Origin of the sequence: Streptomyces sp. H51 (assembly GCF_035656535.1) — a bacterium.
Classification (GTDB): domain Bacteria; phylum Actinomycetota; class Actinomycetes; order Streptomycetales; family Streptomycetaceae; genus Streptomyces.
In genome coordinates, this window is record NZ_JAYMHD010000027.1 from 1 (window position 1) to 56,366 (window position 56,366).

The 56,366-nt window shown below is 72.5% G+C and carries 50 protein-coding genes and 2 pseudogenes (1 of these 52 running past the window's edge); 21 read left to right on the forward strand and 31 right to left on the reverse strand.

What is annotated here, in order from left to right; all coding sequences use genetic code 11:
* Positions 1–338: 338 nt before the first annotated feature.
* The 3 genes from VKA29_RS08055 to VKA29_RS08065 are packed head-to-tail and all read left to right on the forward strand — an operon-like array spanning position 339 to position 3,485.
* The gene (locus tag VKA29_RS08055) at positions 339–1,220 is read left to right on the forward strand and encodes an alkaline phosphatase family protein (RefSeq protein WP_324784536.1); all 882 of its coding nucleotides are present in this window, start codon (positions 339–341) and stop codon (positions 1,218–1,220) included.
* Position 1,221: 1 nt separating this feature from the next.
* Positions 1,222–2,472, forward strand: a complete 1,251-nt coding sequence (locus VKA29_RS08060) for an MFS transporter (RefSeq protein WP_324784537.1) — start codon at positions 1,222–1,224, stop codon at positions 2,470–2,472.
* Complete coding sequence (locus VKA29_RS08065) at positions 2,469–3,485, forward strand: TolB-like translocation protein (RefSeq protein WP_324784538.1); 1,017 nt, start codon at positions 2,469–2,471, stop codon at positions 3,483–3,485. Before VKA29_RS08060 ends, VKA29_RS08065 begins: the two co-directional genes overlap by 4 nt.
* Positions 3,486–3,498: 13 nt before the next feature.
* On the opposite strand, the gene VKA29_RS08070 is transcribed toward VKA29_RS08065, so the two are convergent.
* Both VKA29_RS08070 and glnA read right to left on the reverse strand, forming a co-directional pair.
* Positions 3,499–4,401: a hypothetical protein gene (locus VKA29_RS08070; RefSeq protein WP_324784539.1), complete on the reverse strand. Its 903-nt coding sequence runs from the start codon at positions 4,399–4,401 to the stop codon at positions 3,499–3,501.
* Between the two features lie 378 nt (positions 4,402–4,779).
* Positions 4,780–6,141, reverse strand: coding sequence for a type I glutamate--ammonia ligase (gene glnA / locus VKA29_RS08075; RefSeq protein WP_324784541.1), 1,362 nt, complete (start codon positions 6,139–6,141; stop codon positions 4,780–4,782).
* 312 nt (positions 6,142–6,453) lie between these two features.
* Here glnA and VKA29_RS08080 point away from each other — a divergent pair, with 312 nt between their 5' ends.
* Positions 6,454–7,650 carry a globin domain-containing protein gene (locus VKA29_RS08080; protein WP_324784542.1) on the forward strand — a complete coding sequence of 399 codons (1,197 nt, stop codon included), beginning with the start codon at positions 6,454–6,456 and terminating at the stop codon, positions 7,648–7,650.
* 17 nt (positions 7,651–7,667) lie between these two features.
* Here the strand turns inward: VKA29_RS08080 and VKA29_RS08085 are convergent, their stop codons facing one another.
* The gene (locus VKA29_RS08085) at positions 7,668–8,108 is read right to left on the reverse strand and encodes an Rrf2 family transcriptional regulator (RefSeq protein WP_324784543.1); all 441 of its coding nucleotides are present in this window, start codon (positions 8,106–8,108) and stop codon (positions 7,668–7,670) included.
* Between the two features lie 162 nt (positions 8,109–8,270).
* Between VKA29_RS08085 and VKA29_RS08090 the strand changes: the two genes are divergently transcribed.
* Both VKA29_RS08090 and VKA29_RS08095 read left to right on the forward strand, forming a co-directional pair.
* Entirely contained in the window at positions 8,271–8,945 is a 675-nt protein-coding gene (locus tag VKA29_RS08090; protein ID WP_324784545.1) for a DUF3105 domain-containing protein, read from the forward strand.
* On the forward strand, positions 8,942–9,622 hold the full coding sequence (locus tag VKA29_RS08095) for a DUF305 domain-containing protein (protein ID WP_324784547.1): 681 nt from the start codon (positions 8,942–8,944) through the stop codon (positions 9,620–9,622). The genes VKA29_RS08090 and VKA29_RS08095 overlap by 4 nt, the downstream gene beginning before the upstream one ends.
* Before the next feature lie 183 nt (positions 9,623–9,805).
* Here VKA29_RS08095 and VKA29_RS08100 read toward each other — a convergent pair whose 3' ends face one another.
* Together VKA29_RS08100 and VKA29_RS08105 are read right to left on the reverse strand one after the other, a co-directional pair.
* Positions 9,806–10,501 (reverse strand): CatB-related O-acetyltransferase, encoded by a 696-nt coding sequence (locus VKA29_RS08100; protein ID WP_324784548.1) that lies wholly within the window; start codon positions 10,499–10,501, stop codon positions 9,806–9,808.
* Between the two features lie 322 nt (positions 10,502–10,823).
* Positions 10,824–11,537, reverse strand: coding sequence for a TetR/AcrR family transcriptional regulator (locus VKA29_RS08105; RefSeq protein WP_324784549.1), 714 nt, complete (start codon positions 11,535–11,537; stop codon positions 10,824–10,826).
* 94 nt (positions 11,538–11,631) lie between these two features.
* On the opposite strand from VKA29_RS08105, the gene VKA29_RS08110 reads away from it, so the two are divergent.
* Both VKA29_RS08110 and VKA29_RS08115 read left to right on the forward strand, forming a co-directional pair.
* Positions 11,632–13,182: an MFS transporter gene (locus VKA29_RS08110; RefSeq protein ID WP_324784550.1), complete on the forward strand. Its 1,551-nt coding sequence runs from the start codon at positions 11,632–11,634 to the stop codon at positions 13,180–13,182.
* Positions 13,183–13,492: 310 nt separating this feature from the next.
* Positions 13,493–15,433, forward strand: a complete 1,941-nt coding sequence (locus tag VKA29_RS08115) for a S53 family peptidase (RefSeq protein WP_324784551.1) — start codon at positions 13,493–13,495, stop codon at positions 15,431–15,433.
* 281 nt (positions 15,434–15,714) lie between these two features.
* Here the strand turns inward: VKA29_RS08115 and VKA29_RS08120 are convergent, their stop codons facing one another.
* The 5 genes from VKA29_RS08120 to VKA29_RS08140 are packed head-to-tail and all read right to left on the reverse strand — an operon-like array spanning position 15,715 to position 20,874.
* On the reverse strand, positions 15,715–16,293 hold the full coding sequence (locus VKA29_RS08120) for a hypothetical protein (protein WP_324784552.1): 579 nt from the start codon (positions 16,291–16,293) through the stop codon (positions 15,715–15,717).
* Positions 16,294–16,325: 32 nt separating this feature from the next.
* Positions 16,326–16,826, reverse strand: a complete 501-nt coding sequence (locus VKA29_RS08125) for a YbaK/EbsC family protein (RefSeq protein WP_324784553.1) — start codon at positions 16,824–16,826, stop codon at positions 16,326–16,328.
* 14 nt (positions 16,827–16,840) lie between these two features.
* Entirely contained in the window at positions 16,841–18,541 is a 1,701-nt protein-coding gene (gene tsrT, locus VKA29_RS08130) for a tryptophan 2-C-methyltransferase (RefSeq protein WP_324784554.1), read from the reverse strand.
* Positions 18,450–19,526 carry a DMT family transporter gene (locus VKA29_RS08135; protein WP_324784556.1) on the reverse strand — a complete coding sequence of 359 codons (1,077 nt, stop codon included), beginning with the start codon at positions 19,524–19,526 and terminating at the stop codon, positions 18,450–18,452. Before VKA29_RS08135 ends, tsrT begins: the two co-directional genes overlap by 92 nt.
* Positions 19,501–20,874 carry an ATP-grasp domain-containing protein gene (locus VKA29_RS08140; RefSeq protein ID WP_324784557.1) on the reverse strand — a complete coding sequence of 458 codons (1,374 nt, stop codon included), beginning with the start codon at positions 20,872–20,874 and terminating at the stop codon, positions 19,501–19,503. The genes VKA29_RS08135 and VKA29_RS08140 overlap by 26 nt, the downstream gene beginning before the upstream one ends.
* 266 nt (positions 20,875–21,140) lie before the next feature.
* Between VKA29_RS08140 and VKA29_RS08145 the strand changes: the two genes are divergently transcribed.
* Positions 21,141–23,189: an NAD(+) synthase gene (locus VKA29_RS08145; protein WP_324784615.1), complete on the forward strand. Its 2,049-nt coding sequence runs from the start codon at positions 21,141–21,143 to the stop codon at positions 23,187–23,189.
* Positions 23,190–23,282: 93 nt separating this feature from the next.
* Here the strand turns inward: VKA29_RS08145 and VKA29_RS08150 are convergent, their stop codons facing one another.
* The 3 genes from VKA29_RS08150 to VKA29_RS08160 all read right to left on the reverse strand — a co-directional run bounded on the left by VKA29_RS08150 (position 23,283) and on the right by VKA29_RS08160 (position 28,433).
* Complete coding sequence (locus tag VKA29_RS08150; RefSeq protein ID WP_324784558.1) at positions 23,283–27,116, reverse strand: helix-turn-helix domain-containing protein; 3,834 nt, start codon at positions 27,114–27,116, stop codon at positions 23,283–23,285.
* A gap of 203 nt (positions 27,117–27,319) precedes the next feature.
* Complete coding sequence (locus VKA29_RS08155) at positions 27,320–27,598, reverse strand: DUF397 domain-containing protein (RefSeq protein ID WP_324784559.1); 279 nt, start codon at positions 27,596–27,598, stop codon at positions 27,320–27,322.
* Positions 27,570–28,433, reverse strand: coding sequence for a helix-turn-helix transcriptional regulator (locus tag VKA29_RS08160; protein WP_324784560.1), 864 nt, complete (start codon positions 28,431–28,433; stop codon positions 27,570–27,572). The genes VKA29_RS08155 and VKA29_RS08160 overlap by 29 nt, the downstream gene beginning before the upstream one ends.
* Positions 28,434–28,565: 132 nt before the next feature.
* On the opposite strand from VKA29_RS08160, the gene VKA29_RS08165 reads away from it, so the two are divergent.
* Together VKA29_RS08165 and VKA29_RS08170 are read left to right on the forward strand one after the other, a co-directional pair.
* On the forward strand, positions 28,566–28,790 hold the full coding sequence (locus VKA29_RS08165) for a hypothetical protein (RefSeq protein ID WP_324784561.1): 225 nt from the start codon (positions 28,566–28,568) through the stop codon (positions 28,788–28,790).
* Positions 28,787–29,140 carry an ATP-binding protein gene (locus VKA29_RS08170; RefSeq protein ID WP_324784562.1) on the forward strand — a complete coding sequence of 118 codons (354 nt, stop codon included), beginning with the start codon at positions 28,787–28,789 and terminating at the stop codon, positions 29,138–29,140. The genes VKA29_RS08165 and VKA29_RS08170 overlap by 4 nt, the downstream gene beginning before the upstream one ends.
* Before the next feature lie 236 nt (positions 29,141–29,376).
* Here the strand turns inward: VKA29_RS08170 and VKA29_RS08175 are convergent, their stop codons facing one another.
* Together VKA29_RS08175 and VKA29_RS08180 are read right to left on the reverse strand one after the other, a co-directional pair.
* Positions 29,377–29,814 carry a glutaredoxin domain-containing protein gene (locus VKA29_RS08175; RefSeq protein WP_324784563.1) on the reverse strand — a complete coding sequence of 146 codons (438 nt, stop codon included), beginning with the start codon at positions 29,812–29,814 and terminating at the stop codon, positions 29,377–29,379.
* A gap of 28 nt (positions 29,815–29,842) precedes the next feature.
* Positions 29,843–30,538, reverse strand: a complete 696-nt coding sequence (locus tag VKA29_RS08180; RefSeq protein ID WP_324784565.1) for a DUF4232 domain-containing protein — start codon at positions 30,536–30,538, stop codon at positions 29,843–29,845.
* 375 nt (positions 30,539–30,913) lie between these two features.
* Between VKA29_RS08180 and VKA29_RS08185 the strand changes: the two genes are divergently transcribed.
* Positions 30,914–31,636, forward strand: coding sequence for an alpha/beta hydrolase (locus tag VKA29_RS08185; protein WP_324784567.1), 723 nt, complete (start codon positions 30,914–30,916; stop codon positions 31,634–31,636).
* A 121-nt stretch (positions 31,637–31,757) separates the two neighbouring features.
* Here the strand turns inward: VKA29_RS08185 and VKA29_RS08190 are convergent.
* From VKA29_RS08190 to VKA29_RS08205, 4 genes and pseudogenes are all read right to left on the reverse strand, one after another.
* Positions 31,758–32,567, reverse strand: a pseudogene (locus VKA29_RS08190) (MFS transporter); the annotation flags it as partial.
* A 730-nt stretch (positions 32,568–33,297) separates the two neighbouring features.
* Complete coding sequence (locus VKA29_RS08195; protein ID WP_324784568.1) at positions 33,298–34,347, reverse strand: endonuclease/exonuclease/phosphatase family protein; 1,050 nt, start codon at positions 34,345–34,347, stop codon at positions 33,298–33,300.
* Positions 34,348–34,532: 185 nt separating this feature from the next.
* Positions 34,533–35,162 carry a TetR/AcrR family transcriptional regulator gene (locus VKA29_RS08200; RefSeq protein WP_324784570.1) on the reverse strand — a complete coding sequence of 210 codons (630 nt, stop codon included), beginning with the start codon at positions 35,160–35,162 and terminating at the stop codon, positions 34,533–34,535.
* A 214-nt stretch (positions 35,163–35,376) separates the two neighbouring features.
* Positions 35,377–36,966: an MFS transporter gene (locus VKA29_RS08205; protein ID WP_324784572.1), complete on the reverse strand. Its 1,590-nt coding sequence runs from the start codon at positions 36,964–36,966 to the stop codon at positions 35,377–35,379.
* Positions 36,967–37,136: 170 nt separating this feature from the next.
* Between VKA29_RS08205 and panB the strand changes: the two genes are divergently transcribed.
* Positions 37,137–38,012, forward strand: a complete 876-nt coding sequence (gene panB / locus VKA29_RS08210; RefSeq protein ID WP_324784573.1) for a 3-methyl-2-oxobutanoate hydroxymethyltransferase — start codon at positions 37,137–37,139, stop codon at positions 38,010–38,012.
* A 259-nt stretch (positions 38,013–38,271) separates the two neighbouring features.
* Here the strand turns inward: panB and VKA29_RS08215 are convergent.
* A pseudogene (locus VKA29_RS08215) lies at positions 38,272–38,959 on the reverse strand (AfsR/SARP family transcriptional regulator); the annotation flags it as partial.
* Positions 38,960–39,188: 229 nt separating this feature from the next.
* Here VKA29_RS08215 and VKA29_RS08220 point away from each other — a divergent pair.
* On the forward strand, positions 39,189–39,959 hold the full coding sequence (locus VKA29_RS08220; protein WP_324784574.1) for a site-2 protease family protein: 771 nt from the start codon (positions 39,189–39,191) through the stop codon (positions 39,957–39,959).
* A gap of 55 nt (positions 39,960–40,014) precedes the next feature.
* On the opposite strand, the gene VKA29_RS08225 is transcribed toward VKA29_RS08220, so the two are convergent.
* Positions 40,015–40,221, reverse strand: a complete 207-nt coding sequence (locus VKA29_RS08225; RefSeq protein WP_324784575.1) for a hypothetical protein — start codon at positions 40,219–40,221, stop codon at positions 40,015–40,017.
* A 62-nt stretch (positions 40,222–40,283) separates the two neighbouring features.
* Entirely contained in the window at positions 40,284–41,000 is a 717-nt protein-coding gene (gene npdG, locus VKA29_RS08230) for an NADPH-dependent F420 reductase (RefSeq protein ID WP_324784576.1), read from the reverse strand.
* Between the two features lie 321 nt (positions 41,001–41,321).
* Between npdG and VKA29_RS08235 the strand changes: the two genes are divergently transcribed.
* Entirely contained in the window at positions 41,322–41,924 is a 603-nt protein-coding gene (locus VKA29_RS08235) for a hypothetical protein (protein ID WP_324784577.1), read from the forward strand.
* Positions 41,925–42,436: 512 nt separating this feature from the next.
* Positions 42,437–43,765, forward strand: coding sequence for an MFS transporter (locus VKA29_RS08240; protein WP_324784578.1), 1,329 nt, complete (start codon positions 42,437–42,439; stop codon positions 43,763–43,765).
* Positions 43,766–43,837: 72 nt separating this feature from the next.
* Here VKA29_RS08240 and VKA29_RS08245 read toward each other — a convergent pair whose 3' ends face one another.
* On the reverse strand, positions 43,838–44,071 hold the full coding sequence (locus VKA29_RS08245; protein ID WP_324784579.1) for a hypothetical protein: 234 nt from the start codon (positions 44,069–44,071) through the stop codon (positions 43,838–43,840).
* A 58-nt stretch (positions 44,072–44,129) separates the two neighbouring features.
* On the opposite strand from VKA29_RS08245, the gene map reads away from it, so the two are divergent.
* Entirely contained in the window at positions 44,130–44,987 is an 858-nt protein-coding gene (map, locus tag VKA29_RS08250) for a type I methionyl aminopeptidase (protein WP_324784580.1), read from the forward strand.
* Between the two features lie 88 nt (positions 44,988–45,075).
* Here the strand turns inward: map and VKA29_RS08255 are convergent, their stop codons facing one another.
* Together VKA29_RS08255 and VKA29_RS08260 are read right to left on the reverse strand one after the other, a co-directional pair.
* Complete coding sequence (locus tag VKA29_RS08255; protein ID WP_324784581.1) at positions 45,076–45,321, reverse strand: hypothetical protein; 246 nt, start codon at positions 45,319–45,321, stop codon at positions 45,076–45,078.
* A gap of 89 nt (positions 45,322–45,410) precedes the next feature.
* Positions 45,411–46,055 carry a PhzF family phenazine biosynthesis protein gene (locus VKA29_RS08260; protein ID WP_324784582.1) on the reverse strand — a complete coding sequence of 215 codons (645 nt, stop codon included), beginning with the start codon at positions 46,053–46,055 and terminating at the stop codon, positions 45,411–45,413.
* Between the two features lie 331 nt (positions 46,056–46,386).
* Between VKA29_RS08260 and efeO the strand changes: the two genes are divergently transcribed.
* Genes efeO through VKA29_RS08280 form a run of 4 tightly spaced genes read left to right on the forward strand, consistent with a single transcriptional unit; the run spans position 46,387 to position 50,638 of the window.
* Positions 46,387–47,523, forward strand: coding sequence for an iron uptake system protein EfeO (gene efeO / locus VKA29_RS08265; protein WP_324784583.1), 1,137 nt, complete (start codon positions 46,387–46,389; stop codon positions 47,521–47,523).
* A gap of 9 nt (positions 47,524–47,532) precedes the next feature.
* The gene (gene efeB / locus VKA29_RS08270; RefSeq protein WP_324784584.1) at positions 47,533–48,801 is read left to right on the forward strand and encodes an iron uptake transporter deferrochelatase/peroxidase subunit; all 1,269 of its coding nucleotides are present in this window, start codon (positions 47,533–47,535) and stop codon (positions 48,799–48,801) included.
* A gap of 3 nt (positions 48,802–48,804) precedes the next feature.
* Complete coding sequence (gene efeU, locus VKA29_RS08275) at positions 48,805–49,677, forward strand: iron uptake transporter permease EfeU (RefSeq protein WP_324784585.1); 873 nt, start codon at positions 48,805–48,807, stop codon at positions 49,675–49,677.
* Positions 49,637–50,638, forward strand: a complete 1,002-nt coding sequence (locus VKA29_RS08280) for a hypothetical protein (protein ID WP_324784586.1) — start codon at positions 49,637–49,639, stop codon at positions 50,636–50,638. Before efeU ends, VKA29_RS08280 begins: the two co-directional genes overlap by 41 nt.
* 7 nt (positions 50,639–50,645) lie before the next feature.
* Here the strand turns inward: VKA29_RS08280 and VKA29_RS08285 are convergent, their stop codons facing one another.
* The 6 genes from VKA29_RS08285 to VKA29_RS08310 all read right to left on the reverse strand — a co-directional run.
* Positions 50,646–50,897 (reverse strand): hypothetical protein, encoded by a 252-nt coding sequence (locus VKA29_RS08285; protein ID WP_324784587.1) that lies wholly within the window; start codon positions 50,895–50,897, stop codon positions 50,646–50,648.
* A gap of 145 nt (positions 50,898–51,042) precedes the next feature.
* On the reverse strand, positions 51,043–51,780 hold the full coding sequence (locus tag VKA29_RS08290) for a bifunctional DNA primase/polymerase (protein ID WP_324784588.1): 738 nt from the start codon (positions 51,778–51,780) through the stop codon (positions 51,043–51,045).
* Positions 51,781–52,134: 354 nt separating this feature from the next.
* A complete protein-coding gene (locus VKA29_RS08295) occupies positions 52,135–53,121 on the reverse strand; it encodes a small ribosomal subunit Rsm22 family protein (RefSeq protein WP_324784589.1) in 987 nt (328 codons plus the stop codon).
* Between the two features lie 45 nt (positions 53,122–53,166).
* Positions 53,167–54,369, reverse strand: coding sequence for a serine hydrolase domain-containing protein (locus VKA29_RS08300; protein ID WP_420718458.1), 1,203 nt, complete (start codon positions 54,367–54,369; stop codon positions 53,167–53,169).
* Positions 54,294–55,787, reverse strand: a complete 1,494-nt coding sequence (locus VKA29_RS08305) for a multidrug effflux MFS transporter (RefSeq protein WP_324784591.1) — start codon at positions 55,785–55,787, stop codon at positions 54,294–54,296. The genes VKA29_RS08300 and VKA29_RS08305 overlap by 76 nt, the downstream gene beginning before the upstream one ends.
* A gap of 398 nt (positions 55,788–56,185) precedes the next feature.
* Positions 56,186–56,366: the 3' portion of a D-alanyl-D-alanine carboxypeptidase family protein gene (locus VKA29_RS08310; RefSeq protein WP_324784593.1), read on the reverse strand. Its footprint extends 959 nt past the window's final position; the window shows 181 of its 1,140 coding nt (coding positions 960–1,140); its start codon lies off the right edge, out of view; its stop codon occupies positions 56,186–56,188.

Sequence of the window (56,366 nt, forward strand, 5' to 3'; positions counted from 1 at the left end):
TCGGGGGTTCGGGAGGTGCCGGGGTTGACGCGCCAACCGCTGCGGGCGAACACCCCCGCCCCGTCCCCTTCCCGCCGTACGCGGGTGCGGGTCCCGCGACGGCCCGTGTGCGCTTCACCGCCGTGCGCGGCCTCGGGTTGCGCGAGATCCCGTACGCGCCTCCCGCCGACGGCGGGCGCTGGTGCTTCACCGGTGTGGGTGGCGGGGTGGTTCGGGGGGCGCTTCAGTAGTTCACGTGGACTTCATCCGGTGGGGTGGGTGAGCGTGGAGTGGGCAGCTTTTGACGTGTGCATGCTTTCTGGGCACCGCCAATTCCTGTCCCCCTCCGGGAGGTAGATGTGTCCGGCAGTTTCCTGTTCCGACGCAGCCGCGCCGCGCTCGCGTCGTTCGGCCTCACCGCGGCGGCCGCCGGTGTGTGGGCCGGTCTCGGCGGGTCGTCGTCCGCCGCGACCGGCGTGCCGGCCCCGGACCACGTCGTGGTCGTGGTCTTCGAGAACCACGCCTACAGCCAGGTGATCGGCTCCTCCAGCGCCCCGTACATCAACTCGCTGAAGTCCGGCGGCGCCAATCTCACCCAGGCGTACGCCGAGACGCACCCCAGCCAGCCCAACTACTACGCGATGTTCTCGGGCTCCACCCAGGGCGTGACGGACGACAGCTGCGTCACGCCGGGCTTCTCGTCGGCCGCCAACCTGGCCTCCGAGGTGATCGCCGCGGGCGGTACCTGGGCCAGTTACAACGAGTCGCTGCCGAGCCAGGGCTCGACCACGTGCAGCAGCGGGAAGTACGCCCAGAAGCACAACCCGTGGTTCGGCTTCAGCAACGTGCCGACGTCGAGTGCCAAGACGCTGGCGCAGTTCCCGACCGACTACTCGACGCTGCCCGACGTGTCGTACGTGATCCCGAACCTGTGCAGCGACATGCACGACTGCTCGGTGTCGACCGGTGACACCTGGCTGAAGAACAACCTGGGCGCCTATGCCACCTGGGCCAAGACGCACAACAGCCTCCTGGTCGTCACCTTCGACGAGGACAACCGGCTCAGCGGCAACCGCATCCCGACGGTGCTGTACGGGCAGCCGGTGGCCGCGGGATCGTCGACCTCCACGACGTACAACCACTACGACCTGCTGCGGACGCTGGAGGACTCGCAGGGGCTGAGCAGCCATGCGGGCAACGCGGCCTCCGCCCAGGACATCACGGGCATCTGGGCGCCCTGACATGTACGTAGCGGACAGCCGCGCGACGCCGGCGTCCGCGGACGGCGCCGTCCGGCCCCCGGCCGGGCGGCGCGTCGCGGTCGCCCCCACGGTCCTCGCGCTCGGCACGGTCAGCCTGATCACCGACGTGTCGTCGGAGATGGTGACGGCGGTGCTGCCGCTGTACCTGGTGGCCGGGCTGGGCCTGTCGCCGTTGGGCTTCGGGCTGCTGGACGGCGTCTACAACGGCTTCTCGGCGCTGGTCCGGCTGGCCGGGGGCCACCTGGCCGACCGGGGCGGGGGCCGGCACAAGTGGGTGGCCGGGGTCGGGTACGGGGTCTCGGCCGTGTGCAAGCCGCTGTTGCTGGTGGCGCATTCGCTGACGCCGATCGGGCTGGTGCTGGCCGCCGACCGCACCGGCAAGGGGCTGCGCACCGCCCCGCGCGACGCCCTGATCTCGTTGTCGTCCACGCCGCAGGCGCGGGGGCGGGCCTTCGGCGTGCACCGGGCCATGGACACGGCGGGCGCGCTGCTGGGGCCGCTGGCGGCGTTCTGGATCCTGCGGGCCACGGTGGACGGCTACGACGCCGTCTTCACGGTGAGCTTCTGCGTCGCCGCGGTGGGCGTGCTGGTGCTGGTGTTGTTCGTGCCGGGCGGGTCGCGGTCGGGGGCGGTGTCCGAGCGGCCCACGCTACGGGCGGCGGTGGCGCTGCTGCGGCGGCGCGAACTGCGGCGGCTCACGGTGTGCGCGGTGCTGCTGGGGCTGGCGACGGTCAGCGACTCGTTCGTCTATCTGCTGTTGCAGCGCCGTACGGGGGTCGCCGACCGGTGGTTCGCGCTGCTGCCGCTGGGGACGGCCGCCGCGTTCCTGCTGCTCGCGGTGGTGCTGGGCCGGCTGGCGGACCGGGTGGGGAGGTGGCGGGTGTTCCTGGGCGGCCACGGGGCGCTGCTGCTGGCGTACGGGCTGCTGCTCACGTCGTGGCACGGCGCCGCGATGCCGTACGCCGTCCTGGCACTGCTCGGCGGTTTCTACGCCGCGACCGACGGCGTGCTGATGGCGGCGGCGTCGGACGGGGTTCCGGAGGAGTTGCGCTCGTCGGGGCTGGCGGTGGTGCAGACCGGGCAGGCGCTCGCCCGGTTCGCGTGCTCGCTGGGCTTCGGCGCGGCCTGGACGCTGTGGGGCGACCGTACGGCGCTGCTGGCGTCGACGGCGGCGCTGGCGGGGTGCGCGGCGGTGTCCGCGCTCGTGCTGAGGAAGGGCTCTGCTTCATGACCGTTCGTCACCGAGTCGTCGTCCTGCTGTCGGCCGTGGTGGTGCTGGCGGCGGTCGCGGTGGCGTCCGTGCTGCACGCGTCGGCGCGGGCGGAGCGCCGGGACCAGGCACGGCCGGGCGGGCCACGGGTGGCCTCCGGGCGGGTCGTCCTGACCGCGCCGGGCCGGCTGGTGTTCCGCAACATGGCCTGGGGTCCGCACCGCGACGAGCTGACCACGGTGGCGGCCTCGGATCCGTCCGGGCCCCGGGTCGCCTCGGGCGTGAAGTGCCTGCGCCTGCACGCCGCCGCGGGCACGGGCGTGTGCCTGCAAGCGGTGCACGGCGCGGTCTCCGACACCTACCGGGCGCTCGTCCTGGACGCGCGCCTGCGGGTGAGGGCCCGTTACGACGTCCCCGGCATCCCCTCCCGCGCCCGGGTCTCCCCGACCGGCCACCTGGCCACGTGGACCGCGTTCGTCGGCGGCGACTCGTACGCGGGGACGGACTTCTCGACGCGGGCGGCGATCGTGGACGTGCGCACGGGGAAGCTGATCCCGTCGCTGGAGGCGTTCCGGATCGTGAAGGACGGGCACCGCTACCGCTCGTCCGACGTGAACTTCTGGGGCGTGACCTTCGCCGCGGACGACCGCACGTTCTACGCGACGCTGGCGACGAAGGGGCGCACCTACCTGGTCCGCGGCGACCTGCGCACCCGCACGGTCACCTCCCTGCGCGCGAACGTCGAATGCCCGTCCCTCTCCCCCGACGGCACCCGCGTCGCGTTCAAGAAGCGGGTCCCGGGCCTGCCCGAGGACGCACCGTGGCGCCTGTACGTCCTCGACCTGCGCACGATGCGCGAAACGCCGCTGGCGGAGCCCCGCAGCGTCGACGACCAGGCCCTCTGGCACAACACGGACACCCTGGTCTACGCCCTGCCGGGCGACTACGGAGCCGACCTGTACGAGGTCCCGGCGGACGGCACGGGAAAGCCCCGGCGCATCAGCACGGCGGCGGTTTCCCCGGCCTACCCGTAGCGAAGCGTGGACCTCACGAACGCTCGCCGGCGGACAGGCGTCGCTTCAGTATCCAGTTCGACATCAGGGCAAGCAGCGCAAGGACTCCGGGCCAACTGCCATAACTTCTGGCCGCGAGTATGTTCACGCCCACGATCAGCAAGGCGGCGAAAACGCACACCGAGATCATCGTGAGCCGAGAGCATTTCCGCTCACGCCATCGTCCGATCGTGATCACAGCGACCACGAGCGCTGCGATCTGACCCATGACTATGGGTATCGCCCATGGCCATCGCCACAAGAAAGGTATGTCAAGCACCCGTCCGGCCTCTGACGGGTACCGGCTCCAAGCGGTCGGACGAAACGGGCGATCGATGCCGCATCTGATCTGCGTCAGGAAAGACATCGGGCTCGATATGTCCCGGTATCCCGCATTCACCTTCAGTCGCGCCCGGGACGCCGACGCGACGGTGCTCGCCAGGTCTCGCGCCGGGCACGCCTTCCCGTCGAAGACCTTGGACCGCGAGCCGTCGATTCCATGGATGTACACGACACCTTGCGGTGGCATGCTGCCCTCGGCGGTTTGACTCCCGGGGTGGTAGTCAAATTGGACTTCGGCGATGCTCGAGTACTTCCAGGTCTCCTCCGCGTCACTGCCCACCGGCCGTTCGCGCGTGACCTTCAGTTCACCTCGGACACCACTCGCGGTGACGACGGTGGTCTGATGTCTGAAAAGCGTGTTCGCGGCAACCGCCCAGCCCATGACCCCCAGCACCGCGACGATGAGCGAAGAAAGGCAAATCCATCCGGCCCCCGCGAGCAATCTCTTCTCCCGCACGGCATCCGCGATTTCCTCGAGCGCGGCAGCCACGGTCGCGGACAGGGCGGCAACGAGGATGACACCGATGACAGCCACAAGTACGACTACGAGTGCCACGCCGACCGCTGTGGTGCCCGTACGCACCGTGAGATCTCCGTCGGGTCGGACTTCCCGATGAGTCGCCGTACAGGCGCTGACGACCACGGTACCCGCGAGGGCAAGCGGGTGCCGCAGCAACCGACACCGGCGTTGCGCAGCCTTCCCGGTCGATCGCTCTCTCCTGCTTCGGGACTTGCCCATACGGTCGAAGCGCCACATCGATACCCGCCAAAAGCGATGACTGCCGCAATTCCGATGGCGTGACCTTCCCGGCCATGTTGCAGCAGTTGCGATGGGCGAGCAAGCGCAGACGGTGGGAGACGCAGAGGTGGGGTCAACGGTTCACGACCGTTGACCCCACCCACTGAGTCGTACGGAAATCCGCTCCGTCCTTGGCTACAGCACCGGCAGCAGGTTCTTCAGTTCGAAGGCCGTGACCTCCGAGCGGTACGCCTCCCATTCCTGGCGCTTGTTGCGGAGGAAGAAGTCGAAGACGTGCTCGCCCAGGGTCTCGGCGACCAGGTCGCTGCGCTCCATCAGGGAGAGGGCCTCGCCGAGGTTCTGCGGGAGGGGCTCGATGCCCATCGCGCGGCGTTCGGCGTCGGAGAGGGCCCAGACGTCGTCCTCGGCGCCCGGCGGGAGCTCGTAGCCCTCCTCGATGCCCTTCAGGCCTGCGGCGAGCAGGACGGCGTACGCCAGGTAGGGGTTGGCGCCGGAGTCCAGGGAGCGGACCTCGACACGCGCGGAGCCGGTCTTGCCGGGCTTGTACATCGGCACGCGGACCAGGGCGGAGCGGTTGTTGTGGCCCCAGCAGATGTAGGAGGGGGCCTCTCCGCCGGCGCCGGCGGTGCGTTCCGAGCCGCCCCAGATGCGCTTGTAGGAGTTCACCCACTGGTTGGTGACCGCGGAGGTCTCCGCCGCGTGCCGCAGCAGGCCCGCGATGAAGGAGCGGCCGACCTTGGAGAGCTGGTACTCGGCGCCCGACTCGTAGAAGGCGTTGCGGTCGCCCTCGAAGAGGGAGAGGTGCGTGTGCATGCCGGAGCCGGGGTGCTCAGAGAACGGCTTCGGCATGAACGTCGCCTGCACGCCCTGCTCCAGCGCCACCTGCTTCATCACCAGGCGGAAGGTCATGAGGTTGTCCGCCGTGGAGAGCGCGTCGGCGTAGCGCAGGTCGATCTCCTGCTGGCCGGGGGCGCCCTCGTGGTGGGAGAACTCCACCGAGATGCCCATCGACTCCAGCATGGTGATCGCCTGGCGGCGGAAGTCCATGCCGATGTTCTGCGGGGTGTGGTCGAAGTAGCCGGAGTTGTCGGCCGGGGTCGGGCGGGAGCCGTCCACCGGCTTGTCCTTCAGCAGGAAGAACTCGATCTCCGGGTGGGTGTAGAAGGTGAAGCCCAGGTCGGAGGTGCGGGCCAGGGCGCGCTTGAGGACGTAGCGCGGGTCCGCGAAGGACGGCGAGCCGTCCGGCATCAGGATGTCGCAGAACATACGGGCGGTGCCGGGGGCCTCGGCGCGCCAGGGCAGGATCTGGAAGGTCGACGGGTCCGGCTTGGCGATCATGTCGGACTCGTAGACCCGGGCGAAGCCCTCGATCGCGGAGCCGTCGAAGCCGATGCCCTCGTCGAAGGCCTGCTCCAGCTCGGCGGGGGCCACGGCCACGGACTTCAGGAAGCCCAGCACGTCAGTGAACCACAGGCGTACGAACCGGATGTCGCGCTCCTCCAACGTCCGGAGCACGAACTCCTGCTGCTTGTCCATCTTCCGCTTCCCCATCCTTGCTGGTCAGGCCGATCGTCTCCCCGCCACGGGAGGCGGTCGGGCACCTGAGCATCCCACCACAACAGCATTTCATGCGCGTTGCCGCCCATGATCGGCCGTCCGACCCCGGCCTGAACGCCTCGCGCACGGCAGGTGTACGGCTGCGATGCCCAACGCCCATCTTGCCTGTTCGCGCCGACATCCGTAATGGCCGGACCTGCGCGTGCGTGAGCGACGCCACGTGCCCTTAATTTGCATCTCAAATGCAAGTTTTACTAGCGTGATCGATCAGTTGAGACCCGAGGAGCCACCATGCTGTCCGAACAGTCCGCCGCCACCGTCCGCGCCACCCTCCCCGCCGTGGGCGCGCACCTCGGCGAGATCACCGAGCGCTTCTACGCCGGCATGTTCGCCGCCCGGCCCGAACTGCTGCGCGACCTCTTCAACCGCGGCAACCAGGCGGCCGGCACCCAGCGCCAGGCGCTGGCCGGTTCGATCGCCGCCTTCGCGACGCACCTGCTGGACCACCCGGACCGCCGCCCGGACGTGATGCTGTCCCGCATCGCCCACAAGCACGCCTCGCTCGGCGTCACGCCGGACCAGTACGCGATCGTCCACGAGCACCTGTTCGCCGCCATCGCCGGCGTGCTCGGCGAGGCCGTCACGCCCGAGGTGGCCGCCGCCTGGGACGAGGTCTACTGGCTGATGGCGAACGCGCTGGTCGCGATCGAGAAGCGGCTGTACGAGGAGGCCGGCGACCCCGGCTGGCGGCAGTGGGAGGTCGTCGAGCGCGCGACCGAGACCGACGACGTCGTTACCTTCCGGCTGCGCCCGGTGGACGGCGGTCCGGTGCCCGGCTTCCGGGCGGGCCAGTACGTCTCGGTACGCGTCGAGCTGCCGGACGGCGCCCGCCAGATACGCCAGTACAGCCTCACCGGGGCGCCCGGCTCGGCGGAGCGGCAGATCACCGTCAAGCGGGTGAACGGGGACGGCTCGGCGCCCGACGGCGAGGTCTCCCACCACCTCCACACGCACGCGCGCGCGGGCAGCGTCCTGGAACTGTCCGCCCCCTACGGCGACCTCGTGCTGGACGGCGCCGCGGACACCCCCCTGCTGCTGGCGTCCGCCGGCATCGGCGTGACCCCGATCGTCGCGATGCTGGCCCAGCTCGCGGAGACCGGCCACCGCGCCCCGGTCACCGTCGTGCACGGCGACCGCTCCCCCGCCGCCCACGCCCTGCGCGCCGACCACCTCGCCTACGCGGGCAAGCTCCCGGAGGGGTCGGTCCACTTCTGGTACGAGGCGGACGCCGGCGAGTCCGGCCGCACCGGCCTGGTCGACCTCGCGGGCGTGGACGTGCCGGCCGGCACCCGCGCGTACCTGTGCGGCCCGCTGCCCTTCATGCGCACGGTGCGCGCCCAGCTGATCGAGAAGGGCGTGGCACCGGCCGACATCCACTACGAGGTGTTCGGGCCGGACCTGTGGCTGGCGCAGGAGGGCCAGGCGTAAAGGGGACATCCGCCGGTTCAGGGAGCCGCCCTGCCGATCTGCAGCAGCATCGGGCCGGCGGGGGCGGCGACCATGTCGGCGACGGTGAGCGGGTCCAGTGAGGCGAAGAACGCCTCCTGGGCCCGCCGCAGCGCGCCGCGCAGCCGGCAGTCGGAGCTCAGCGGGCAGGGCGTGGCGCCTTCGCACTCGACGACCTCGGTGACGCCCTCGAAGGTGCGCATCACACCCCCCACGGACGCCGTGCGGCCCTTCTCGGTGAGCGCGAGCCCGCCGCCCCGGCCGCGGCGGGCGTGGACCAGGCCCATGCGCTGCAATTCGGCCACGACCTTCGCGACGTGCGTGTAAGGAGCCGACACCGTGGACGCGACGTCCCGGGTGGTGGGGATCGCGGTGGCATCCGCCACGGCCAGCTGCATGAGCACACGCAGGGCCAGGTCGGTGGATCGCAACAGCCGCATGGCAGCAGGGTAGGTAATACGCATCGGCGATACAAATTTTCCGGGGATCCGCTCGGCCCCGTACCGATCCGGACTTTCCCCGGCGCCGTCTGCCCGCCGCCCGGTGTGCCCATTACGATCAGCGGACCGGACCGGTCCCCTTTTCCCAGAAGGACACACCTCATGGGCTCCGCCAACAAGGCCACCAGCGCGGCACGCAAGGCACGCATAGAGGAGATGCGGCGCGCGGAACGGGCTCGCGAGCGGCGAAACCGGATGCTCGTCGTCGCGGCCAGTGCGGTGGCCGTGGCCGGTCTCGTCGTCGGCGGGGTCTTCGTCGTCCGTGCGCAGTCGGACGACTCCGGCGGGGCGTCGTCCGACGCGAAGGGTTCGGGCGACTCCGGTCGTTTCGTGACCGGCGAGGGCGGCGTGCGCACCTGGTCGGGCAAGCTCGCCCGGACGCACGTCGGCACGTCGGTGACCTACCCCATGCACCCCCCGGTGGGCGGCAACCACAACCCGGTGTGGCTCAACTGCAACGGCGACGTCTACACCGAGCCGGTGCAGGACGTGAACGCCGTGCACTCGCTGGAGCACGGCGCGGTGTGGGTGACGTACACCGACAAGGCGGCCAAGAGCGATGTCGCCGCGCTCGCGGCGAAGGTGAAGAAGACGCCCTACACCCTGATGAGTCCGTACGCGAAGCAGGCGGCGCCGCTGATGCTGTCGGCGTGGGGTCACCAGCTCACCGTCAAGAGCGCCGACGACCCGGCGGTGGACAAGTTCTTCGCCACCTACGTGCAGGGCAAGCAGACGCCGGAGCCGGGTGCCTCGTGCACCGGCGGGAGGATGAAGTGAGGCACGTCGGCTGGATCGCGGGGGCCGCCGCGGCGGCGCTCGTCGCGGCCGGTGCGATCACGTACGCGGTCGCGGAGGACGACGGCGGCGGCAAGGTGCCGGCCGCCGACTCCGCGGACGCCGGTTTCGCGCGGGACATGGCGGTCCATCACCAGCAGGCCGTGGAGATGTCGTACATCGTGCGCGACCGCACCGAGGACACGGAGGTGCGGCGGCTCGCCTACGACATCGCGCAGACGCAGGCCAACCAGCGCGGCATGCTGCTGGGCTGGCTGGACCTGTGGGGGCTGCCGAAGGTGTCGGCCGACGCGCCGATGACCTGGATGGGCATGGGTGACATGACCTCCGGCTCCGGCTCCGGCTCCGGCTCCGGCTCCGGCTCCGGCTCCGGCTCCGGCTCCGGCTCCGGTGAGGACGGTGCGCTGATGCCGGGCATGGCGACCGACACCGAGATGAAGAAGCTCGGCACGCTCAGCGGCAGGCAGGCGGAGGTCTACTACCTGCGGTTGATGACGGACCACCACAAGGGCGGCGTCCACATGGCGGAGGGCTGCGCGGCCAAGTGCACGGTCGGCGTGGAGAAGCGGCTGGCCCAGGGCATGGTCGAGGCGCAGCAGTCGGAGATCGCCCTCATGGCGGACATGCTCGAGGAGCGGGGCGCGAAGCCCAGGCCGTAGGGGTGTCGGCGGCACCCCCGGGGGCTGGGTCCGACCCGCGAGAAGGCCCCTCGGCTGCATCCCGCGTGGCGTCTCCCGGGGCGGGGCTGCGGAGTCGTCGGCGACGGGAGCCCGCGACGGGCGGAGGTCTCCACCGGTCGCAGGCCGGGCGCGGCGGACCCGGTCGTCGCGTGCCGGAACCGTTCAGCGCGCCGACGTGCTGCCGGACGGCGGGTCCTGACGCTCCTCTCCCGCCTGCCCGGCCGCCGCGTTCTCCAGGTCGTCGATGCTGCCGGACATGATCGTGCGGATGTGTTCGGTGATGTGCCCGAGCGGCCAGTCCCACCATGCCAGGGCCAGGAGGCGGTCGATGTCGGCATCGCTGTAGCGGCGGCGGATGAGGCGGGCGGGATTACCGCCGACGATGCCGTAGTCGGGGACGTCGTCGACGACGACGGAGCAGGAGGCGATGACCGCTCCGTGGCCGATGCGGACGCCGGGCATCACCGTGGCCCGGTGACCGAGCCAGACGTCATGGCCCACCACGGTATCCCCCCGTCCGGGCAGGCCGGTGACGAGGTCGAAGTGCTCGGCCCAGGACCCGCCCATGATCGGGAAGGGGAACGTCGACGGGCCGTCCATGCGGTGGTTGGCGCCGTTCATGATGAAGCGCACGCCCTCGCCCAGCGCGCAGTACTTCCCGATGACGAGCTTCTCCGGCCCGTAGTGGTACAGCACGTTGCGCGTCTCGAAGGCGGTCGGATCATCGGGATCGTCGTAGTAGGAGAACTCTCCGACCTCGATCAGCGGCGAGGTGATCAGCGGCTTCAGCAGTGCCAGCCGCGGCTGCCCGGGCATCGGGTGGACCACGGTCGGGTCGGCGGGGATCGGCGGTGTCATGAACTGCTGCCTTTCTGCGGTGATGTCTGTGGATCTGCCGGGACCTCAGGCCCTGGCGGCGGTCCGCGCACGTGCCTGTACGGCCGGCTGGTGCTCCTCCGCATGACACCCGATCCGCGGCTTCCCGGCCGTGCGGCCAGAACCGCCGCCCTCGCCGCAGCCGCCGGCGCCTTCGCCGAGCCCCCGTCAGCGGACGGCGCCCGAGCGCGGCTTCGGCGAAGCGGCGGACGTCTTGGCGGCCGTGAGCGTCATGGTCCTCTCCCGGGGCCCCGAGGTGTCGCTCACCACCGGCATCGTCGCCGCCGACGGAGCGACGCGGCCCTCATGGCCGTTCAGCCGTTGGGTGCGCGTGGTTGCCGGCGCGCAGAACCGCCAGCCCGTCGAGGAGGCGTTCGAGGCCGAAGGCGAAGCGGTCGTCCATGGACGGGGTGGTGAGGTCGCCGGCCAGGGCGACGAGGTTCGGGAACGTCGCTTCGGGCAGTCCGCGCAGTCGGTCGGCCGCCGCCCGGGCGACTTCGGAACGGCTGGCTCCCTCGGTCTCGGACGCCGAGATGGGTGACTGCTCCTGGAGCACGAAGCCCTGGACGAAGGCGCCGAGGAGGTAGTTGGCCAGGGCGGCGTCGGCGTCGGCGAATCCGGCCTCGCGCAGCCGGTCCAACTGGTCCTCCATGAGACGCAGCAGGTTCGGGCCCAGTGCGAGCCGCCCCGCGACGACCTTGGCGGAGTCGCGTTTGCCGAGCAGGTGCCGTCGGTAGCGCAGCGAGTACTCGCGGAGCTGCTCGCGCCAGTCGCCCTGCCTGGGCGGCGGCTCGGCGTCGGCCATGAGCTCGTCGGCGAGCAGGTCCAGCAGTTGTTCCTTGTTGCGGACGTGCCAGTACAGGGAGGCCGCCTTCACTCCCAGTTCGGCGGCGACCTTGCGCATCGACAGGCCGTTGACGCCTTCACGTTCCAGCACGCGCAGGGCCGCCGCGAGGAGCGTCCGGCGGGTCAGTCCCGGCTGTGCGGCACCCTCGGCCGCAGCGCTGTCTCGTGCCACCGGCCACCTCCGTCGAAAAAGCCGGCTTGCAATCTAACACCGTTAGGGGCAGGCTGTCGGCCCTGGATACCGACTAACAGTGTTAGGGAATGTGATGGAGGAGTTGACCTCCCGGCGCAAAGGGCTCGTGCTGGCCGTCCTGTGCGCCACGATGTTCATGGCGATGCTCGACAACGTCATCGTCAACGTCGCCCTGCCCCGCATCGGGCAGCAGTTGCACGCGGGTGTGAGCGGACTGCAGTGGGTGGTCGAGGGGTACAGCCTGGTCTACGCCGCCCTGCTGCTCACCGGCGGCACCCTCGGCGACCGGTACGGCCGCAAGCGGATCTTCCTCACCGGACTGGCGCTGTTCACGGCGGGATCGGCGGCGGCGGCACTGTCCGGGTCGATCGGCCCGCTGATCGCCGCGCGGATGCTGCAAGGGCTCGGCGCGGCGCTGCTCACGCCGGGCAGCCTGTCGATCCTGCGGCACGTCTTCACCGACGAGAGGGAGCGCGCCCGCGCCGTCGGGCTCTGGTCCGGCGTGTCCGCCCTGGGCCTGACGATCGGTCCGGTCCTGGGCGGGCCGGTGGTGGACGCGTTCGGATGGGCCGGCGTGTTCTGGATCAACGTCCCGATCGGAGCGGCCGGGCTGCTGCTCGCCGCCCGGGTGCTCCCGGAGTTCGCGGGCCGGGCCAGGCGAGTGGACCTTCCGGGCCAGATGCTCTCGGTGCTCGGCTTCGGGGCCCTGGTTTACGCCCTCGTCGAAGGACCGGCCCGCGGCTGGACCGACCCGCGCGTCCTGACCTTCGCGGCGGTGGCGGCGGCGGCCCTGTCGGCCTTCGTCGCGGTCGAACTCCGCACCGCCGAGCCCATGCTGGACCTGCGCTTCTTCCGGGACCCGGTGCTCAGCGGAGCCGCGGTGAGCGGATTCATGATCAGCTTCGGCATGTTCGGCGCGTCGTTCTTCCTGCCGTTGCTCATGCAGGACGTGATGGGCTGGACGCCGTCGGGCGCTGGCCTGGCCGGTCTGCCCATGACCGCGATGATCGCCGTCGCCGCGCCGCTGTCCGCCGCCTTCACCGCGCGCCTGGGCCCCCGGATTCCGCTGGTGACCGGGCTGGCGTTGTGCGCGACGGCGCTCGCCGGCCTCTCGTTCCACGGCGAGCACGCCCGCTATCCGGAGTACCTGTGGGTGCTGCTCGCCATGGGAATCGGCATGGGGATGAGCTTCACGCCGGTGTCCGTCGTGGTCATGAAGCGCGTCCCGCTCGCCCAGGCGGGCATGGCCTCCGCGACGCTCAACATGCTGCGCGAGATCGGCGGTGTCGTCGGCGTCGCCGCCCTGGGAGCCGTCCTCAGCAGCCGCCTGGCCGCCACCTTGAGCGGATCGCTCGATCGGCTCGGCGTTCCGCCCGCGACCCGGCACACCATCGCGACCTCGGTCGTCGGCACGGGGGCAGACGGCACCCGGACCCTGCCCGCGCCCGTCCAGGACGCCGTGGACACCGCCTTCGTCGAAGGGCTCCATCTGGCACTGCGCTGCGGCGGCGCGGCCATGGCCGTCGCGGCCGTGCTCGTGGCCGTCCTCCTCCGCCCGGCATCGAGCCGGGCCACCGCACCTGTCGGCGAACCGGCACAGCAGGACGAACCGGCCTACCGGTGAGGAGAGTTACGGGAGGAGAGGAGAGAAGAGGAGAGGAGAGGACAGGCGGGGGCTTCGGGATGCGGACGGGGTGCGGACGGGGTGAACGGCCGCCCGCGCCAGGCGGTTCACTGGACAATGCCCGCCAAATCACCCATTAATCACGTCTCTTGGGCTCTTCTTGGTCTGCGCATTCCCCTGGCATGAACGGTTCGTCGAAAGAGTGACCCCTACCGTTTGATCCATTTCCGCGCCTCCGCCGCGGCCCGGTTCTACGCGGATCACACGGCGACCGACCACACGTGCGAAGAACCGCATCGCAGGGGGTTCTATGAGATCAAACCGCGCCAAGATGCGCGCCGGAGTGAGCCTGGCAGCGACACTGCCGATGCTCGCCGGCGCGCTGGCGCTCGGCATACCCGCGGCGCACGCCGCGGACCACCCGGGCCGGGACGCCCTCACGGGCACCAAGCCCGCGTGGGCCACGGCCAAGGCGGACCAGGGCGCCACCTCCGACGGCGCCCGGGTCACCGCCCGGGTCTACCTGGCGGGGCGGGACGCCTCCGGCCTCGCCGCCTACGCGAAGGCCGTCTCCGACCCGAACTCTGCCGCCTACGGCCACTACCTGAGCGCCCGTAAGGCGCAGGCCCGCTTCGGCGCGACCAAGGCCCAGGTGGCCGCGGTCAAGTCGTGGCTGAGGTCCGCGGGTCTGAAGGTCACCGGCGTCACGCGGCACTACGTCACCGTCACCGGCGACGTCGCCGCCGTCGAGAAGGCCTTCGGCACCCAGCTGCACGACTACGCCAAGGGCGCCAAGACCTACCGCGCGCCCGCGAAGACGGCCTCGGTGCCCGAGAGCCTGAAGGGCGCCGTCCTGACGGTCACCGGACTGGACAACGCCCCGCACAAGGTCACCCACGACGACCAGCTGCCCCCGCCCGACGCGGTGTTCAAGAACTCGGGGCCGTTCTCGTCGTACTACGGCTCGAACGTCGCCACCGGTCTGCCGGACGCGTACGGCCAGAAGATCCCGTACGCCGTCAAGGGCTACACCGGCAAGCAGCTGCGCGCGGCATACGGCGCGGGCAGCCGCACGGGCAAGGGCGTGCGCGTCGCCATCACCGACGCCTACGCCTCGCCGACCATCGCCTACGACGCGGCCACCTACGCGGCCAAGCACGGCGACGCGGCCTACACCACCGGCCAGTTGAAGCAGGTGCTGCCCAGCAAGTACACCAAGACCAAGGAGTGCGGGGCGGCCGGCTGGTACGGCGAGGAGACCCTCGACGTCGAGGCCGTGCACGCGGTCGCGCCGGGCGCGCAGATCACGTACGTGGGCGCCGCGTCCTGCTACGACGACGACCTGCTCGACTCGCTCGGCAAGATCGTCGACAACCACCTGGCCGACATCGTCTCCAATTCCTGGGGCGACATCGAGGCCAACCAGACGCCGGACCTCGCCGCGGCCTACGACCAGGTCTTCCAGTTCGGCGCGGTCGAGGGCATCGGCTTCTACTTCTCCTCCGGCGACAACGGCGACGAGGTCGACAACACCGGTGTGAAGCAGGTCGACACCCCGGCCAACTCGGCGTGGGTGACGGCGGTCGGCGGCACCTCGCTGGCCGTCGGCAAGGACGACAAGTACCTGTGGGAGACCGGCTGGGGCACCCAGAAGGCCGTGCTGTCGGCCGACGGCACGAGCTGGGTGAACTTCCCCGGCGCGTTCACCTCGGGTGCGGGCGGCGGCACCAGCAGGACGGTCGCCGAGCCCTACTACCAGAAGGGCGTCGTGCCGGACGCGCTCGCCACGGCCAACAGCGCCGACGGCAACCGCGTCGTCCCGGACATCGCGGCGGTCGGCGACCCGAACACCGGTTTCAAGGTCGGCCAGACGCAGACCTTCCCGGACGGGACCGAGAAGTACAGCGAGTACCGCATCGGCGGCACCTCGCTCGCCGCTCCGGTCATCGCGGCCGTCCAGGCGCTCGCCCAGGAGGCCCGCGGCGGCAAGGCGATCGGCTTCGCCAACCCGGCGATCTACGCGAAGTACGGGTCGAAGGCGTACCACGACGTGACCGACGACCCGACCGGCTCCGGCCTGGCGGTGGCCCGCGTCGACTTCGCCAACGGCTACGACGCGGCGGACGGCCTGATCACCTCGGTCCGCAGCCTCGGCAAGGACAGCTCGCTGTCCGCGGTGAAGGGCTACGACGACGTCACCGGCGTGGGCACCCCCGCGAACGGCTACGTCGAGTCCTACCGACGCCGCTGAGGCCCGGCCCCGCGGTTCCCGCGCCCGCCCCCGGCGAGAGTCTGGACTCTCGCCGGGGGCGGGCGCGCGTGCGCCGGGGGTGTGTTCACGACCGGTTCGTACGAGCGCTGGAAACCGCCGGAAGTGGGGCGGCCTTCGGGCGTCATGTCCCGATTGCTCCGCCCCGGTCCCGGTCCCGGCCCGCGGCGGGCCTTGCGTTGTGCCGGGGCCGCCGGGGCACCCTGTACCGCCGCGGGGCCGGCAGCGGGCGCGGCGCCGGTGGTGGACCGCGGGCGCGGCGCTCACGCGCCGGGTGTGGCCCTGGCCGCGCCGCACGGGCACGCCGTGGTCGAGCGCGGTCCGGCGAGTTCCGGCTCCGCCATGCGGAGGAAGCCGGCGGCCCCGCCCGTCATGTCGAGGGCGACCGGCGGCTCCGGGGCCGGGGCGTGCCCGTGGCCGACGGTGGTGTGCGCGGGCATGAGGTCGGCGACGGCCGTGCGGATGGCGCCCCGGCCGACGCCGTGCTCGCGGACCGGGGCGGCGATGGTCCAGCCGCCGGGTACGCCGTGCGCACGGCGCCGGTCTTCCCGGCCACGACGGCAGGCGGCTGCCGCCCCTGCTGCCTCGGCCTCGGCGGCCCGCAGCCCGTCATGGCTCTGCCCGCGTCGGGTCGCGCCGGAGTCCGCGCCGGCGGCGAGGGTCTGCCGGGCGCCCTGTCGACGAGCGTTCGTTCGCCGACAGGTGCGGCGCGGGCCGCCGACGCCGCGCCGGACGGCAGCCCGGCCGGAAGGGGTCCGGCCGAAAGGGGTCCGGCGGGCGGCGGGCACCGTTGCCGCCATCCGCTCCGGCCGCTCGAGGACGCGCTGATACGCCAGGGCCACCCGGGGTGTGGATCCGCGGCCGCACTCACCGGTCAGCCACCGGCGGTGATCGCGGCGATCACGGCGTGGGCGGGGATGGTGACCAGGTCCGATGCTTCCAGTTCCAAGGTGCAGTCGGCGCGGCCGCTTCCGCACAGGACCCGCCCCATCCGCTGCACCGACGGGTCGAAGACGACGGTGACCGCGGGGTCCTGGCACACCGGGCTCACGCCGCCCGGCTCCATGCCGAGCCGCCGCAGTACGGCTTGGGAGGCCGCGGCGAGGTCCGTGCGGCGTGCTCCCACAGCGGCTGCGAGCAGGCCGTACCGGATCCGGGCCGGGCCGGGAACGGCGGCGAGAACGATGCGGTCGTCATGGGTGAACGCCATGGCTTTGACGGAGTTCTCCACGTCGAAGGCGGTGCGCGAGCGGATGTCGTCCACCGTGCGGACCTCGCCGTGGCGATGGACGGTGAACGCAACCCCGCGGGCGGTGAGCACTTCGGAGACAGCGAGCGCGGCAGCAGCGGGGCCGAGGGCGGTGGGCTTGTCCATGGTCACCTGTGTTCTCAGAGAGCGGCTTCGCGCATGATCTTCTCCCGTTCGCGCCAGCGGGACCAGAAGGCGCCTTTGTACCCGAGTCGGACGAGGCCGGTGAGGAAGGGGTTGTCGGCGTAGTTGTTGTCGTGCTCGGTCAGCCCCGGTGCGGTCGGGAGCATCACGCGCGGCAGGTCCTGCTCGGGTATCAGCTCCCAGAGGAACTCCAGGGTCCGTTGCCACCGTCCGGCGGGGTCGTTCACGGTGCCCTCGTCCTCGGCCAGATCCGGGGAGAAGTAGTACAGCGGACGGAAACTCCCCGTGCGCTCGAACATGAACTGCCGTTCGTACTCGACAGCGGAGGCGCACTGATGTGCGGGCTTGAGCACGATCGGCTCGGTGGCCGTGTTGGACTGCACACCTGGCACCGGTACGCGGCCGTCGCTTCGGTCCGCGCAGCGCATGCCGAGCGGGGAGTACGGGAAGATGCGCAGTCCCAGGGTGAAGCCGACGACCGTGGCGTCGAGGTCCATGGTCCGCTCCACGCACTGGCGCACGGTCTCCCGGTTCTCTCCGGGCATGCCGAGCAGGACTTCGACCATGCTGAGCATGCCGTGTTTGTGGGTCAGCTCCACCGTCGAGACCACGTCGTCGAAGGTGTAGTAGCGGGTTCCCTTCCCGGTGACCTTCCAGTCGTCGAGGAGGTCGTCGCGGACGTGGTCGGGAGCGACGTTGACGCCCGCGCCCCCCGCCGCGGCGAGGAGTTCGGCCAGTTCCTCGTCGAAGGGAGCGGGCTGGGCGTAGACCCACAGCCGCAGGTGGTGGAGCGGCGAGGCCGCGTCCCGGTCCTTGCGCCGGACGATCTCCCGCAGCAGTGCCTTGCTGTTGGCGACGGCGAGATTGAATTCGCTGTCGGTGGTGTGCAGATCGTGGACGCCCTGCGAGGTCAGCAGTTCCATCTCGTCCACGACGGCGGCGATGTCACGCCGGGCGAACCGGTTTCCCTTGGCGTCGGGTTCGACGCAGTGGGCGCAGGCGAACGGGCAGCCGTTCTTGGTGAGGATGTTGCCGAGTCCGCCGCGTCGGTAGTACTCGAGGTTGTCGACCTTCGTCGGATCGCCGGCGCGCCGGAGGTAGGCAGTGCTCCTGTTGACCTGCCAGACACGGCTCTCCGCGAAGCCCGTGGAGGTGAGGAGGTGTCCGGCGGGTAAGGAGGGTGCCGGGTCGGCGACGGGCGGGTTCCGGTGGACCTCGCCGTGGCCGCGGTTGACGAGCAGGCCGGGTACGGCGGTCGGGTCGGTTCCGTCGGCGAGTGCCCGTGCGAGGTCGCAGATGATGTGCTCTCCCGGGCCCTTCACGCCGTAGTCGATGCCGAAGTAGTCGACCAGGGCGAAGGGCATGGAGGAGAAGCCGACGCCACCGGCGACCACCGGCGCGTCGCTCAGGGTGCGGACGGTGTCGATGATCTCGCGGTGCTCCCCGAGGAAGACCCGCTGCTCCTGGGGGTAGATGGTGTCGGTGTTGCGTACGGTCACGCCGATGAGCAGGGGGCGCCGGTCGCGGAAGTACTCTTCGAGGGCCGCGCGCCAGTCGTCACGGCGGAAGGTGAGGTCGACGACTTCTACCGTGAATCCGCTCTCCTCAAGCGATGTCGTCAGGATGTCCAGGGCGTAGGGGGTGATGGGCGGATGGATCTTGTTCGGGTTGATCAGCGTGACCAGCGGTGTGCTCATGCTTCCTCCCGTTGCTGCCAGTGGCGGGGTCGGTGTGCTGTGTCGGCTCGGTGACACCGGGCCGCACGGTGATCGCGATGCCGGTCAGGCATACGACCATGGTCACCACCGCCACGGCGTCCATGGCCGGGGCGTTGCCCAGGGACCATTCGGTGACCCGTACCAGAAAGGGGACGAACAGCGAGACCGCTGCCATGTACAGCGGGCCGCGCCGCAGGACGAGTTCATGGGCCGTCACATAGACGGGTGCGGTCAGCAGGGCACCGAGCGCCAGCGTGCCCAGCCATTGCCGGGCGGTGACGTCGGACAGGGGCTCGGTCACGGCGGCGACCGGCGCCAGCATGACCGTGGCGACAGCGAAGACCACGGGCAGGGCGCCGAGCGGTGACACGTCGTGCAGGTCTTTGCGGTAGAGGTAGTTGTAGAGGGCGAAGGTGACGGTGGCGAGCAGCGTCCAGGCCCCGCCGATGAGCAGGTCGGTGGTGTGGCTCCCGGCGCCGGACATGTCCAGGGTGTATCCGAAGGCGCCGGCCACCGCCACTACCGTGCCGACCGCCTTGCGCCAGGTGACCCGTTCCCCGAAGGCCGCGGCTCCGATGGCCAGGGTCACGCAGGGCAGCAGGGCCACGACCAGTCCGGTCTTCGAGGCCCCCATGCGCTGCACGCCCAGCATGGTGCCGACGAAGTACACGAAATAGCCGAGGAAGGCGAGCACCAGCACGGCGCGGCCACGGCGTGCGGTCTGTGCGAAGGCGGCCCGGGCGGGGGCGGCGGTCAGCGCGATGCCCACGAGCACCAGAGTGCTGCCGGCGGCCCGGCCGGTGGCGACGGCGAGTGGCGGAACGTCGTCGGCCACGAGGACTCCGGACAGCACCCAGCCGGCGGTCAGCAGGGCGGCCGTGGCCAGGGTGAGCAGGATGACGACGGTCCGGTCGTGTGCGGTCGCGGGCCGGCGGACGCTACTGCCCGGCCCGGATGAGCGCATGCTCCAGCCCGTCCATGATGGCGTGGGCATCGGCCAGCAGGGTCGCTGGGTCCGGTGCGGTGAGGAAGACCAGGCCCGCGGAGTTCAGGTAGCCGTTGGCCGCGTCGTAGACCGGCATCGGGGAGCCGGACGGCAGGGAGAGCCCGTCGAAGACCTCGGCCTTCGTACCCGGCGAGAGCAGGGACGCCCAGTCGATGCGGTCGGGTACGAAAGGGGGCAGGGTGCTCCAGGGGCGGCCGCGGGAATCGGCGGCGTACAGCGCGACGGACCCGGCGGCGTGGGCGGTCGGCTGGACGAGCATGGTGTCCGGAAGTCCCGGATCCTCGCCCAGGGCCGCCCTGGTGTAGGCCCCGATCATGTCGATGCCGTGGACGTGCTCCACCTCGCGGGTCAGCAGCACTCCGCCGAAGCGGGCGGCGCTCTCCAGCAGGCACACCCGTTCACCGTCGAGCAGTTTCATCTCCGTGTGCGTCGCACAGGTCCCCAGCTCCAGGGCGTCGACCGCGCGCCGGGCGATCTCCTCGATCCGCCGCTGCAGCGCGGGGGCGAGAACGCACGGGGTGAAGTTGGCCCGTTCGGTGAACGGCGCTGTGGTCGGCGCCTTGGACGTGATGCACACCGGGTGGTAACGGCCTTCGACGACGACCCCCTCGACACTGATGTGGTCTCCGTAACGGTCGTCGTCGTACCAGGAACGAATGGAGGACGGGATGATCTCGTCGACGAGGAACCCGGGTGCGGGCTGCTGTCCGGCAGCCGAAAGGCGCAGCTCGGAGAACCAGCTCTCGTTCCCTCCGGCCAGTGCGGCACCGGAACTCTCCCAGGCCGCGGGCAGCTCGTCCTCGGACCGGATGATCACCTGCCCCACCGCGGCGGCGCTCCAGGCGGACTTCAGCAGGACCGGCGGCGTGAGCCGGTGCCAGGCAGACCGCAACTCCTCGATGGAATCGGCCGGCAACCAGGTCGGAACGGGCACCCCGGCCCGCTGCCACACCTCGCGCATGGCCCGCTTGTCACGGGCGCGCCGGACATTCGGACCTGGGCCGGGCAACCCCAGCCGCTGGCAGGCCTCGGCGACCGCGATGACGGCGAACTCCGAGAAGGTGAGCACCGCGTCAGCACCCACCCGGTGCGCCGCCGCCACGATGTGCTCGACCAACTGGTCGGCGTGCGGCCTGCTGTCGGAGATGTCGACGACCGTCTCGCAACAGGTGTCCGCGACCGAACGTGCCGTCGCGGACAGCGGCGTCACCGCGAGCACGCAGGTGTCGGCCACCGCGGCAACCTTGGGAATGGTGTACTCCGGTGGTGCTCCGGCCCTGGCGTGGACCAGCAGAACACGCGCCAACGTCCGCTCCCCCGTTCCCTGAACGTATTCGGCCTTCGACCGGGCCGGGCGCCCACGCTAGGCGGGAGGATGTGGCACAGGCAACACTCGCCGACGGTTGCCGTCGCGTTCCGGTCATGATCCGCTTCCCGGCCACCCGAAGACCTGGAGCACACAGGGCGGCGACCGGAGAGGGATGGTGTCCTTGGCCGCGGAGGGCGGGGATTCGGCGCGCGCCGCTATCGCGTCGGTCTGACGATTACACTGGGCCCGTGTCTCCGTCTCCGTTGAACTTCTGGTCGATCTATCAGCACGGCTTCGCGCGGGTCGCCGCCTGCACGGGCCACACCGTGATCGCCGACCCGCCCGCCAACGCCGAGGCGGTGCTGCGGCAGGCGCGCCGGTGTGCCGAGGAGGGGGTCGCCGTCGCGGTCTTCCCGGAGATGGTGCTGTGCGGCTACTCGATCGAGGACCTGCTGCTCCAGGACGCGCTGCTGGACGGCGTCGAGGCGGCCCTCGCGAGCGTGGTGGCCGGGTCGGCCGAGCTGCTGCCGGTGCTGGTCGTCGGCGCGCCGCTGCGGCACCGCAACCGGATCTACAACTGCGCCGTGGTCGTGCACCGCGGGCGGATCCTCGGTGTGGTGCCGAAGTCGTACCCGCCCAACTACCGCGAGTTCTACGAGCGTCGGCAGCTCGCCGGGGGCGACGACGAGCGCGGCGGGACGATCCGGGTCGGCGGCGAGGCCGTGCCGTTCGGGGTGGACCTGCTCTTCGAGGCGGCGGACGTGCCCGGGCTCGTGCTGCACGCCGAGGTCTGCGAGGACATGTGGGTGCCGGTGCCGCCGAGCGCGGAGGCCGCGCTGGCCGGCGCGACCGTCCTGGTCAACCTCTCCGGCAGCCCCATCACGGTCGGGCGGGCCGAGGACCGCAGGCTGCTGTGCCGTTCGGCGTCCTCCCGCTGCCTGGCCGCGTACGTCTACGCGGCGGCCGGCCTGGGCGAGTCGACCACCGACCTGTCCTGGGACGGGCAGACCATGATCTACGAGAACGGGGTGCTGCTCGACGAGTCCGACCGCTTCCCGCTCGCCGACCAGTACGCCGTCGCCGACGTCGACCTCGACCTGCTGCGGCAGGAGCGGCAGCGGATGGGCACCTTCGACGACAACCGGCGCACGCACGCCGCGCGCACCGGCGACTTCCGCACCGTCACGTTCAGGCTGGAGCCGCCGCTCACCGACCTCGGGCTGCGGCGGCGGGTGGAGCGGTTCCCGTTCGTGCCGGCCGACCCCGACCGTCTCGCCCTGGACTGCTACGAGGCGTACAACATCCAGGTCGAGGGCCTCCAGCAGCGGCTGGCCGCGATCGGCGGGCCGAAGGTGGTCATCGGGGTGTCCGGCGGCCTCGACTCCACGCACGCGCTGATCGTCGCCGCCCGCGCCATGGACCGCGCGGGCCGTCCGCGCAGCGACATCCTGGCGTTCACCCTGCCCGGCTTCGCCACCAGCGACCACACCAAGGACAACGCCCACAAGCTGATGAACTCGCTCGGCGTCACCGCGGCCGAGCTGGACATCACGCCGACGGCGCGGCTGATGCTTCAGGAGATGGGCCACCCGTTCGCCTCCGGCGAGCCGGTGTACGACGTCACCTTCGAGAACGTGCAGGCCGGACTGCGCACCGACTACCTGTTCCGGCTGGCCAACCAGCGCGACGGCATCGTGCTGGGCACCGGTGACCTGTCGGAGTTGGCGCTCGGCTGGTCCACGTACGGCGTGGGCGACCAGATGAGCCACTACAACGTCAACGGCGGGGTGCCGAAGACGCTGATCCAGCACCTCATCCGCTGGGTCATCAGCAGCGGCCAGTTCGGCGAGGAGACCGGCGGCACGCTCGCCGCGATCCTGGACACCGAGATCAGCCCGGAGCTGGTCCCCGGCGAGGAGATGCAGTCGACGGAGTCGAAGATCGGCCCGTACGCGCTGCACGACTTCACGCTCTTCCACGTGCTCCGTTACGGCTTCCGGCCGTCGAAGATCGCCTTCCTGGCCTGGCACGCCTGGCACGACCCGGAGGCCGGCGCCTGGCCGCCGAACTTCCCCGAGGCCAAGCGGGTGGCCTACGACCTCGCGGAGATCCGGCGCTGGCTGGAGGTGTTCTGCCGCCGCTTCTTCGCGTTCGCCCAGTTCAAGCGCTCGGCCATGCCGAACGGGCCGAAGGTCTCGGCGGGCGGTTCGCTCTCCCCGCGCGGCGACTGGCGCGCCCCGTCGGACGGCAACGCGCGCGCCTGGCTGCGGGACCTGGCCCGGTTCGACGACCCTGGCGACCCTGCGGCCTGAGCGCGCCGGGTCCGTCCCCCGACCGGACCCGGCGGGACCGCCGGGTCCGGTCCCGGCCGGCGGCCGCCCAGGCCGGCGGCCGGGGCGGCCGGGTCAACAGGTGTTCCGGTACGGGAGGTCCGGAAGGTAGGCCTTCCAGTCGGGCCCGGAGAGGCCGGAGCCCGCGCGCCCGCAGACGGCCGCGGCCAGGTGCCCGGGGTCCAGGTCGTACCGCTGGACCGGGGTGTACTCGCCGGCCGCGTACAGGGCCGTGTCGTCGGGGCCGAAGGCGAGGGCGAGCGGCCGGTCGCCCGGGGCCGGCAGCGCGGAGCCCAGGAGCCGCAGGGAGGCGACGTCCCACAGCTGTACGGTGCCGGCCTCCCCGGCGACCGCCAGGGTGCCGCCGTCGTGGGAGAAGGCCAGCGCGGACACCTGGCCGACGGTGTCCGCCTCGCTCTCCGACGCGTTGGTGTCCAGCACGCCGAGGCGCTTGCGGAGCGTGCCGTTCCAGACGGTGACGCGGCCCAGGGCGTCGCCCGAGGCCAGCAGCCCGCCGTCGGGGCTGAACGCGGCGGCCGTGTTGGCGCCCTCACCGAGCAGGCGTGACTCGACCCGTCCCCGCGCCCGCAGTTCGGCCACCACGCCCTCCGCGGTGACCAGCCGGTCACCGGCGGGGTTCAGCACCGCGTCGACGCCGGTGGAACGGCCCTCGGTGACACCGGTCATGCGGCTGCCGTGCACGGAGCGCACCCGCTTGCGCCGCCTCAGATCCCAGACCTCGGCGGACACCGGGTCCGTGGCCCGGTACACCACCAGGGTGCGGGCGTGGGAGTCCAGCGTCAGCCCGGCGAGGGCGGTCTCCCCGTCCGCGGAGCGGATCCTGACGGTGGCGTACGTACGACGGCGGCGGACGTCCCACACGGTGACCGTCGCCTCGTCCGGACCGCCGTCCCGCACGCTCGCCGCCACGCCCGGCCCGCTCGCTTCCCCGTCCCGGCCGTCCACTGCCACGCCCCGGCCGTCCGCCTCCCCGTCCCGGCCGTAGGCGACGTACCGGCCGTCGGGGCTGATCGCGGCGAGGTCTGTGCAGAACGACTCGGAGGTCTCCTCGGGGCACATGTCCGTCTCCGGGGCGAGGAGGACCCGCCCGCTGCGGGTGTCCACGGCCTCCAGCCGGGGCACGCCGCGCACCGTGCGGAAGCGGGCCAGCACCCGGCCGTCGGCGGAGAGCCGTGCCCAGCGGGCCGGCTGCTCCTGGTCCCACCGGCCGGTCATGGACCGTCCCAGGCTCAGCGACCGGACCACGGTCCCCAGCTCGTTGAGGTAGCGCACCGTTCCCGTCGGACCGTCGAAGGCGATGTCCCAGGCCTCCCCGGCCGGCAGCCGCTGCGTGAACACGGGCGCGTCGGGGCTCGCCGACCGCCACAGCAGCAGCGCCCTGCCGCTCATGGCCAGGACGAAGTCGCCGTGCGCGCTGAAACGCGCGTCGCTCACCGGGTCGGAGTGCAGGGCGGGCAGCGCGCGCCCGGTGCGCAGGTCCCACCGGCGGATTCCGCGGTCGCCGGTGAGCGCGAGGGTCCGGCCGTCCGGCGAGACGGCGAGCACGCCCTCACCGCAGTGGCCGGGGCCCACCCGCGCCGCCCAGGACCCGGCGGACTTCCGCCGGTGTCCGACGTCCCACACCTCCAGGCCGCGCCGGTCCGTGCACAGGGCGAGGGTCCGGCCGTCGGGGCCGAGCGCGAAGGACTGGAGCGTGTCGTCGTCGCCCTCCCTGATCCGCAGGAGCCTGCGGTGGCCGCGCAGGTCCCAGACCTGGACGGACGGATTCGTGTCGAAGGGGAGGTCCCCCACCAGCAGGGTGCGTCCGTCGCGGCTGAAGTACGGCGGCTCCAGCACGGCCGGTGCGGCCAGGGTCCCCGTCACCCGGGCGGTCCGGACGTCCCAGACCTTGACCGCTTCGTCCGTCGCCACCGCCAGCGTCCGGCCGTCCGGGCTGACCGCGACCGAGGCTCCGCCGTCCATCAGGCGTCCGGGTCCCGGCACGGAACGGGTGAGGCGGTGGGTGCGCAGGTCCCAGACCCTGACCCGGTCCGCCGTGACCGACACCACCTGCCGGCCGTCCGAGGTCAGCCGGCGCACCTCGTTGCCGGACCGGTCGTCGGTGCCCTGATCGGCGCCCGGCACCGGGAACACGTCCTCCTCGCGCTGCGCCATGGCCCCGATCAGCGCCGACCGGGTCTCCGTCGTGTCGGCCAGCCGCCACCCGGCAACGCTGAGCCGCATCGCGGTGACCGGATCGGAGAACCGCATGCTGTCGGCGACCGCCGCGATCCGGCGGGCCTCGGCCTCGACCCGGCGGCGGTCGCCGGCCCGGTTCTGCTGCCAGGCGACCGCTCCGGCGACCAGGGCGAGGACGACCAGGGCCGAGAGGCTGCCGGCGACCCCTCGCCGTCGGCGGCGTTCGCCCCGCCGCGCGGCCCGGCTCGCGGTCAGGAAGGCCCGCTCCAGCGAGGTGAGCGAGGTCTCGGTGAGCTGTTCCCGCGCCGTGCGCAGCCGGGTGCCGCGGTACAGCGCGCCCGGGTCGCGGCCGAGCTCGTCCCAGGTGCGTGCCGCCTCGCTCAACCGCCGGTGCACGCGCAGCCGTTCCCGCTCGCCGTCGATCCAGCCGGACAGCCGCGGCCACGCGGTGATCAGCGCCTCGTGGGAGAGGTCGACGGTGTCGTGGCCGAGGGTGATCAGCCGGGCGCGGGCCAGGTGGTCCAGAACTCGGCGGAGGTCCGCGGAGCCGCCGGGGCCGGCGAAGTCGAGTTCGTCGCGGTCCACCGGCCGGCGGGTGTCCGCAGCGCCGTCGCCGGGGGTGATCAGCCGCAGCAGGACGAGCCGGGCGAGTTCGGCGTCCTCGGGGCCGAGCCGGGCGTAGGCGTCCTCCGCGCTCTGGGCGATGGCGCCGTGGACACCGCCGGCGGCCTCGTACGCCCGCACGGTCAGCGCCCGTCCCCGGCGCCGGCGCCAGGTCTCGTGCAGGGCGTGCGACAGCAGCGGCAGTCCGCCCGGCTCGTCGGCCACCTCGCGCACCAGCCGCGCGGTCAGTTCGCGCTCGACGATCAGCCCGGCCGTCTGCGCGGGCCGCACGACCGCCTCGCGCAGTTCGGCGGGGCTCATCAGACCGACCAGCAGCCCGGCCTCGGACAACGTGTCGGCGAGGTCGCGGTGTTCGGCGCAGCGGCCGTAGAAGTCGGCGCGTACGGCGATGACGACCCGCAGCCCGCTGTCCGGGGTCCGGGCGGCGAGCAGCCGGTCGATGAACGCGGTGCGCTCGGCGGGGTCCTGGCAGAGGGTGAAGACCTCCTCGAACTGGTCCACGACGACGACGGTGTCCCCGCCCGCGCCCGCGTCGTCCGGCCGGAGCGCCGGAACGAGCGCCCGCGTGGGCTGCCGCCCCGGGGTGAGGATCCGTACGGCCGCGACCCCGCTCCCGTTCCGCCCCGGCCGGCGGAGCGCCGGCACGAGCCCGGCCCGCAGCAGTGACGACTTCCCGCTGCCGGACGGCCCGAAGACCGCCGAGAACCGCCGGTCGGCCGTCAACCGCAGCAGCCGGCCGACCAGTTCGTCCCGTCCGAAGAACCGTTCGTGGTCGTCGGGCTCGAACCGGGCCAGCCCCTGGTACGGCGACCGTCCCGCACCGTCCGTCCGCTCCCGCACGGCGGACTCCTCGTCCGCCTCCCGCCACCGCCGCTCCCACTCCTCGGCCTCGCCGCCGCAGGCCCGCGCGTACGCCAGGGTGACCGCGAGCGACGGCAGTTGCTCACCGGCGGCGGCCTGGGAGAGGGCGGTCACCGAGTAGTGGGCCCGCCGGGCCATCTCCCGGTAGGTGATCCCGCCCGCCTCCTGCCGCAGCTTCCGTAACTCGTACGCGAACCGCTGCACCGGCCCGGCGTTCGGATCCACCGGCCTCTCTTGACGCCCCACAGACCCGAAATCCCCCCGTGCCCGCTGCCCTGGCGGCACTCGCAGCCGTGCCCCCCGCCCCACGCTAGGAGCCCCGCCACTCCTTCCACAACCGCCGGACAAGCCCCTCGGCAACGCATGTGGCTGCAGAGCTACGGCTGATCCGCCTCCCGCACGACGTGAACGAGATCGTGGTCCTCAGCTCACCCCTTGAGCGAGGCGACGAAGGGGGCCCAGGCGGCGGCGGTGAGGAACAGGGCGGGGCCGTCGGGGGCCTTGGAGTCCCGGACGGGGACGAGGCCGGGGATGTTGTCGGCGACTTCGACGCAGTTGCCGCCGTCCTCGTTGCGGTGGCTGGACTTGCGCCAGAGGGCGGCGCCGGGGAAGTCACTGGCGACCTCGACGCACTCCCCGCCATCGCCGTTGCTGTAGCTGCTCTTGCACCAGAGCGCGTCACTCAAGTCGATGCGGTTGCTCGCCATTTCGGTAATCCTCTGCCGCTGCCTTGATCATGGCCAGGGACGCGTCTGGTGACAGCGCGACGGCCCTGAGCCGATCGTATGCCTTGCGGTACTGCCGCACGAGGGCCGGATCGTCGATGGTGTCTCCGCTGTAGGACGCCTCGGTGTAGATCAGCGGCGGGGCATCCGGGAAGGTCATGATCATGATGGAGGCGGCCATCAGGGGATACGCGCCGCAGTTCCGCGGCACGATCTGCGGAGTAATCCGGCGTCGGCCCGCCAACTCCGCGACGCGGTGGAGCTGCGCGGTCATGTCCTCCGGCGACATGATGGCATCCGTGAGCAACGACTCGTGCAGGATGGCCCAGTATTCCGGGACAGACTGGTCGTCCTCCAGAAGCCGTGCGCGGTCGAGCCGGGCGCGCACCTTCTCCTCGATCCAATCGTCCGAGGCCGACGGATGCGCGGACCGGACAAGCGAGCGTGCGTACGGAGCAGTCTGCAGCAGTCCGGGCAAGATGCTCGGAGACCACAACTCGATCGTCTCGGCGTGCTTCTCAGCTTCCAAAGCCTTCTCGAAGTACGCGGCATGCGGCCCCCGCCTGGCCCGCCGCACGTCCTCACAGTGCCGCTCGAAGTAGCCGTCCGTCCCCAGCACTCGATCCGCGTGCCGGGCCAGATCAACGGGCATCCGCCGCTTGCCGTGCTCGATGTCGCTCAGGTACGTCTTGCCGTAGAAGCTGCCCTCGAGGAGCGCTTCCAAGGACAGCCCCGCCGCCTCCCTCTTCCACCGCAACTCCTTGCCGTAGAAGTCGGGGACGCTGATCGAACCGTCGATGTCCTTGCGTCGGACCACGTGCTCACCGCCGTACCTCACCGTGCCGTTTCCGCCGTCCGCGCCGCGGACGCGAATCACCTTCCACGCCAGCGAGCCCGGCGACAGTCTGTGAGGTGTTCGTCACACACCGCTCAGAAGGTTGTCACCCCCATGCCCGACCGCTCCCCCACGCCCTACGACGTCACCCTCTGCGTCGAGAACCTGCGCACCGCCCTCGCCCTGCACGGCATCACGCTGCCGTCCCTGCGCGTGGAGCCGGCGAGCTTCGCGGGGACGTACTCCCCGCCCGCCGGTCTCGTCGCGCTCGGGAACTGCAACACCGCCACGGCCCACGCGCTCGCCACCGCCCTCCGCGGGACGGCGGCCGACCGATGACCTTCGAACTCAGCCTCCTCGCCACCCCCAAGGCCGTGCCCGAACTGCGCCACCACCTCCGCGCGCTCGACTTCGAAGTCCGCCTGTGCGCGACGGAGTTACTCACGAATGTGATCGACCACATCGGCGAGGGCACCCCGGTGACCGTCCGTGTCACCGGCACGCCCGAGCACGGCGGCATCCGCATCGAGGTGACCGACCCCGACCCGCGCGCCCTGCCCGTCCTGCTGTCCGTCACGGCATCGGAGGAGTCTGGGCGGGGCATGGCGCTGCTCGACGCGCTGGCCGACCAGTGGGGCGTGGAGCAGGGCCCGGACCGCAAGACCGTCTGGTGCGAACTGCGCAACTGAACCGTGCCGGGCTGCGGCCGAGAAAGCGGAGGCCTTGGGACAGCGTCTCTGTGCAGTGTGATCGACTGTCGCCCTGACGAGGCCGGTTGGAGGATCCGTGGTGTCTGACGACGGCGACACCCGTACCCGTGACGGCGAGGGCGGAAGGACCGACCGCAACCGCCGCACGCCGATCATCGCGGCGGTCAGCGGCGTAGAGCTGCAGATCGTCCGGGTCATCGTGGCTTCAGCGGGGGCTACGCGGAACGCGCGAGCTGTTCGCGCACCCACGCGGGGTCGGGGTTGACGTGCGGCCGGCCTGCCACGACGACGGTGGGGACGGTCTCATCGCCCTTGTTGATGTCCCGCACCACCGCGGCTCCGGCCGGGTCACGCCAGATGTCGACCCAGTACGCCCGGCGGGCGCGGCGGCCCAGCCTGACGCGCAGGCGCAGACAGTACCTGCAGCCCGGCCGCCAGTAGACGACCGGGCGACCATCGGCCGCGCTGCGGCGTTGGGCTTCCTCGGCTCCGATCGGCCTCGGGAAGACCAGAGGCGAGTTCAGGACCGCGAGCAACACGATCACCAGGAACGGTGCCACGGCACGGCCAGGGCTCCCCTCGGCGGCCTGCACGGTCGCAGCGCCTGAGCCGAACAGCACGAGCAGGATCGGGAGGAGCCAGGCGCGCATCATGAAGAGGAAGGCTACCGCCTGGTGCTGGTCAGGACCGGCTGGTGACGGGGCGCATGGCGAGGCCCTCGGTCGGGGCCCAGTTCGTCACGCGCTGGCCGTCGTCGGCCGGGAACGACGCGACCGGCATGGCCACGTTGACCGGGTCCTCGGCCTCGGTCTCGCCGCCGGGGCTGCCGAGGGTGAGGGTCATGGACTTCACGTCGTAGGTGTCCATGTGGCCGCCGGTGGCGAGCAGTCCGGCATACGCCTTCTCGCCGGGAGCGAGGCTGAAGGGCTCCTCGGACGCGTCACCCTCCAGGACCCGTGCCGGGCCCTTGGCGTCGCCGAGTGTGACCTCGGGGGCGTTCTGGACGTCGCACTTGTTGTCGCCCGTGTTGGTGGCCACGAGGAGAATGCGACGAACCGGGTCACTGCCCTTCGGGTCGTAGCTCGTGGCCGAGATCGACAGGTCCTGCAGGGTGCAGAGCGGGAAGCCGGACGCGGACTCGCCGCCGGTGCCCCCGCCGTCCTCGCTTTCGCCGCTGCTGTCACCGGACGGCGTCGCGGTCGCAGTCGCCGAACTCGTCGCGCTGGGCCGGGCCGAGGACTTGGATTCGTTCGCGGTGTCGCTCCCGCCGGACTCGCACGCCGTGGTCGCGAGCAGCGCGGCGATCGTCGCCGCGCCCATGGCGCAGGCCCTCCAGCCGCTGCGGCTCTTGCCGTTTCCGTAGGCAGTGGCGTTCATGGTGTACCCCCGTGATGATCGGCAATGCGTGGTCGGTGTCCGTCGTTCGACAGCAGAGCGATTCTGCACGGGCGATCGTGCACAGCTCGCGGTCCCTGACGTGCTGTTACCGATCACGTACATATCCGCCGGAAGGCGGTGACCACAGCGGTGCCGGCGTCTCGGGACGGGACGGCCGCGGCCGCGGCTGCCTCCGGCCGCGAAAACCCGTTGGCGGACCGCGGCGGCCGTTGCTAGCCTCCCGGTGGCCGTGCGAGAGAACGAGGAGGTGGTACCCGTGAACGCAGTATCGACATGGGTGCTCCCCTCCGGGGTCACGGTCGGGCGATAGGTCGTCCGGGAGCGCCGTTCTGAGCCCTCCCGAAAGGCACGACCGTGCGATTCACTTCCGAACAACCCCTCGAAGACGGTGTCCTCGAACGCGAATTCATCCTCGGCGAGATCCCCGGCACCCTGTGGACGCCCGGACCAGCGTCGGCCCCACTGCTGCTGATGGCCCACAACAACGGCCTGCCCAAGGCAGATCCCCGACTGGTGGCCCGGGCCCGGTACACCGCGGCGCGCGGCTACGCGGTGGCCACCATCGACGCCGCCGGGTGCGGTGACCGTCCCCGTTCCGCCGCCGACGAGCGGGCCCGTGCCGAACTCCGGCGGGCGATGCGGGCCGGCGAACCGGTCGACGAGATCTTCGAGTCCATCGTCGGCCCGCTGGTCGAGAACGCGGTCCCGGAATGGCGGACCACTCTGGACGCCCTCCTCGAACTGCCCGGGATCGGCGGCCCGGTCGGGTACTCCGGGGGGTGGACCGCCCTCGGTATTCGGCTCGCGGTGGTCGAGCCGCGCATCGCGGCCGCGGGCTTCTTCGCCGGGGGGTACGTGCCCCGGGCCCAGCGGGAAGAGGCCCGGCAGGTCACCGTTCCGCTGCTGTTCCTGCTGCAGTGGGACGACGAGGGGAACCCCCGGCAACGGGCCCTGGACCTGTTCGACGCCTTCGGCAGCAAGGAGAAGACGCTGCACGCCAATCCGGGCGGGCACACCGGCACCCCGTGGTTCGAAGTGGAGGAGGGGTGCCGGTTCTTCGACCGGCATCTGAGGTGAGGCCGGGCCGTCCGGCGGGCAGCTGACGGCCCTCCCTGCCCGCCCCGCCAGGCAGTTGACGGCTGGCCCGGCACCGCCCGCCGGGTCAGCCGCGCCCTCCGGGTCAGCCTGGTCAGCCTGGTCAGCCGTGCAACGCGCCCGACAGCTCCGGCACATGACTGGCGACCAGCCGCTCCCGGCCGGGGGCGGCGCGGCGTCGGTCCACCGCGGCCGCCGTGCCCGCCACCGCCAGGCCGAGGACGGCCAGTGCCGCGCCCGCCAGTGCCGGGGAGGTCGGTCCTGAGCCCGTCGCGAGGGCCAGGCCGCCGATCCGGGCGCCGCCGGCGTCGGCCAGGTTGAAGGCGGCCTGGTTGGCGGAGGAGGCCAGGGAGGGGCCGGCCGCCGCCTTCTCCATCACCATCAGCTGGAGCGGGGAGCCCGTGACGAACGCCGCCAGGCCGAGCAGGGTCACCGCGGCCGCCGCGCTCCACTCGGCGCGCATCAGCACCGGGAAGAGCAGCAGGACGGCAGCCAGCGAGGTCAGGCCGCCGAACCGGGTGCCGCGCATCGAGCGGTCCGCCAGCCGGCCGCCCAGCAGGTTGCCGGCGGTCGCGCCGACGCCGAACAGCGCCAGCAGCACGGTGACGTCGGCGTCGGCGTACCCGGCGGCGTCCGTGAGCATCGGCGTGATGTAGCTGTACGCGGCGAACAGGGCGCCGAAGCCCGCCACCGTCGTACCGAGGGCCAGCCAGACCGGGAGGGAGCGCAGGGCTGCCAGCTCGCCGCGCAGGCCCGTCGCGGGGGCGGTGACACCGTCGTGCGGGATGAGCGCCGCCAGGGACGCCATCGCCACCAGGCCGATCGCGCTGACGCCGAGGAACGTCGCCCGCCAGCCCAGGTGCTGCCCCATGAGCGTGGCGGCCGGCACGCCGACCCCCTGCGCCCGGCTGAGTCTCCGCCCTTGCGGCTACTGGGCGTCGGAGCCTCGCACCTGGCAGCCGGCCGGAAGCATCACATCGCTCCGGGACCTTGATCACCCGCATACTGATCTTCCCGATTCCATCCCTTTCGGGCGGCCACCCTCGCCCTGGCAAGGAGACCGTGTTGTCAAAGACGCGGACCAGTCCGGTGCCTACAAGGACACCGGTTTCACCGCTGCCTGGACGACGGACGCGACAGCCACCGGATACAGCTACACGGTCGACTCCTCCGCCTCCACCGTGCCCGACACGGTGAGCGACTCGGCCACCGCCTCATACAGCGCCACCAGAGGTGAGGGCACCTGGTACCTGCATGTCCGCGCGGTGGACTCCACCGGGGCGTGGGGACCGGTGGCCCACTACCGGTTCACCGTCGACACCACCGTCCCCACCGAGCCCACGGTCAGCTCGCCGGACTTCCCGCACGACGGCTGGGCCGGGGACGCGGGCGACGCAGGGACCTTCGAACTGACCTCCTCGGACACCGGTCTGCGCTCCATGCGCAATCGACTCGACGACGGAACCGAGACCACCGCCGCCGCCACCGTCCCGGGCCCCCGCTCGCGGGCGAGCGAATCTTTCGACTCGCCGCACACAAACCTCCGGGAGGGCGCAAGTGCCCGCCCGAAGACCAAGGGGAGAGGGCCGCACTCGAGTGCGGCCCTCTCCCCTGCCGTCTCCTGTGACTGGATTCTCGGCGGGTCAGGAGGCCGTGTCGAGCCTCACCCGGGCCGCCACCGGCAGGTGGTCGCTCGCGGTCCGCGGCAGCGTCCACGACGTCATCGGCTCGATGCCCTGCACCATGATCTGGTCGATCCTCGCCATCGGGAACGTGGCCGGCCAGCTGAACCCGAAGCCGCTGCCCGCGGCGCCCTGCGTGGAGCGCATCTGGGAGGTGACGGCCTTCAGGGCACGGTCGTTCATGGTGCCGTTGAGGTCGCCGAGCAGGATCTTCCGGTGCAGCTTCTCGTCGGCGATGGCCTCGCCGAGCGCGTCCGCGCTCTTGTCCCGCTGCCGTGCGGTGAACCCGGCCTCCACCTTCACCCGCACCGACGGCAGGTGGGCGACGTACACCGCGATCGGCCCGTAGGGGGTCGTGACCGTGGCGCGCATCGCACGGGTCCAGCCCAGCTTGATGTCGACCGGCTTCACGCCGCCGATCCGGTACTTGCTCCACAGCCCGACCGTCCCCTGCACCGAGTGGTACGGGTACGTCGAGGCCAGCGCCTTCGCGTAGACGGGCACCGCCGAGGCCCTCAGCTCCTCCAGCGCCACCACGTCCGCGCCGGAGGCGGCCACGTCGCGGGCGGTCGCCGACGGGTCGGGGTTGTCGGCGTTGACGTTGTGCGTGGCGACGGTGAGGTCGCCGCCGCCGCCGGTCTTGTCGGTGAGCAGGCCGCCGAAGACGTTCAGCCAGACGACCGCCGGGACCAGCAGCGCGATCAGCGCGGTGGCCGACCTGCGCACCAGGGCGAGCAGCAGCAGCACCGGGACGAACAGGCCCAGCCAGGGCAGGAACGTCTCGGTGAGGCTGCCGGTGTTGCCGATCGCGTTCGGGATCCGCGCGTGCAGCAGCATCACCAGCGCCAGCAGCACCGCGAGCGCGGCGACGATGATGCCGCGCCGCCAGATTCTGGGGTCCCCGCGCCATCCGGCGACCAGTCGGCCGAGCAGACGCCGGAACCTGGCTCCCCGGCGCCCGGGACCCGGGCCTCCGTTCTCCGTTTCCGTCATGTACGCCTGCTGCGCCATACCGTCGCCTCACTGCCTGCCGTGCACACCGTACGTCCCCCCGTGCCCTAAGACCCTAGGGGATGATCGGCTCCGTTCTCGCCGCCCTCGGCGGCCGTACGGGCACTGGGACGCCCCAACCGGTCACGGGGGTTCCGCGGACCGCGCGGGAAAGCGCGCTCTGTGACGAAACGCGCACAGAAGGCCTACGCGGAAGGCGAACTGACGGGCAGTAGCCCTTCCAGGAGCGCGTCCACGATCTGCTCGGAAAGCCCCTCGGGGAGGTCGGCGTCCGGGCGCATGACGGTGCGCAGCAGCATCGGGCCGACGAACAGGTCGCTCAGCAGCTCGACGTCGACGTCCGCGCGCAGCTCGCCGTCGGCCTGCCCGCGGCGCAGGATCTCCACCTGGAGCCTGCGGCGCGGCTCGACGACCGTCCCGTGGTACGCGGCCCAGATCTTCGGGCTGGACTTCATCTGGGCGTAGACGTTGTGCAGCAGCGCCGACGACCGGGTCATCAGGCCGCGTCGGCGCAGCTGTTCCAGCAGCGCCACCAGGTCGTCGCGCATCGACGTGCCCGGCAGCAGCGGGTCCGGGGGCTCGGCGGTGCGGATGACGTCGACGAAGAGTGCCTCCTTGCCGCTCCAGCGGCGGTAGATGGTGGCCTTGCCGACCCCGGCGGTGCGGGCGATGCGCTCGATGGAGAGCTCGGCCAGCGGCACGCCCTCCTCCAGGAGCTTCATCACGCCCTCGACGATCGCGCGCTCGACCGCCTCGCTGCGGGGGCGTCCCCGCACGGGCACCTCGGGCGCGGCTGGGCTGTCGGCCAGGCTCACTTCACTGCGTCCTCTCGTCGTGGCGGACCGGCGTCCGGCCGTCCGGTCGTCCGGTTGCCCGGTCGGCCTCCCGGACCGGCCGTCCGGTCGCCCGGTCGTCTTCGCGGGTACGACGAGCATGCCCAGCGGCCATGTCGTCGTACCCGCCGTACCGGTCGTACCCGCCGTATCCGCCGTATCCGCCGTATCCGCCGTACCGGAAGGGCGGAAGGTGTTATTCCGCCGCTGTCACCAACTCCTGCTCCGCCTCGTTCTCCTGACCGGCCGGCTGCCTGCCCGGCAGGAAGAGCGCCACGACGACCACGCCGACGGCCGCCACACCCGCTCCCCACAGCGCGGTCACGTGCATGGCGTGCAGGAACGCGTCGTTGGCGGGCGCGACCAGCGCCCTGCCCTGCGGGCCGAGCCTGGCGGCGACGCCGAGGGTGGCCTCGATGGACTCTCCGGCGGTGTCCCGCAGGCCGGCGGGGAGCGCGCCCAGCTTGCCCTCGATGCCGTTGCGGTAGGCCGTGGACAGCACCGAGCCCAGGACCGCGATGCCGAGCGCGCCGCCGACCTGGCGGAAGGTGTTGCTGAGGGCGGAGGCGGAGCCGGCCTTCTCGCGCGGCAGGGCCTGCATGATGACGACGCTGACCGGGGTCATGATGTGCGCCATGCCGGTGCCCATGAGGAAGAAGACGACCTCCAGGACCCAGATCGGGGTGTCCGCCTCCAGGGCGGCGAACGCGGCCAGGGTCGCCACGATGACGATCATGCCGGCGGTGGTCGTGGCCCGGTTGCCGAAGCGGTCGACCAGCAGCCGGGCGCGCGGCGCGAAGATCATCTGGGCGGCGGCCAGCGGCAGCATCAGCACGCCGGACTTCAGCGGCGTGTAGCCGCGCACGCTCTGCATGTAGAAGACCGAGAAGAAGGTGACGCCCATCAGCGCGAAGAAGACCAGCGCGATGGCGCCGATCGCGGCCGAGAAGACCCGGTTCCGGAAGTACGTGACGTCGAGGGACGGGTGGTCGCTGCGCTTCTCGTACCACACGAAGCCGGCCAGTACGGCCAGGCCGGCGGCGATGGTCGCCAGCACCTTGGCGTCGGTGAAGTCGGCGAGCTGACCGCCCTTGATGATGCCGTACACGAGCAGGACCAGGCCGACGACGGACAGCACGACACCGACCGGGTCGACGCGGCCGGGCTTCGGGTCGCGGGAGTCGGGTACCAGCCACACCATCAGCGCGAGCGCCAGGAGCACGATCGGTACGTTGACGAGGAAGACGGAGCCCCACCAGAAGTGGTCCAGGAGCAGACCGCCGGTGATCGGGCCGATGGCGATGGCCAGGCCGACGCCGCCGGCCCAGATGCCGATGGCCTTGGGCTGCTCGTCCCGCTCGAAGACGTTCATCAGGACGGCGAGGGTGGCCGGCATGACGAACGCGGCGCCCAGGCCCATCAGGGCGCGGAAGAGGATCAGCTGTCCCGGCGAGCCGGACTCGGCGGCCAGGGCGGAGCCGACGCCGAACACCGCGAGGCCGCCGAGCAGCACCTTCTTGCGTCCCAGCCGGTCGCCGAGGAGCCCGGCGGTGAACAGCAGTCCGGCGAAGACGAGGGTGTAGGCGTTGATCGCCCACTCCAGTTCGCTCTGCGTGGCGCCCAGTCCGGTGGGGGCCGGCGTCGAGATCGTCTTGATGGCGACGTTCAGGATCGAGTTGTCGAGCACGACGATCAGCAGGCTCAGCATCAGCACGCCGAGAATCGCCCAGCGGCGCCGGTGCACCGCTTCCGGTATGCGGGGGGCCGCAACGGGTGGAGTGGTCATGACGTCCAGCCTAGGCACATTCCGATACGAGACCGTGTCGTATCGTAAATGTTTTGCCCAGTCCTTACGTGACGGATCCCCCTCTGGCCCTGCCTGGCACGAGGTGCCACCATGGAGGGGATCCGGGGACGCCGACAGGGCGCCTCGAGATGACTGAAGGAGCCGTTGCAATGACGCAGCTTTCGGCTGCCCAGACCGTGCAGAACGGGCCCTCCGACGGCAGCAGGGCGCTGTACGGGGGCAAGGGCACGCGCCGCATCACCGTCCGCGACATCGCGCTCGCCAAGGAGCGCGGCGAGAAGTGGCCGATGCTCACCGCGTACGACGCCATGACCGCCTCCGTCTTCGACGAGGCCGGGATCCCGGTGATCCTGGTGGGCGACTCCGCGGGGAACTGTCACCTCGGGTACGACACGACCGTGCCCGTCACCCTCGACGAGATGACCATGCTGTCGGCCGCGGTGGTGCGCGGCACGCGGCGCTCCCTGATCGTGGGCGACCTGCCCTTCGGCTCCTACCAGGAGGGCCCGGTGCAGGCGCTGCGCTCGGCGACCCGGTTGGTGAAGGAGGCGGGCGTCGGCGCCGTGAAGCTGGAGGGCGGCGAGCGCTCCCACGAGCAGATCCGCCTGCTGGTGGAGTCGGGCATCCCGGTCATGGCGCACATCGGCCTGACCCCGCAGTCCGTCAACGCCATGGGCTACCGGGTGCAGGGCCGCGGCGAGGAGGCCGCCCAGCAGCTGCTGCGGGACGCGAAGGCCGTGCAGGACGCGGGCGCGTTCGCGGTGGTGCTGGAGCTGGTGCCGGCGGAGCTGGCGGCCGAGGTGACCCGGGTGCTGCACATTCCGACGGTCGGCATCGGCGCCGGTGCGGACACCGACGCGCAGGTCCTGGTCTGGACGGACATGCTGGGGCTGACGTCCGGCCGGGTGCCGAAGTTCGTCAAGAAGTACGCGGACCTGCGCACGGTCATGACCGACGCGGTGAAGGAGTTCGCCGAGGACGTCACCGGCGGGGTGTTCCCCACGGAGGAGCACTCCGTCCACTGAGCCACTGTGGCACCGAGGCAGCCCGCCGATCTTCCCCCGTCGGCGGGCTGCCGCCTTTTCCGACATCCGCGCCTGACGCCGGGCGGAAGCCGGGCGTCAGGCGGGGTGCCGGGCGGGGCGTCAGGCGGCGTGCAGGGCGGGGTGCCGGACGGGGTGCCGGACGCGGTGCCGGACGGGTGCCGGGCGGGGTGCCGGGCGGTCGGCGGAACGGGCCGTCGGTGCGGGTGTCGGGGCGGTGTCGGCGTGCTGTCGGTGGTGTCGGGGCGGTCCGCCAGGAGGTGTCGTACGTCCTCGTGGGCGGCCAGTGCTTCCGCGGTGCGGCCCGCGTCGCGCAGGGCGCGCAGGCGCGGCGTCTGCACCGGCTCGTCCAGGGGGTGGCCGTCGCACAGGGCGGTCAGCTCGGGCAGGGACTGCCGCGCGTGGCCCGAGGGCGAGGGCGGCGGCGTGCCGGGCGCGCAGCGCGTCCGGCCGCCGGGCCTCCCAGCGGGCCGTGTCGGCGGTGCGGCCGGGCAGGTCGGCGACGGCGGGGCCGCGCCACAGGGCGAGGGCGTCGTCGAGGACCGCGGCCGCCTTCGCGGGGTCGCCGTCGCCCAGGGCCCGGATCCCCTCGCCGGTCAGCCGCTCGAAGCGGTGCAGGTCGACGTCGTCGGGGCGGCGGCGAGACGGTAGCCGCCGTCCGCGGAGGCGACCGCGTCCGCGCCGAGGGTCCGGCGCGCCCGGCCCACCAGCGCCTGCAGCGCACCCGGCGGGTCGGCGGGCGGGTCGCCGTCCCACACCTCGTCGACCAGCACGGCCACGGGCACGGTACGGCCGGCCCGGAGGGCCGGCACGGTCAGCAGCGCGCGCAGCCGCGTCCCGCCGACCGGGACGGCGGTGCCGTCGGGGCGGAGCACCTGGGTGGTGCCGAGGATGCCGTAGCGCACGGGGTCCGTGATCTCCGGTGCCATCGGGGCCGGTCACGGGTTCGGTCACCGGCGCAGCGCGGGAACGGGCCCGGTCGGCCCTCCCCGCCGTACCCGGAAACCGTACTCAACCCGTGGGCCGTTGCCGCGCCCTTCCGCCCCGCACTCCTTCTCCCGGGCCGCCCGCGGAACCGGCGGCCGCCCGTGAGACGTTGTTCCGACAGGCCCGGTACGGTCGGGCAGTCCCAGCGTGCGCACGAGAGTCGGGAGCCCCATGACCACCGCCGCCACCCGCCGCAGCGATCAGCGGATCAGTCCCGTCTTCCTCGGGATCCTGGCCGTCGCCGCGGTCACCGGATGGGCCACCTGGACGGGGTTCGCCGAGGAGCCGGGCGTGGCCGTGTTCCTGTTCGTGACGGCGGCCTGGGTGGTGTCGCTGTGCCTGCACGAGTACGCGCACGCGCGCACCGCCCTGCACGGCGGCGACATCACCGTCGGTGCCAAGGGCTACCTCACGCTGAACCCGTTGAAGTACACGCACGCCCTGCTCAGCGTCGTGCTGCCGGTGGTGTTCGTGATCATGGGCGGGATCGGGCTGCCCGGCGGTGCCGTGTTCATCGAGCGCGGCCGGATCCCGGGGCGCTGGCGGCACAGTCTGGTCTCGGCGGCGGGGCCGCTGACGAACGTGCTGTTCGCGGCGGTGTGCACGGCCCCGTTCTGGCTGGGCGCGCTGGACGGCGTGCCGCGGGACTTTCGCGTCGCGCTCGCGTTCCTGGCCCTGCTCCAGGTCACCGCCGCGATCCTGAACTTCCTGCCGGTGCCGGGCCTGGACGGCTACGGGGTGATCGAGCCCTGGCTGTCGTACAAGGTCAGGCGCCAGGTGGAGCCGTTCGCGCCGTTCGGTCTGCTGTTCGTGTTCGCGCTGCTGTGGGTGCCCTCGGTCAACGCGGTGTTCTTCGACCTGGTCGACGCCGTGCTGCGCGGTCTCGGCGTCAGCGACTACGACTCCGCCCGGGGCTGGGACCTCTACCACTTCTGGCCGTGAGCCGGCGGAACCGCGACACCGTCCACCGCCCGACCACCGGTCGGCGACCGCCCCGTTACCGCTGCTGGGCGTGGGTCATCCTGCTCCGGCGCAGGTAGTACCAGCCCATGTTGGACGACAGTCCGGCGAGCAGGATCCACACGATCCCCAGCCAGCTGCCGCGCACGAAGGACATCACCGCGGCGGCGACGGCCAGGACGCACACGGCCAGGGCGAAGAGGGCGAGACGCCGGGCCTGGCCGGCGGGGGACGGGGAGGGCATGGCGGTCGGCTCCTGGAGGGGGACACTGCGGCACTGCTGGTGCCACCAGTGTCCCCCATGTCTCACACGTCCGTGACCCGGAGTCCCGCGTGCGCCTTGTAGCGGCGGTTGACGGAGATCAGGTTCGCGACCAGCGACTCCACCTGGTGGGCGTTGCGCAGCCGGCCCGCGAAGATGCCGCGCATGCCGGGGATGCGGCCGGCCAGCGCCTGGACGAGCTCCACGTCGGCGCGCTCCTCGCCCAGCACCATCACGTCGGTGTCGATCGCGTCGACCTCCGGGTCCTGCAGCAGCACCGCCGACAGGTGGTGGAAGGCGGCGGTGACCCGCGAATCGGGCAGCAGCGCGGCGGCCTGTTCGGCGGCGCTGCCCTCCTCCGGCAGAAGCGCGTAGGCGCCCTTCTTGTCGAAGCCGAGCGGGTTGACGCAGTCGACGACCAACTTGCCCGCGAGTTCCTCGCGCAGGGCCCGCAGCGTCGCGCCGTGGCCCTCCCAGGGCACCGCGACGATCACGATGTCGCTGCGGCGCGCGCAGTCGGCGTTGTCGGCGCCCTCGATGCCGTGCCCGAGTTCGTCGGCGGCGGCGCGGGCGCGTTCCGCGGCGCGCGAGCCGATGATCACCTTCTGGCCCGCGCGGGCGAGCCGGTAGGCGAGGCCCTTGCCCTGCGGCCCGGTTCCGCCGAGGACGCCGACGACCAGCCCGGAGACGTCGGGCAGGTCCCACGGGTCCTTGGCGGGAGCCTTCGCGGGAGTCTGTGCAGCACTGTCGGTAGAGGTCATGGGCCGACTGTACGGCCGGCCGGGCGCCCCGGGGCGGTCGGGTGAGCCGCGTCACGGGCACCGGCCGCGGGACGATGCGCCGGTACGCACCGAAGTCACCCGTCTCGTACGGGAGTACGGGAGTCCGAGCGTGCGCGCGTCGACGCGGGCCGGGCCGGGCCGGAGCAGGCGCCGGGCGGCCCGTCGGCCGGGCGGGCGGGGCGCCGGGGACGGCCGCCGGCGGCACAGGCGCGGACGATCCCCCCGGTGCTGTCCCCAGGGCGGGCGAATCGCGGGTGAACCGCGGGCCAGGAGTGCGCGGTTGGTGCACCATGCGGATCCATGGACGCCGTACGTGTCGCCTTGCTGCGTGAAGTGCTCGCCGGGACGGAGTGGCTGGGGGCCACCAGACGGTTCGCGGGGTCGCTGCGCGGGTCGGTGGTCTCGCACGGGGGCGGGCTGCTGCTGGTGGGCACGCCGGAGTACGAGCCGTGGCACCTGACCGCCCATCTGGTGGACGAGGCCGCGTGGTCGGGGACGCCGGAGCTGGCGCCGACGCTGGTCCGGCACGACGCGCGCGCGTCCGACCCCGCGCACCTGGCGGTCGGGCCGGGGCGGCTGACCGCGGTGCGGCGGGGCGAGACGCTGCTGGTGGTGTCGCCGGACGGGCCCGGCGCTCCGCTGCTGGAACGGGTGCACGACGCGCGGCGGGCCGGTGCGACGGTGCTGGCCCTCGGCCCCGGCGAGGGGGAACTCGTCGCGATGGCGCACGAGTCGCTGGCCGTGCCGGAGGGCTCGGAGCTGGACCTGGACACCGTGCAGCACCTGGTGAGCGCGGCGGCCGGGGACAACTCGCTGCCCGCGCCGCGGGGCCGGCGGCGCTTCCGGGACCGGCTGGCCCGGCTGGCCGACCAGCTGACGGCTCCGCCGCCGACACCCTGGTAGGGGTCCTCCGGGTCGGCCGCGTGAGGGCTCCCCGATGCCCTGGCCGGGCGCTTGTGCGTCGGCCGGGTGGCGGGCGGGCTCCCGGCCGTGGCAGGAGCCCCCCGAAGCCAACAACCGCCAGGCGGCCCCGCGGCCGGCCGACCAACCGACGGCTCCCCCACCGCATCGACCACGCGGACGACTCGGAAGGGCCCCGGGTCGCATCGGCCGCACGGACCGCCCCAAAGCCCCGGCAGGAGCCCCCGGAAGCCAACAACCGCCAGGCGGCCCCGCGGCCGGCCGACCAACCGACGGCTCCCCCACCGCATCGACCACGCGGACGACTCGGAAGGGCCCCGGGTCGCGTCGGCCGCACGGGCGGGCCCGGTGCCCTGGCCGCGCTCTCCAGGGCCGGCCGCGCGGGCGCGTCGGTGCCCTGGCCGGGCGCGTGTGCGTCGGCCGGGCGGGCGGCGCGGCCGGGCCGCCGGAAAAGCGCTTGCCCCGGTCGCCGGTCCGGCCGAGCATGGGCTCTCGTGACCGACGACTCGCCCGGCGGCGCCGCCGAGGCCGCCGATGGCCCTTCCGGCCTGCGTTCCCTGCTGCCCGACCTCGCGCCGTGGCGGGCCTCCGCCGACTTCCGGCGGCTGTGGGTGTCGGGGCTGATCTCGGGATTCGGGAGCTTCCTGACCTTCGTGGCGCTGCCGGTGCAGGTGAAGGAACTGACCGGATCCGCGGCGGCGGTGGGGGCGATCGGCGCGGTGGAGCTGGTGCCGCTGATCGTGTGCGGGCTGTACGGGGGTGCGCTCGCCGACGCGCTGGACAAGCGGAAGCTGATCATCTGGACGGAGGCCGGCCAGGGTCTGCTGTCCGCGGTGCTGCTGGTCGACGCGCTGCTGCCGCACCCGGCCGTGTGGCCGCTGTACGTCGTCGCCGCCCTGTCGTCCGCGCTGGTGTCGGTGCAGCGGCCGGCGCTCGACTCGCTGTGGCCGCGGATCGTCGCCCACGAGCACATGCCGGCCGCGGTGTCGCTGAACTCGCTGCGCTGGACGGTCGGCGGGGTGGCGGGCCCGGCGCTGGCCGGTGTGGTGGTGGCGTACGCGGGCCTGGGCTGGGCCTACGGCGCGGACCTCGTCACCTTCGCCGTCTCCGTCGTACTGGTCGTCCGCATAGCCTCCTCACCCCCTTCCGGTGCGGCCGCGAAGCCGTCGTTGACGGCGATCCTGGAAGGCGCCCGGTACGCGTGGGGCCGCAAGGAGCTGCTCGGCACCTACGCCGTCGACCTCGCCGCGATGTTCCTGGCGATGCCGCTTGCGGTGCTGCCGTTCCTCGCGGACGAGCTGGACGCCGAATGGTCGCTGGGGCTGATGTACGCCGCTCTCCCTGCCGGGTCGCTGGTGGTGAGCCTGACCAGCGGCTGGACCTCGCGCGTCCACCGGCACGGCCGCATGGTGGTCCTGTCGGCAGCCCTGTGGGGCGTGGCGATCGCGGCCGCCGGGTTCGTCGGCGACGTGTGGCTGGTGCTGCTGTTCCTGGCGGTGGCGGGCGCCTGCGACATGGTCAGCGGCATCTTCCGCGGAGCCATGTGGAACCAGACGATCCCGGACGAGCTGCGCGGCCGGCTCGCCGGGATCGAACTGCTGTCGTACTCGGTCGGGCCGACCGTGGGACAGGTCCGGTCGGGCGGTTTCGCCGCCTGGTGGGGCGTGCGCGCGTCCGTGTGGTCGGGCGGGCTGCTGTGCGCGGGCGCGGTGGGGCTGCTGGCGCTGTGCCTGCCGAAGCTGATGCGGTACGACGTGCGGACGAACGAGCACGCGGTGCGGCTGCGCGCGGGGCGCGCGGCAGCCGCACCGGCCGAGGCCTGATCGAGGCCTGATCCAGACCGTCGGCCGATCAGGCCGTCGGGGCCGTCGGGCCATGGCGGCCCGATCGGGCCGTCAGTCCTCGCTCGCGCCTCCCCCGGTCGGGGCGTCGTGCCACTTGGGGTCGTTCTCCCACTGGAGGTTGCGCTCGCGCGCGGTCTCCATCGCGTGCTCGGCCTCCTGCCGGGAGGCGTACGGACCGAAGCGGTCCTTGGCCGGGCACTCCGGACCCTCCTCGACCTTCTTGTGCTCCAGGCAGTAGAACCACTCGCCCGGCTTGCCGACCGTCCGCTTCTTGAACAAGGCCATGACCCGCTCCTCTCGCCAACGACATGTTCCCCGATGCCCGCTGGTTAGACTCGCTGGCATGTCTGGCCAGTCGCTGCTCGTACCAGGGGAGCTCTCTCCCACCCGTCAGGTGCCCGGAAACATCCGCCGCCCCGAGTACGTCGGCAAGCCCGCGCCGACGCCGTACACCGGCCCGGAGGTGCAGACCCCGGAGACGATCGAGGCGATGCGCGTCGCGGGGCGGATCGCCGCGCGGGCGATGGCGGAGGCGGCGAAGCTGATCGCGCCGGGCGTCACCACCGACGAACTGGACAAGGTGGCGCACGAGTACATGTGCGACCACGGCGCCTACCCCTCGACGCTGGGCTACCGCGGCTTCCCCAAGTCGCTGTGCACGAGCGTCAACGAGGTGATCTGCCACGGCATCCCGGACTCGACGGTGCTGCGCGACGGCGACATCGTCAACCTCGACGTGACGGCGTACATCGGCGGGGTGCACGGCGACAACAACGCCACGTACCTGGTCGGCGACGTCGACGAGGAGAGCCGGCTGCTGGTGGAGCGGACCCGCGAGTCCCTGAACCGCGCGATCAAGGCCGTCAAGCCGGGCCGGCAGATCAACATCATCGGCCGGGTCATCGAGTCGTACGCCAAGCGCTTCGGCTACGGCGTGGTCCGGGACTTCACCGGGCACGGGATCAACTCGTCGTTCCACTCGGGCCTGATCATCCCGCACTACGACAGCCCGCACGCGACGACGGTGATGCAGCCGGGCATGACGTTCACCATCGAGCCGATGCTGACGCTGGGGACGCACGAGTACGACATGTGGGACGACGGCTGGACGGTCGTCACCAAGGACCGCAGGCGGACGGCACAGTTCGAGCACACGCTCGTGGTGACCGAGACCGGCGCGGAGATCCTCACCCTGCCGTAGGACCCTCCGCCAGCGGGCCGGGCCCCCTCCGCGACGGCGAACGGCCGGGCCCCCTCCGCGACGGCGGAGGGGGCCCGGAGCCGGTCCGTCAGAAGTGGCCGACGTGGCCGACGCGGCAGTCGGCGCCGCCGTAGAGGATGCCGGCGGTCTCGGCGTGGACCACGCCGGAGTACGGGCTGCGGACGGCGTGGTGGTCGCCGCCGCGGTCGTGCCGCGGCTCCTCGCCGGCGGCGGCACCGGCCGCGCCCGCGGCGGTCAGGGCGGCAGCCAGGACGACCGCGGCGGTCAGGGCGGCGCCCAGGACGACCGCGGCCAGGGCGGAACGGATACGCATGGGTTTCCTCTCACGGCGGCCGGCCGGTCACGCCCGGAGGTAACCGCTCGCCGCCGCGCGCACACGCGGCACCACCCGTACGGGCGCCGTCAGCGCTCCAGATACACCCGCCCGCCGATCTCCACCCAGCCGTGCGGCTGCGGGGCCGTGAGGATCTGGGAGCCCGCGCCCTGCGTGATGTTGAGCGCCCGGCCCAGCCGGTCGGTCAGCAGCAGGGCCGCCGCGCCGGTCGCCTCGTCCTCGTCGATTCCGTCGTCCCGGCCGGGGAAGGCGCGCGCCCGTACCCGTCCGGCGGCCTCGTCCTGCCAGGCCCAGGCGTAGATCCACTCCCCCTTCGGCGGCACCGGCAGGGCGTCGACCTCGGCGGCCGTGGCGTACTGGCGCAGGGTGCGCGGCGGGGCCCACTCCGCCCGCGCCTCGATCCAGCTGAACTCCCCGTCCTGGCGGGCGCCCACCAGCCCGGCGGGCGTGACCAGTTCGGGCACGTCCAGCAGCCATGCGGCGCCGACGCAGGGGTGCCCGGCGAAGGGCAGGCGGAGGGTCGGGGTGTAGATGTCGATGACGCCGCGCTCGGGGTCGTCGACGAACACGGTCTCGCTGAAGCCGAGTTTCCCGGCGAGGTCCTGCCGGTCGCTCCGCTCGGGCAGCACCGATCCCTCGCGCACGACGCCGAGTTCGTTGCCGTAGCCGCCGTCCGGGGCGCAGAAGACGCGCAGCACGTCGTAGTCAGTCACGCGGGCATTGAAGCATCACGTCGCCGGTCGGGCGCACGGCCGGGACGCGGCGGGCACCGGCCGTGATCCGGTGCGCCGGGCACGCCGCGGCCCGCGGCCGTGGGGCGGGTGTGCCGCCCGCCGACCGGAAGGACGGTCCTTGACTTCCTCTTGACCTTCTCTTGGGGTTCGTTTTTGGCCACCGTGACGGATCCGTGTCCCCGCGCCGCCCATGAGAGCTGAATCACCGCATCGACGGGTGGCAGACAGGCAAGGCTTAGATAAGTTAGGTGAGCCTCACCATCCTGGGTGAGTCGGACCCGCGATTTTTTGCCAGCGTTATGGAGCCCGCATGCGAGCCGCCAGACTCTCCGTCGTCACCGCCGTCGCCACCGCGGCGGCTCTGACCGCCGTCACCGGCTGCACCCAGAAGAGCACAGCGGACGACGCCGGGACGATCGAGGTGACCGCCGCCGACTCGAAGTGCGACACCTCCGTCGAGTCGGTTCCGGCGGGCCAGGTCACGCTGAAGATCGAGAACAAGGGCTCCAAGGCCACCGAGGTCGAGATCGTCTTCCCGGACGACCGGATCGTCTCCGAGAAGGAGAACATCGGGCCGGGCACGAAGTACACGCTCACGGCCGAGGTGAAGGCCGGTTCGTACGAGATCGCCTGCCGCCCGGGCATGAAGGGCCACGGCGTGCGGCAGAAGCTCACGGTCACCGGCGGCTCCGTCGCCAAGCGCGACCCGCGCCTGGACAAGGCCGTCGCCGCCTACCGCGCGTACGCGCAGGAGCAGGCCGACGCGACGCTGCCGGCGGTCGAGACGTTCGTGAAGGCGGTCAAGGACGGCGACATCGCGGCCGCGAAGAAGGCCTACGCCCCCTCCCGCATCGGCTGGGAGCGCACCGAGCCGGTCGCCGAGTCCTTCGGCGACATCGACCCGAAGGTCGACGTCCGCGCCGACGGCCTGGAGGACGGCCAGAAGTGGACGGGCTGGCACCGCCTGGAGAAGGCCCTGTGGCAGGACAAGAAGATCGGCGCCGAGGAGAAGACCCTCGCCGACCAGCTGGTCACCGACCTGAAGGACTGGCAGGAGCGGGTCGGCAAGGCGGACATCACCCCGACCTCCATGGCCAACGGCGCCAAGGAACTGCTCGACGAGGTCGCCACCGGCAAGGTCACCGGTGAGGAGGAGCGCTACTCGCACACCGACCTGGTCGACTTCAAGGCCAACGTCGAGGGCGCCCAGAAGTCCTACGAGCTGCTCAAGCCGGTCGTGCGGGGCAACGACAAGGCGCTGACCGCCGAGCTGGACAAGCAGTTCGCCGCGCTGAACACGCTGCTCGACAAGTACCGCGCGGACCAGGACTCGTACGACTTCACCTCCTACGACAAGGTCGGCAAGGCCGACCGCAAGGAACTGTCGGACGCGGTGAACGCGCTCGCCGAGCCGCTGTCCACGCTCGCCGCCGCCGTCGTGAAGTAGGGGACGACCATGACGGACACCCAGGAAGCCACCACCGCGACGGCCGCCGGCCCGCGGCCCTCCCGGCGTTCGCTGATCGGCTGGGGCGGGGCCGGGCTCGCGCTCGGCGCCGCCGCGGCCGGCGGCGCGGTCGCGCTGGCCCGCGCCGACGGCACCTCCGACGGCACGGACCCGGCGGGCACCGCCGTCGCCTTCCACGGCGCCCACCAGGCCGGCATCGCCACGCCGGTACAGGACCGGCTGCACTTCGCCGCGTTCGACGTGAAGACCGACGACCGCGCCGAGTTCGTGCGGATGCTCAAGGACTGGACGGCGGCCGCGCGCCGGATGACCGCCGGCCAGGCGGTCGGCGAGGGCGCCTACGGCGGACTCGCGGAGGCACCGCCGGACGACACCGGCGAGGCACTGGGCCTGAAGCCGTCGCGGCTGACGCTGACCATCGGCTTCGGTCCGTCGCTGTTCGAGAAGTTCGGCCTGGCGGACCGGCGGCCCGAGGCCCTGGTGGACCTGCCGAAGTTCCCCGGCGAGAACCTCGACCGCAGCCGCAGCGACGGTGACCTGTGCGTCCAGGCCTGCGCCGACGACCCGCAGGTCGCCGTGCACGCGATCCGCAACCTGGCCCGCATCGGCTTCGGCAAGGTCGCCGTCCGCTGGTCGCAACTCGGCTTCGGCAAGACGTCGTCGACGACGCCCGACGCGCAGACCCCGCGCAACCTGTTCGGCTTCAAGGACGGCACCCGCAACATCTCCGGCACCGAGCCGGGCCGGCTGGCGAAGTTCGTCTGGGTCGGCGAGAAGGACGGACCCGACTGGATGACCGGCGGCTCGTACCTGGTCGCCCGCCGTATCCGCATGAACATCGAGACCTGGGACCGCACCTCGCTGCAGGAGCAGGAGGACGTCTTCGGCCGCGACAAGGGCGAGGGCGCCCCCGTCGGCAGGGCGAAGGAGCACGACGAGCCGTTCCTGAAGGCGATGAAGCCCGACGCGCACGTCCGCCTCGCGCACCCCGACTCCAACGGCGGCGCGACGATCCTGCGCCGGGGCTACTCCTTCACCGACGGCACGGACGGCCTGGGCCGTCTGGACGCGGGCCTGTTCTTCATCGCCTACCAGCGCGACATCCGCGAGGGCTTCATCCGCGTCCAGCGCAACCTGGCCACGGACGCGCTCAACGAGTACACCCAGCACGTGAGTTCGGCGGTCTTCGCGGTCCCGCCCGGCGTCCGTGACAGCGACGACTGGTGGGGCAGCACGCTGCTCACGAAGGAGGCCTGAGCCGTGTTCTCCAACTACCTGATCGGCCTGCGCGAGGGGCTGGAAGCCAGCCTGGTCGTCTGCATCCTGATCGCCTACCTGGTGAAGACCGGCCGCCGGGACGCCGTCCGGCCGATCTGGATCGGGATCGGCGTCGCGGTGACGATCGCGCTCGGCTTCGGCTGCGCGCTGGAGTTCGGCTCGCAGGAGCTGACCTTCCAGGCCCAGGAGGCGCTCGGCGGCTCGCTGTCGGTGCTCGCCGTCGGCCTGGTGACGTGGATGGTGTTCTGGATGCGGCGCACCGCCCGGCACCTGAAGGCGGAACTGCACGGCAGGCTGGACGCGGCGCTGGCGATGGGCACCGGCGCGCTGGTCGCCACGGCCTTCCTCGCCGTCGGCCGCGAGGGCCTGGAGACCGCCCTGTTCGTGTGGGCGTCGGTGCACGCGGCCAGCGACGGCACCCCGCGCCCGCTGATCGGCGTGGCCCTGGGACTGGCCACGGCCGTCCTCCTGGGCTGGCTGTTCTACCGCGGCGCCCTGAAGATCAACCTGGCCAAGTTCTTCACCTGGACCGGCGGCATGCTGGTCGTCGTGGCGGCGGGCGTGCTGGCGTACGGCTTCCACGATCTGCAGGAGGCCGACTGGCTGCCGGGCCTGACGAACCTGGCCTTCGACGTCAGCGGCACGATCCCGCCGGACAGCTGGTACGGCACGCTGCTCAAGGGCGTGTTCAACTTCCAGCCCGACCCGACGGTCCTCCAGGTCACGGTGTGGCTGCTGTACCTCGTCCCGACCCTCGCGCTCTTCTTCGCCCCGGTAGGGTTCGCCTCCGGGAAGGGGAAGGTGAAGGCAGTCGATGAGCAGGGATCGCAGCCGTCCGAGGCTCCGCGGGCTTGACCGGAGCGCACTGATAGCGGCCTCGGTGACCGCTTTGTCGTTGACGGCGAGCGGGTGCGTGGTGGTGCACGGGGAGCGCGAAGTGGTCCCCGCGACCACCCGCGCCGAAGCCGCCCGGGCGCTGCGGCAGTTCACGGCCGCGTACAACAAGGCGGACGAGGCGTACGACAGTTCGCTCGACGCCGACCATGTCACCGGCGCCCTCGGCGACATCGACGCCGCCCGGCTCAAGGCCGGCCATGCGAACAACCCGACCGGCAATCCGGCGCACACCCCGCTGGAGCTGAGCGACGCGACGTTCACCATCCCCAAGAAGGCGGGCTGGCCGCGCTGGTTCGTCGCCGAGGCCCAGGGCAACAAGGGCGGCGACCTGCACTGGCTGCTGGCGTTCACCCGCGCCGGTCGGGACGAGCCGTGGCAGGCGGCGTACCTGACGCTGATCGCGCCCGGCTCGCTGCCGAAGATCGAGAAGGACGCGGACGGCTGGGCCGAGGCGGTGCCCGCGGACTCCGCCCGACTCGCCGTCGCACCGGCCGACTTGAGCAAGGACTACGCCACGTACCTGAAGAGCGGCGGGAAGACCTTCGCGGCCGGCACGCACACCAGTCAGTGGCGGGCGCAGCGCGCGAAGGCCGCCAGGAAGCCGGGCCTGGCCACCCAGTACATCGACCAGCCGCTGACCTCGGGCGACTACGCCCCGCTGGCGCTGCGCACCGCGGACGGCGGTGCGCTGGTGTTCTTCACGACGCGCCGCTTCGAGAAGCAGACCGCCGCGCCCGGCACGTCGATCCCCACCCCGAACGAGAGCGTGCGCGCCCTGACGACCGGCGAGATCAAGCAGTCGCTGACGATGGAGTTCGTCTCCAACGAGGTGGCCGTGGACCCGGCGAAGGGCTCGGGCGGCGAGCAGGTGTCGGTGCTCTCCCGCCTGGAGGGGCTGACCTCCGCCCAGGGGTCGTAGCGCCGGCTCAGTAGTTGACGCAGGTGATGGTCCAGCCGTTCCACGCGTTGCAGATGTTGAGTTTGATGCCGTTCTGGTTGTACTGGTAGGCGGACCAGTACTGGCCGCGCTGCCGGTTGATGCCGCCGTAGTCGACGCATGTCACGTGGCGGCCGCTCACCGTGCAGCCGTTGACCGGGGCGGCACCGGCCTGCGGTGCCACGGCCAGCAGCGCGGCGGCGGCCGCGGTCGTCCCGAGCGCCATGGTTCTTATGAGCATGTCCCTCTCCCGTCTCGTGAGGGGGGCCGACCGGCCCCCTCTTGATCACGGTCGACGGCCGAGGGGAGGGCCGCAAGGCGGACGATCCGTCCGGGTGTCGGTCAGGCGGTCCGCGCCGACGGCCGGCGCGTCCGGGGCCTGCCGCTCAGTGGCGCAGCGGCCAGGGCGCGTCCGTCCGGTCGGAGTCCTCGCCGACATGGCGGGCGCAGGCGTCGGTGAGGGCTTCCAGGAGGGTCAGCGGTTCGGGCAGCGGGTGCTCCGGGCCGCGTACCCAGTGCACGGCCTGGCCGTCGTCGCCGGGGAGCCGGGCGGGCGGGACGAGGACGTAGGAGCCGCGGCAGTGCCAGCGCAGGCCGGGGTGCTCGTCCATCGTCTCGGGGTGGCAGTCCAGCTCGCAGGGCCACCACTCGTCCTCGTCCTCGGGGGTGCCGCGGGTGAGGGTGAAGAAGAGCATGCGCCCGTCGTCGCTCTCGGCGACCGGCCCCACCTCGACGCCCGAGTCGAGCAGCCGCCGGAGAGCCTCGCGTCCGGCTTCCAGCGGCACGTCGAGGACGTCGTGCACCATGCCGGTCGCGGTGATGAAGTTGGCCTGCGGCTGGTGGCGGGCCCAGCGCTCGATCTGGGCGCGGTCGGTGGTGGACTGCGTCTGCCAGGCGAACGACACCGGGTGCCGGGCCGGGGTGGGACAGCCGACGCGGTCGCAGGAACACCCGTAGCCGGGCGCCGGATGCGCGGCGGGCGCGAGCGGCAGCCCCGCCGAGGCGGCGGCCAGCAGCAGGGCCTCCCGGCCGCCGCCGTCGGCGGTGTCCTTCGGGCCGTGTCCGCGCAGCCAGTGGGAGATTCTGCCCCGCAGGCCGGATTGGCCGCCCAACTCCGCGCTCATCTATCCCCTCGCCTCGCCGTCGTGCGGAACAGCATGACTCATGGTCCCATCATCCCGCGCTCCGGGGGGTCGGAGCGCACATCAGGGACAGTGCGGACGAGAGCTGCCCCACACCGCGATCGGTGCGCATGGGGTGCTTGGGGCGTATGGGGTGCTTTGTCGTGACGTGCGTGCGGGCGGGCGGGACCGGCGGGCCGGGCGGGACCTGCTGGCCCTACGGGACCGGCGGGCCGGGCGGGCCCGGCGGGATCTGCTGGCCCTACGGGACCTGCTGGCCGGGCGACCCCTCCGGCGCACGGCGCACGGCGCACGGCGGCCGGAAGGGCGTGGGGGCCGTGGGGCGCGTCGCTGCGGTCAGGGCTGCGGGGGCCAGGGGTCGCCCCAGGCCGTGTCCCGGGCCGTCCGGTACAGGTCGCCGTGGCGTTTGGTGATCGTCGTGCGGCGCAGCGGGCCTTCGGGCTCGCACAGGTCGAGCAGGACCTGGCCCTTGCGGATCTGCGGGCGCCGGACCACCCGGGCGGAGGCGGGCTCGGCCGGGAAGCGGGTGGCGGCGACGTAGGCGAACTTCTCGTCCTCGTAGGCGAGCGAGCCGCCCTTGACCTGGCGGTGCAGGGAGGAGCGGCTGACCCGCGCGGAGAAGTGGCACCAGTCCTGGCCGGGCACCACGGGACAGGCGGCGCTGTGCGGGCACGGCGCGGCGACCCGGAAGCCGGCGGCGACCAGGCGGTCGCGGGCCTCGATCACCCGGGCGTGGCCGTCGGGGGTGCCGGCCTCGACGATGACGACGGCCTGCGCGGCGGACGCGGCGGCGTCGACGAGGGCGGCCCGGTCGGGGCCGGTCAGCTCGTTGAGGACGTAGGACACGGTGACGAGGTCGGCGGGGTCGAGGGTGAGCGCCGCGCCGATGCGGGCGCGCCGCCACTGCGCCCCGCGCAGTTCCGGCCGGGCGGCGGCGAGTTCCCGGCCGAGGGCGAGGGCCGGTTCGGCCCAGTCCAGCACGGTGACGGGGCGGGCGCCCTCCCAGGTCGCGGTGACGGCCCAGGTGGCCGCGCCGGTGCCGCCGCCGACGTCCGCGTGGCTGCCGGGGGCCCAGCCGGGCACGGCCGCGGCGAACGCCGCCAGCGCCGAGCGGACCGCCTCGAAGGTCGCCGGCATCCGGTAGGCGGCGTACGCGACGACGTCCGCGCGGTCGCGCAGGATGGGGGCGTCGGTCGGGGTGGCGCCCCGGTAGCTGGCGATCAGCCGCTCCACGGCCTGGGCGGCCTGCCGGGGCGGGAGGCCGTCGAGGAGGGCGGCGAGGGCGGAGCGGAGGGTCTCGGCCGGGGTTGCGGGGACGTTCACCGGGAAATTCTCTCAGGTTCCGGGCAGCCGGGTTCCGGGCGGCGGTCAGGTCCCCTTGACGGCCCGCGCCAGCCGGGTGGCCGCCGCCGCCCGCGGCCGGGAGTCGGGGGGCCGCCTGCGGGGGTGGACCGTGTTCGCCAGCAGGACGAGGTAGGTGTCCGTCGCCGGGTCCAGCACCAGGGAGGTGCCCGTGAAGCCCGTGTGGCCCGCCGCCCCGCGGCCCGCCAGCTCCCCCATGAACCACGGCTGGTCCACCGCGAAGCCGAGGCCGGGCGGGGTCAGCAGGAGTTCCACGAAGTCGGGGCCGAGGATGCGGGCGGGGCCGTAGGCGCCGCCGGCCAGCAGGGCGCGGCAGAACACGGCCAGGTCCCGGCCGGTGGAGAACAGGCCCGCGTGGCCCGCCACCCCGCCCAGTGCCCAGGCGTTCTCGTCGTGGACCACGCCCCGCAGCATCCCCCGGTCCGCCTTGGCCCACGGCCGGCGCTGGTCCTCCGTCGCCGCGGCGCCGGGGCAGGGGCCGAACCGGGTCGCCGTCATGCCCAGCGGGCGGGTGATCCCGTCGCGGACGAGGACGTCCAGCCGCCGGCCGGTGATGCGTTCCAGGACGAACTGCAGCAGCAGGAGGTTGAGGTCGGAGTAGGTGTACGTGCCGGGTACGCCGACGGGCGGCTCGGCGCGCAGCATCGCCATCCGCTCCGCGTCGTCGGCGCAGTCGTACAGCGGCAGTTCGGGTCGCAGCCCGGAGGTGTGGGTGAGCAGTTCCCGCACCGTGATGCCGTGCCGGGCGGCCGCGTGGAAGTCGGGGAGGTAGTCGCCCACCCGGGCGTCCATGCCGAGGGTGCCGCGCTCGATCTGCTGCACGGCGGCGACCGCCGTGAACAGCTTGGTGAGGGACGCCAGGTCGAAGGGCGTGTCGACGGTGACCGGCACGCGGTCCCGCGGCGGCAGTTCGACGCCCGTGTCGGTCCGCGGGTCGTAGGACGTGTACCGCACGGCCCAGCCGGCCGCCTCCTCGACGGCGATCACCGGGCCGCGTCCGGCGACCACGACGACACCGGCGGCCCACGGGCGTTCGCCGGCGGTGAGGTCCCGGACCTCCTGGACCAGCCGGTTCAGCTCCCGCGGGTCGAGCCCGGCCCGCTCCGGTGTGTCCCCGCGCAGTCTCGGTGCGCTCAGCTCTCCTCCCCCACTCCGTTGTGCGCCGCGGCGGGCAGATGCCCGTCCGCCACGCCCGCGCGCCTGCTCCAGGGACGGCACATTCCCACGAAGCAGGCCGACGCCACCAGCGCGGCCGCCAGCTGGACGACGGCCATCGGCACGGCCGTGTGCTCCCCGGCGATCCCGACGAGCGGGGAGGCGACCGCGCCGATGAGGAAGGACGACGTGCCGAGCAGCGCGGAGGCGGAGCCGGCGGAGTGCCGGGTGCGCGTCAGGGCGAGCGTCTGGGTGTTGGGGAGGGTGATGCCCATGGCCGACATCAGCACGAACAGGGCGGTGGCGACGGGGGCGAGGCCGACGTCGCCGAAGACCCCGGCCGACATCAGCAGCAGGGCGGTCGCGGCGCAGATCACGACGGTCAGCCCGGCGGCGAGCACCCGGTCCAGGCTGACCCGGCCGACCAGCACCTTGCCGTTGAGCTGGCCGACGGCGACCAGCCCGACCGAGTTCAGTCCGAACAGCAGGCTGAAGGTCTGCGGCGAGGCGCCGTAGATCTCCTGGATCACATAGGGCGAGGCCGAGATGTAGGCGAACAGCACGGCGAAGCTGAAGCCGCCGGTGAGCAGGTAGCCGGTGAAGTGCCGGTCGGTGAGCAGGCGGCGCATCGAGCGCAGGGCCTCGCCCACTCCCCCGCGGTGCCGGTCGGCGGGCGGCAGGGTCTCGGGCAGCCTCGCCCACACCATCGCGCCCAGCAGCACGCCGACCACCGTGAGCACGGCGAACACGCCGCGCCAGTCCGTCACCTTCATGATCTGTCCGCCGATCAGCGGCGCGACGACCGGGGCGACCCCGGATATCAGCATGAGGGTGGAGAAGAAGCGGGCCATGGAGATGCCGTCGTACAGGTCGCGGACGACGGCGCGGGCGATCACGATGCCGGCCGCGCCCGCGAGGCCCTGCACCAGCCGGAGGGCGATCAGGAGTTCCACGGTGGGGGCGAAAGCGCACAGGGCGGTGGCGACGACGTAGACCGCGAGGCCCGTCAGCAGCGGGCGCCGGCGGCCCCACCGGTCGCTCATCGGCCCGACCACCAGCTGCCCGAACGCCATGCCGGCCAGGCAGGCGGTGAGGGTGAGCTGGACGGTCGCCGCCGGCGCGTGCAGGGTGCGGGTGACCTCCGGGAGCGAGGGGAGGTACATGTCCATCGCCAGCGGGGGCGTGGCGGTGAGACCGCCGAGGACGAGGGTGACGAGCAGCCCGGCGCGGCGCGCGCCCCGGGTCTCCGCCGCCGCGCGCGGTCCGGCCGCCTGTTCGGCGCCGGGTTCCGCCGTGCCTCGTTCGGCGCCGGAGGTCGAAGTGCCCTGTTCGGCGCCGGAGATCGAAGTGCCCTGTTCGACACCGGGCGCCGACGCGCCTCGTTCGGCGCCGGAGGTCGGGGTGCCCGGTTCGGCACCGCGGGCCGACGTCCTCCGGTCGGCGCCGGGTGTCGACGCCCCCTGCTCGTGCATCTGCCCCTCCCCTGCTGAGCCCTCTTCGAGTACTCGCCGGATACTCGCCGGGTATTCGCCCTGCCTCCGGAGTACTTCCCGAGCGCTCCGCCACCATGGTCCCAGCACCATGGTCTCAGCTCGGGCCGGGTGCGGGCCCCGGTGCCCCGCCTCCGTGACGACGGACGCGGCCATTGAGCGATCTGCACAACCGGAATTGGTCGGTCCGGCACATTGCGGCCGGTAAGGACCCTATGCTCAACTCTCCTCCACGGGAACTTCACACTTGGGGCACCCAAGTTCCGTAAGCCATACCGAGGGGGGAGGCGGCAGCCGTTCCACGGTGCCGGGTGGGGGTGGACTCCGCGTGGGACCGCGGAGTACGCACCGGCGCCCGGAACGGCTGCCGCACACCTGTCTCAGCCCTCGTCGCCCCCGGCGCGGGCGGACCGGCGCCGACGCAGCGCCCACGCCCCGCCCGCCAGGAGCGCGACCGTCGCGCCGGCGCCCGCCGGCAGCCGCCACGACGAGGCGCCGCCGGACGTCGCGGCCGGAGCGCCGGCCGCCGCCCGGGCCGTCGCACGGCCGCGGGCCGCCTTC

Excerpts from the sequence above, each read along its gene's own strand:
- VKA29_RS08290 (WP_324784588.1), bottom strand. The coding sequence starts at position 51,780 with ATGAGCGCGGAGTTGGGCGGCCAATCCGGCCTGCGGGGCAGAATCTCC.
- VKA29_RS08220 (WP_324784574.1), top strand. The coding sequence starts at position 39,189 with ATGACCACCGCCGCCACCCGCCGCAGCGATCAGCGGATCAGTCCCGTC.
- VKA29_RS08170 (WP_324784562.1), top strand. The coding sequence starts at position 28,787 with ATGACCTTCGAACTCAGCCTCCTCGCCACCCCCAAGGCCGTGCCCGAA.
- VKA29_RS08100 (WP_324784548.1), bottom strand. The coding sequence starts at position 10,501 with ATGACACCGCCGATCCCCGCCGACCCGACCGTGGTCCACCCGATGCCC.
- map (WP_324784580.1), top strand. The coding sequence starts at position 44,130 with ATGTCTGGCCAGTCGCTGCTCGTACCAGGGGAGCTCTCTCCCACCCGT.
- VKA29_RS08255 (WP_324784581.1), bottom strand. The coding sequence starts at position 45,321 with ATGCGTATCCGTTCCGCCCTGGCCGCGGTCGTCCTGGGCGCCGCCCTG.
- VKA29_RS08180 (WP_324784565.1), bottom strand. The coding sequence starts at position 30,538 with ATGAACGCCACTGCCTACGGAAACGGCAAGAGCCGCAGCGGCTGGAGG.
- VKA29_RS08115 (WP_324784551.1), top strand. The coding sequence starts at position 13,493 with ATGAGATCAAACCGCGCCAAGATGCGCGCCGGAGTGAGCCTGGCAGCG.
- VKA29_RS08065 (WP_324784538.1), top strand. The coding sequence starts at position 2,469 with ATGACCGTTCGTCACCGAGTCGTCGTCCTGCTGTCGGCCGTGGTGGTG.
- VKA29_RS08205 (WP_324784572.1), bottom strand. The coding sequence starts at position 36,966 with ATGACCACTCCACCCGTTGCGGCCCCCCGCATACCGGAAGCGGTGCAC.
- VKA29_RS08125 (WP_324784553.1), bottom strand. The coding sequence starts at position 16,826 with ATGGACAAGCCCACCGCCCTCGGCCCCGCTGCTGCCGCGCTCGCTGTC.
- VKA29_RS08165 (WP_324784561.1), top strand. The coding sequence starts at position 28,566 with ATGCCCGACCGCTCCCCCACGCCCTACGACGTCACCCTCTGCGTCGAG.
- glnA (WP_324784541.1), bottom strand. The coding sequence starts at position 6,141 with ATGGACAAGCAGCAGGAGTTCGTGCTCCGGACGTTGGAGGAGCGCGAC.
- efeO (WP_324784583.1), top strand. The coding sequence starts at position 46,387 with ATGCGAGCCGCCAGACTCTCCGTCGTCACCGCCGTCGCCACCGCGGCG.
- VKA29_RS08245 (WP_324784579.1), bottom strand. The coding sequence starts at position 44,071 with ATGGCCTTGTTCAAGAAGCGGACGGTCGGCAAGCCGGGCGAGTGGTTC.
- efeB (WP_324784584.1), top strand. The coding sequence starts at position 47,533 with ATGACGGACACCCAGGAAGCCACCACCGCGACGGCCGCCGGCCCGCGG.
- VKA29_RS08110 (WP_324784550.1), top strand. The coding sequence starts at position 11,632 with ATGGAGGAGTTGACCTCCCGGCGCAAAGGGCTCGTGCTGGCCGTCCTG.
- VKA29_RS08080 (WP_324784542.1), top strand. The coding sequence starts at position 6,454 with ATGCTGTCCGAACAGTCCGCCGCCACCGTCCGCGCCACCCTCCCCGCC.
- panB (WP_324784573.1), top strand. The coding sequence starts at position 37,137 with ATGACGCAGCTTTCGGCTGCCCAGACCGTGCAGAACGGGCCCTCCGAC.
- VKA29_RS08060 (WP_324784537.1), top strand. The coding sequence starts at position 1,222 with ATGTACGTAGCGGACAGCCGCGCGACGCCGGCGTCCGCGGACGGCGCC.
- VKA29_RS08225 (WP_324784575.1), bottom strand. The coding sequence starts at position 40,221 with ATGCCCTCCCCGTCCCCCGCCGGCCAGGCCCGGCGTCTCGCCCTCTTC.
- tsrT (WP_324784554.1), bottom strand. The coding sequence starts at position 18,541 with ATGAGCACACCGCTGGTCACGCTGATCAACCCGAACAAGATCCATCCG.
- VKA29_RS08280 (WP_324784586.1), top strand. The coding sequence starts at position 49,637 with ATGAGCAGGGATCGCAGCCGTCCGAGGCTCCGCGGGCTTGACCGGAGC.
- VKA29_RS08285 (WP_324784587.1), bottom strand. The coding sequence starts at position 50,897 with ATGCTCATAAGAACCATGGCGCTCGGGACGACCGCGGCCGCCGCCGCG.
- VKA29_RS08135 (WP_324784556.1), bottom strand. The coding sequence starts at position 19,526 with ATGCGCTCATCCGGGCCGGGCAGTAGCGTCCGCCGGCCCGCGACCGCA.
- VKA29_RS08235 (WP_324784577.1), top strand. The coding sequence starts at position 41,322 with ATGGACGCCGTACGTGTCGCCTTGCTGCGTGAAGTGCTCGCCGGGACG.
- VKA29_RS08085 (WP_324784543.1), bottom strand. The coding sequence starts at position 8,108 with ATGCGGCTGTTGCGATCCACCGACCTGGCCCTGCGTGTGCTCATGCAG.
- VKA29_RS08090 (WP_324784545.1), top strand. The coding sequence starts at position 8,271 with ATGGGCTCCGCCAACAAGGCCACCAGCGCGGCACGCAAGGCACGCATA.
- VKA29_RS08195 (WP_324784568.1), bottom strand. The coding sequence starts at position 34,347 with ATGGCGCAGCAGGCGTACATGACGGAAACGGAGAACGGAGGCCCGGGT.
- VKA29_RS08175 (WP_324784563.1), bottom strand. The coding sequence starts at position 29,814 with ATGATGCGCGCCTGGCTCCTCCCGATCCTGCTCGTGCTGTTCGGCTCA.
- npdG (WP_324784576.1), bottom strand. The coding sequence starts at position 41,000 with ATGACCTCTACCGACAGTGCTGCACAGACTCCCGCGAAGGCTCCCGCC.
- VKA29_RS08155 (WP_324784559.1), bottom strand. The coding sequence starts at position 27,598 with ATGGCGAGCAACCGCATCGACTTGAGTGACGCGCTCTGGTGCAAGAGC.
- VKA29_RS08305 (WP_324784591.1), bottom strand. The coding sequence starts at position 55,787 with ATGCACGAGCAGGGGGCGTCGACACCCGGCGCCGACCGGAGGACGTCG.